Annotated in this window: 45 protein-coding genes and 1 tRNA gene (2 of these 46 cut by a window edge); 16 read left to right on the top strand and 30 right to left on the bottom strand. The window is 71.5% G+C overall.

The window, feature by feature from the left end:
- The 12 genes from shc to AC5677_RS32950 form a co-directional block, all read right to left on the bottom strand.
- Positions 1-1,553 carry the 5' portion of a squalene--hopene cyclase gene (shc, locus tag AC5677_RS33005; protein ID WP_497191539.1) on the bottom strand. Its footprint begins 421 nt before the window's first position, so 1,553 of the gene's 1,974 nt are visible here — the first part of the coding sequence; it begins with the start codon at positions 1,551-1,553; the stop codon falls past the left edge of the window.
- Positions 1,554-1,719: 166 nt separating this feature from the next.
- Positions 1,720-2,784 carry a polyprenyl synthetase family protein gene (locus AC5677_RS33000; RefSeq protein ID WP_497191538.1) on the bottom strand — a complete coding sequence of 355 codons (1,065 nt, stop codon included), beginning with the start codon at positions 2,782-2,784 and terminating at the stop codon, positions 1,720-1,722.
- Positions 2,785-2,840: 56 nt separating this feature from the next.
- Positions 2,841-4,298, bottom strand: coding sequence for a hydroxysqualene dehydroxylase HpnE (gene hpnE / locus AC5677_RS32995; protein ID WP_497191537.1), 1,458 nt, complete (start codon positions 4,296-4,298; stop codon positions 2,841-2,843).
- A gap of 100 nt (positions 4,299-4,398) precedes the next feature.
- On the bottom strand, positions 4,399-5,352 hold the full coding sequence (gene hpnD, locus AC5677_RS32990) for a presqualene diphosphate synthase HpnD (protein WP_497191536.1): 954 nt from the start codon (positions 5,350-5,352) through the stop codon (positions 4,399-4,401).
- Positions 5,349-6,215 carry a squalene synthase HpnC gene (gene hpnC / locus AC5677_RS32985; protein WP_497196846.1) on the bottom strand — a complete coding sequence of 289 codons (867 nt, stop codon included), beginning with the start codon at positions 6,213-6,215 and terminating at the stop codon, positions 5,349-5,351. Before hpnC ends, hpnD begins: the two co-directional genes overlap by 4 nt.
- 483 nt (positions 6,216-6,698) lie before the next feature.
- Complete coding sequence (locus AC5677_RS32980) at positions 6,699-7,511, bottom strand: ABC transporter ATP-binding protein (RefSeq protein ID WP_497191535.1); 813 nt, start codon at positions 7,509-7,511, stop codon at positions 6,699-6,701.
- Complete coding sequence (locus tag AC5677_RS32975; protein ID WP_497191534.1) at positions 7,504-8,433, bottom strand: ABC transporter permease; 930 nt, start codon at positions 8,431-8,433, stop codon at positions 7,504-7,506. Before AC5677_RS32975 ends, AC5677_RS32980 begins: the two co-directional genes overlap by 8 nt.
- Positions 8,434-8,511: 78 nt before the next feature.
- Positions 8,512-9,384: a glycosyltransferase family 2 protein gene (locus tag AC5677_RS32970; protein WP_497196845.1), complete on the bottom strand. Its 873-nt coding sequence runs from the start codon at positions 9,382-9,384 to the stop codon at positions 8,512-8,514.
- Positions 9,385-9,398: 14 nt separating this feature from the next.
- Positions 9,399-10,178, bottom strand: a complete 780-nt coding sequence (locus tag AC5677_RS32965; protein WP_497191533.1) for a CDP-alcohol phosphatidyltransferase family protein — start codon at positions 10,176-10,178, stop codon at positions 9,399-9,401.
- Positions 10,156-11,217 (bottom strand): iron-containing alcohol dehydrogenase family protein, encoded by a 1,062-nt coding sequence (locus tag AC5677_RS32960; protein WP_497191532.1) that lies wholly within the window; start codon positions 11,215-11,217, stop codon positions 10,156-10,158. Before AC5677_RS32960 ends, AC5677_RS32965 begins: the two co-directional genes overlap by 23 nt.
- Positions 11,205-11,942 carry a phosphocholine cytidylyltransferase family protein gene (locus tag AC5677_RS32955; RefSeq protein WP_238576330.1) on the bottom strand — a complete coding sequence of 246 codons (738 nt, stop codon included), beginning with the start codon at positions 11,940-11,942 and terminating at the stop codon, positions 11,205-11,207. The genes AC5677_RS32960 and AC5677_RS32955 overlap by 13 nt, the downstream gene beginning before the upstream one ends.
- Entirely contained in the window at positions 11,939-13,627 is a 1,689-nt protein-coding gene (locus tag AC5677_RS32950; protein WP_497196844.1) for a DUF5941 domain-containing protein, read from the bottom strand. Before AC5677_RS32950 ends, AC5677_RS32955 begins: the two co-directional genes overlap by 4 nt.
- Here AC5677_RS32950 and AC5677_RS32945 point away from each other — a divergent pair.
- On the top strand, positions 13,568-13,768 hold the full coding sequence (locus AC5677_RS32945) for a hypothetical protein (RefSeq protein ID WP_497191531.1): 201 nt from the start codon (positions 13,568-13,570) through the stop codon (positions 13,766-13,768). The genes AC5677_RS32950 and AC5677_RS32945 overlap by 60 nt on opposite strands.
- Before the next feature lie 526 nt (positions 13,769-14,294).
- Positions 14,295-14,906 carry an isopentenyl-diphosphate Delta-isomerase gene (idi, locus tag AC5677_RS32940; RefSeq protein ID WP_497191530.1) on the top strand — a complete coding sequence of 204 codons (612 nt, stop codon included), beginning with the start codon at positions 14,295-14,297 and terminating at the stop codon, positions 14,904-14,906.
- On the opposite strand, the gene AC5677_RS32935 is transcribed toward idi, so the two are convergent.
- The 3 genes from AC5677_RS32935 to AC5677_RS32925 all read right to left on the bottom strand — a co-directional run bounded on the left by AC5677_RS32935 (position 14,881) and on the right by AC5677_RS32925 (position 17,521).
- Entirely contained in the window at positions 14,881-15,372 is a 492-nt protein-coding gene (locus AC5677_RS32935) for an ATP-binding protein (protein ID WP_497191529.1), read from the bottom strand. The genes idi and AC5677_RS32935 overlap by 26 nt on opposite strands.
- Positions 15,373-15,721: 349 nt before the next feature.
- A tRNA-Met gene (locus AC5677_RS32930) sits at positions 15,722-15,795 on the bottom strand.
- 67 nt (positions 15,796-15,862) lie between these two features.
- Positions 15,863-17,521, bottom strand: coding sequence for an ABC-F family ATP-binding cassette domain-containing protein (locus AC5677_RS32925; RefSeq protein WP_497191528.1), 1,659 nt, complete (start codon positions 17,519-17,521; stop codon positions 15,863-15,865).
- Positions 17,522-17,575: 54 nt separating this feature from the next.
- On the opposite strand from AC5677_RS32925, the gene AC5677_RS32920 reads away from it, so the two are divergent.
- Complete coding sequence (locus tag AC5677_RS32920) at positions 17,576-18,346, top strand: enoyl-CoA hydratase/isomerase family protein (protein WP_497191527.1); 771 nt, start codon at positions 17,576-17,578, stop codon at positions 18,344-18,346.
- Between the two features lie 15 nt (positions 18,347-18,361).
- Here AC5677_RS32920 and AC5677_RS32915 read toward each other — a convergent pair whose 3' ends face one another.
- Together AC5677_RS32915 and AC5677_RS32910 are read right to left on the bottom strand one after the other, a co-directional pair.
- Entirely contained in the window at positions 18,362-19,003 is a 642-nt protein-coding gene (locus tag AC5677_RS32915; RefSeq protein WP_497191526.1) for a DJ-1/PfpI family protein, read from the bottom strand.
- A gap of 259 nt (positions 19,004-19,262) precedes the next feature.
- Positions 19,263-20,228 (bottom strand): GlxA family transcriptional regulator, encoded by a 966-nt coding sequence (locus AC5677_RS32910; RefSeq protein WP_497191525.1) that lies wholly within the window; start codon positions 20,226-20,228, stop codon positions 19,263-19,265.
- 227 nt (positions 20,229-20,455) lie between these two features.
- Between AC5677_RS32910 and AC5677_RS32905 the strand changes: the two genes are divergently transcribed.
- Both AC5677_RS32905 and AC5677_RS32900 read left to right on the top strand, forming a co-directional pair.
- Positions 20,456-21,325: an SCO6745 family protein gene (locus AC5677_RS32905; protein WP_497191524.1), complete on the top strand. Its 870-nt coding sequence runs from the start codon at positions 20,456-20,458 to the stop codon at positions 21,323-21,325.
- Positions 21,326-21,490: 165 nt separating this feature from the next.
- Positions 21,491-23,929 carry a Tex family protein gene (locus AC5677_RS32900; RefSeq protein WP_497191523.1) on the top strand — a complete coding sequence of 813 codons (2,439 nt, stop codon included), beginning with the start codon at positions 21,491-21,493 and terminating at the stop codon, positions 23,927-23,929.
- 251 nt (positions 23,930-24,180) lie between these two features.
- On the opposite strand, the gene AC5677_RS32895 is transcribed toward AC5677_RS32900, so the two are convergent.
- Entirely contained in the window at positions 24,181-24,948 is a 768-nt protein-coding gene (locus tag AC5677_RS32895; protein ID WP_497191522.1) for a hypothetical protein, read from the bottom strand.
- 117 nt (positions 24,949-25,065) lie between these two features.
- On the opposite strand from AC5677_RS32895, the gene AC5677_RS32890 reads away from it, so the two are divergent.
- Together AC5677_RS32890 and AC5677_RS32885 are read left to right on the top strand one after the other, a co-directional pair.
- Entirely contained in the window at positions 25,066-26,469 is a 1,404-nt protein-coding gene (locus AC5677_RS32890) for a DUF2201 family putative metallopeptidase (RefSeq protein WP_497191521.1), read from the top strand.
- Positions 26,466-28,346 (top strand): ATP-binding protein, encoded by a 1,881-nt coding sequence (locus AC5677_RS32885; RefSeq protein WP_497191520.1) that lies wholly within the window; start codon positions 26,466-26,468, stop codon positions 28,344-28,346. Before AC5677_RS32890 ends, AC5677_RS32885 begins: the two co-directional genes overlap by 4 nt.
- A 30-nt stretch (positions 28,347-28,376) precedes the next feature.
- On the opposite strand, the gene AC5677_RS32880 is transcribed toward AC5677_RS32885, so the two are convergent.
- Both AC5677_RS32880 and AC5677_RS32875 read right to left on the bottom strand, forming a co-directional pair.
- Positions 28,377-30,032, bottom strand: coding sequence for an SDR family NAD(P)-dependent oxidoreductase (locus tag AC5677_RS32880; protein ID WP_497191519.1), 1,656 nt, complete (start codon positions 30,030-30,032; stop codon positions 28,377-28,379).
- A gap of 467 nt (positions 30,033-30,499) precedes the next feature.
- Positions 30,500-32,491, bottom strand: a complete 1,992-nt coding sequence (locus AC5677_RS32875) for an FUSC family protein (RefSeq protein ID WP_497191518.1) — start codon at positions 32,489-32,491, stop codon at positions 30,500-30,502.
- A gap of 262 nt (positions 32,492-32,753) precedes the next feature.
- On the opposite strand from AC5677_RS32875, the gene AC5677_RS32870 reads away from it, so the two are divergent.
- Complete coding sequence (locus AC5677_RS32870) at positions 32,754-33,740, top strand: FAD-dependent oxidoreductase (protein ID WP_497191517.1); 987 nt, start codon at positions 32,754-32,756, stop codon at positions 33,738-33,740.
- A gap of 48 nt (positions 33,741-33,788) precedes the next feature.
- Here the strand turns inward: AC5677_RS32870 and AC5677_RS32865 are convergent, their stop codons facing one another.
- The 3 genes from AC5677_RS32865 to AC5677_RS32855 form a co-directional block, all read right to left on the bottom strand.
- Entirely contained in the window at positions 33,789-35,552 is a 1,764-nt protein-coding gene (locus AC5677_RS32865; protein ID WP_497191516.1) for a BCCT family transporter, read from the bottom strand.
- Between the two features lie 77 nt (positions 35,553-35,629).
- Positions 35,630-36,925 carry a M14 family metallopeptidase gene (locus tag AC5677_RS32860; protein WP_497196843.1) on the bottom strand — a complete coding sequence of 432 codons (1,296 nt, stop codon included), beginning with the start codon at positions 36,923-36,925 and terminating at the stop codon, positions 35,630-35,632.
- A gap of 115 nt (positions 36,926-37,040) precedes the next feature.
- Entirely contained in the window at positions 37,041-39,020 is a 1,980-nt protein-coding gene (locus AC5677_RS32855; RefSeq protein WP_497191515.1) for a Xaa-Pro dipeptidyl-peptidase, read from the bottom strand.
- Between the two features lie 164 nt (positions 39,021-39,184).
- Between AC5677_RS32855 and AC5677_RS32850 the strand changes: the two genes are divergently transcribed.
- The gene (locus AC5677_RS32850) at positions 39,185-40,684 is read left to right on the top strand and encodes a M1 family metallopeptidase (protein WP_497191514.1); all 1,500 of its coding nucleotides are present in this window, start codon (positions 39,185-39,187) and stop codon (positions 40,682-40,684) included.
- A 132-nt stretch (positions 40,685-40,816) separates the two neighbouring features.
- Here AC5677_RS32850 and AC5677_RS32845 read toward each other — a convergent pair whose 3' ends face one another.
- Both AC5677_RS32845 and AC5677_RS32840 read right to left on the bottom strand, forming a co-directional pair.
- Complete coding sequence (locus AC5677_RS32845) at positions 40,817-41,698, bottom strand: oxygenase MpaB family protein (protein ID WP_497196842.1); 882 nt, start codon at positions 41,696-41,698, stop codon at positions 40,817-40,819.
- Complete coding sequence (locus tag AC5677_RS32840) at positions 41,691-42,620, bottom strand: oxygenase MpaB family protein (protein ID WP_497191513.1); 930 nt, start codon at positions 42,618-42,620, stop codon at positions 41,691-41,693. The genes AC5677_RS32845 and AC5677_RS32840 overlap by 8 nt, the downstream gene beginning before the upstream one ends.
- A gap of 157 nt (positions 42,621-42,777) precedes the next feature.
- Here AC5677_RS32840 and AC5677_RS32835 point away from each other — a divergent pair, with 157 nt between their 5' ends.
- The 4 genes from AC5677_RS32835 to AC5677_RS32820 are packed head-to-tail and all read left to right on the top strand — an operon-like array spanning position 42,778 to position 47,020.
- Positions 42,778-43,377, top strand: coding sequence for a DUF6230 family protein (locus AC5677_RS32835; RefSeq protein ID WP_497191512.1), 600 nt, complete (start codon positions 42,778-42,780; stop codon positions 43,375-43,377).
- Positions 43,378-43,395: 18 nt separating this feature from the next.
- Positions 43,396-44,619, top strand: a complete 1,224-nt coding sequence (locus AC5677_RS32830; protein ID WP_497191511.1) for a DUF6114 domain-containing protein — start codon at positions 43,396-43,398, stop codon at positions 44,617-44,619.
- Positions 44,620-44,651: 32 nt separating this feature from the next.
- Entirely contained in the window at positions 44,652-45,533 is an 882-nt protein-coding gene (locus AC5677_RS32825; RefSeq protein ID WP_497191510.1) for an oxygenase MpaB family protein, read from the top strand.
- On the top strand, positions 45,530-47,020 hold the full coding sequence (locus tag AC5677_RS32820) for an aldehyde dehydrogenase family protein (protein WP_497191509.1): 1,491 nt from the start codon (positions 45,530-45,532) through the stop codon (positions 47,018-47,020). Before AC5677_RS32825 ends, AC5677_RS32820 begins: the two co-directional genes overlap by 4 nt.
- 55 nt (positions 47,021-47,075) lie before the next feature.
- Here AC5677_RS32820 and AC5677_RS32815 read toward each other — a convergent pair whose 3' ends face one another.
- Positions 47,076-47,663 (bottom strand): TetR/AcrR family transcriptional regulator, encoded by a 588-nt coding sequence (locus AC5677_RS32815; protein ID WP_497196841.1) that lies wholly within the window; start codon positions 47,661-47,663, stop codon positions 47,076-47,078.
- Positions 47,664-47,885: 222 nt separating this feature from the next.
- Here AC5677_RS32815 and AC5677_RS32810 point away from each other — a divergent pair, with 222 nt between their 5' ends.
- Positions 47,886-49,031: an acyl-CoA dehydrogenase family protein gene (locus AC5677_RS32810; protein WP_497191508.1), complete on the top strand. Its 1,146-nt coding sequence runs from the start codon at positions 47,886-47,888 to the stop codon at positions 49,029-49,031.
- A gap of 156 nt (positions 49,032-49,187) precedes the next feature.
- A complete protein-coding gene (gene sph / locus AC5677_RS32805) occupies positions 49,188-50,162 on the top strand; it encodes a sphingomyelin phosphodiesterase (RefSeq protein ID WP_497191507.1) in 975 nt (324 codons plus the stop codon).
- A gap of 124 nt (positions 50,163-50,286) precedes the next feature.
- On the opposite strand, the gene AC5677_RS32800 is transcribed toward sph, so the two are convergent.
- Entirely contained in the window at positions 50,287-51,747 is a 1,461-nt protein-coding gene (locus AC5677_RS32800) for an amino acid permease (RefSeq protein ID WP_497191506.1), read from the bottom strand.
- A 117-nt stretch (positions 51,748-51,864) separates the two neighbouring features.
- Positions 51,865-53,697, bottom strand: a complete 1,833-nt coding sequence (locus AC5677_RS32795) for an AMP-dependent synthetase/ligase (protein ID WP_497191505.1) — start codon at positions 53,695-53,697, stop codon at positions 51,865-51,867.
- Between the two features lie 92 nt (positions 53,698-53,789).
- Here AC5677_RS32795 and AC5677_RS32790 point away from each other — a divergent pair, with 92 nt between their 5' ends.
- Positions 53,790-54,545 (top strand): MerR family transcriptional regulator, encoded by a 756-nt coding sequence (locus tag AC5677_RS32790; protein ID WP_497191504.1) that lies wholly within the window; start codon positions 53,790-53,792, stop codon positions 54,543-54,545.
- 38 nt (positions 54,546-54,583) lie between these two features.
- Here AC5677_RS32790 and AC5677_RS32785 read toward each other — a convergent pair whose 3' ends face one another.
- A complete protein-coding gene (locus tag AC5677_RS32785; RefSeq protein WP_497191503.1) occupies positions 54,584-56,788 on the bottom strand; it encodes a 3-hydroxyacyl-CoA dehydrogenase NAD-binding domain-containing protein in 2,205 nt (734 codons plus the stop codon).
- A 35-nt stretch (positions 56,789-56,823) separates the two neighbouring features.
- Positions 56,824-57,671, bottom strand: partial view of an acetyl-CoA C-acetyltransferase gene (locus AC5677_RS32780; RefSeq protein ID WP_497191502.1) — the 3' portion only. The gene runs 367 nt beyond the window's last position; 848 of the gene's 1,215 nt are visible here — the last part of the coding sequence; its start codon lies off the right edge, out of view; it ends in the stop codon at positions 56,824-56,826.

The following is a 57,671-nucleotide window of genomic DNA, read 5'->3' as shown; positions in this document are numbered from 1 at the left end:
GTGCCGTAGACGTAGTTGGTGCCCCAGCGGCCGAACCAGGCGCCGCTGGGCTCCTGTTCGGCCAGCAGCCAGTCGATGCCGCGCCGGGTGCTGTGGTCGTGCGTACGGCCGACATCGGCGAGCATCTCGACGACATGGGCGGTGACGTCAGCGGACGGCGGGTCGATGACCTCCCCGAAGTCGCAGAACGGCAGGCGGTTGGGGAACGGGCTGGTGTTGTCGGCGTCGAAGGCGCCCCAGGCGCCGTTCTTGGACTGCATTCCGAGGTTCCAGCGCACCGCCCGGCGGACCGCGGCGTCGACCCGCTGGGGGTCGGGGTGCTCGACGCGGCGCAGCGCGAGCACCACCTCGGCGGTGTCGTCGATGTCCGGGTAGTTGTCGTTCTCGAACTCGAACGCCCAGCCGCCGGAGGACAGTTGAGGCCTGCGCACCGACCAGTCGCCGGGCCGGTCGATCTGCTCGTCGAGCATCCAGTCGACGGCCTTGATCAGCTGCGGATGGTCGGGCGGCAGCCCGGCGTCGGCGAGCGCGATGGTGGCCAGGCAGGTGTCCCAGACCGGGGACTGGCAGGCCTCGATCATCCGGGCGCCGTCCTCGCGCCATACGGCGAAGCGGTCCAGCGATTCGAGGCCGCTGCGCAGCACCGGGTGGTCGAGGTCGTAGCCGAGGAGGTGCAGGGCGATGACGGAGTAGACGGCGGGGGGCTGGATGCCGCCCCAGCAGCCGTCGTTCTCCTGCCGTTCGATGATCCAGCGGGCCGCGGAGCGCATCGCGGCCCGGCGCAGCGGGCGCGGGGCGACCCTGTGGTAGACGTGCAGCGCCTTGTCCAGGCGCTGGAAGATGCCGTCCCAGCTGGTGGCGGGGGCGAGGGGGCGCGGTGGGTTGGGGCGGCGCGGGTGGGTGTGCAGCTCGTCCAGGGCGAACGGCGCCGGGCGTACCGGGCGCTTGGCCGAGACGATGGTCAGGGCCACTATCGTCTGCCGCGCCCAGCAGCCGAAGTCGTAGATGTTGAGCGGGAACCACTTGGGGAGGTACATGAGCTCCGGCGGGAGCTCCGGGAGGTCGTCCCACTTCCACCAGCCGAAGAGGGCCAGCCAGATACGGGTGAAGACCCGGGCGGCGGCGATCCCGCCGTGTTCGCGGATCCAGGCGGACGCCCTGGCCATATGGGCCGCGTCCGGGGCATCCCCGGCGAGCCGCAGGGCCACATAGGCCTCGATGGTGGTGGAGAGCTCGCCGGGGCCGCCGTAGAAGGTGGCCCAGGTGCCGTCCGCGCGCTGCTCACCGCGGATGAAGCGGGCGGCGGCCTCGGTGAGCTTGGGGTCCGCCACGCCCAGGAACTGACGGAGCAGCAGATCCTCGGCGTCCATCGTGACGTTGGTCGCGAGGTCGCCCTTCCACCAGCCGGCGGAGTCCTGGAGGGAGAGCAGATGGTCGGTGGCGCGGGTGGTGGCGCGCCGCGCGGCGGTCTCGGTCTTCTCAGCGGTGGCATCGCTGGCCGAAGGGGCCCGGGGCGGCAGCGCCCCGGTGCTTCCGTCGGTCGTCGCTGTCATGGCTTCCCCTTCTGCAGTGAACTGTCAATGCGTGTTCAGGGACTCCGTCGGCCGGCGCCCTCCCCCACTGCCCTCAAGGCGTGGGCGGGGGCACCTCCCAGCGGTAGCCGGGGAAGTACCCCCAGGCACCGGCCGGCGACTGCGAACTAGTTCGTATCGATGGTGATCATCTCTCTCGTACGACGACGAAGTCCGCGAGCGCGACCAGCTGCGCGCGGACCTTTTCCGGGATGTCGACCTCGTCCAGCGCGGCGATGGCGGTGGCGTGCTGGCGGCGGGCCTCCTGGGAGGTCCACTCGCGGCCGCCGGCCTCCTCGATCAGGGCCGCCCGGGAGGCGAACTCCTCCTCGGTGAAGTCGGCGATCTCGGTCTCGGTCTTCTTGGCGTCGGCCGCCAGGATCCGGGCGAGGCGCTCGGAGGCGGGGCCGCCCGCGGCCAGCGCGGCGACGACCGGCAGCGACTTCTTGCGCTGCCGCAGATCGCTCCAGGGCCGCTTGCCGGTGGCCTCCGGGTCGCCCCAGATGCCCAGCAGATCGTCGACCGCCTGGAAGGCGAGGCCGAGGTGGTAGCCGTACTTCTCCAGGATGTCGGCGGTGCGGTCGTCGGCACCGCCGAGCACCGCACCGATGGAGACGGCGCAGGCCAGCAGCGCGCCGGTCTTGTTGCCCTCCATCTCCAGGCACTCCTCGACGGTGACCCGCTCGCGGTGCTCGTAGGAGATGTCCTGGGCCTGACCGTCGATCAGCTTGCGGGTGGCCAGGGTCAGCCGGCGGGTCGCCCGGCCCGCCTCGACGGTGCCCAGCTCCAGCAGTATTTCGTTGGCGAGGGCGAACAGCGCGTCGCCGACGAGGATCGCCTGCGCGGGGCCGTGCACCTTCCAGACCGTGTCGCGGTGGCGGCGCTGTTCGTCGCCGTCCATCAGGTCGTCGTGCAGCAGCGAGAAATTGTGCACCAGCTCGACGGCGACCGCGCCGGGGATGCCGACCTCGGGAGCCACGCCCGCGGCCTCGGCCGACAGCAGGGCGAGGGCGGGGCGTACCGCCTTGCCGCTGTCCCCCGTCGAGGGGTTGCCCGCGGCATCGATCCAGCCGAAGTGGTAGGCGGCGACGGTGTCCATGGGAGGAGCGAGCCGGTCCACGGCGGCACGCAGCACGGGAGTGGCAAGTGTCCGCCCGCGCTCCAGCAGCGCGGTGACGCTCGCGGTGTCGATAGCTGGGGAAGCCGGATTCACGGTTTCTCCTCTGTTTCCGATGCTCGTGCTCGTGCGAGCGCTCGAAGTACTCGTAGTCATGCCGCCTCCTGAGGCAACTGGCCCTGGGGGAAGCCGAGTTCGGTGAGTGCCTCGCCAGCGGCGGCAGTGCCGCTGCGAACAGCGCTTTCCATGGTCGCGGGCCACCCGGTGGCGGTCCACGAACCGGCCAGATACAGGCCGGGGGCTTGGGTGCGGGCGGCGGGGCGGAGCCTGCCGACGCCCGGTGCGGGCGCGAAGGTCGCGGTGCGCTCGCGGGTGACGAAGAAGTCGCGGATCCGGGCGCCCCGGGCGGCGGGCAGCAGCCGCTCCAGCTCGGGCAGATACCGGGCGCGGAGCTTGGCGACCGGTGCGTCGATCTCCTCCTGCGCGGCGGACTGCGAGAGGGCCAGATACTGGCAGCCGCTCCCGTCGGGCAGGTCGGCGAGCCCGGAGGCGTGGGTACGGTCGAAGACCCACTGCACCGGGGAGCCGACGGCGGCGAAGAAGGGGCGGCGCAGCACCTTGCGGTCGTAGACGACGTGGACGTTGAGGATCGGTGCCGTGCCGATCTCCAGCAGCCGGTCCTGCTCCGCCAGCGCGCCGTCCGGCAGCAGGCCGTGCGTCTCGCGCTGCGGTACGGCGAGGACGACGGTGTCCGCGGCGAGCCGCTCGCGGCCGTGCGGGCCGTTCTCGACCGCGACCTGCCATCTGCCGTCGGTGCGCTCGAGGCCCGCGGCGCGGGTGCGCAGGCGGATCCGTACGCCGGCGTTCTCCAGGGCCTTGCGGGTGCGTTCGTCGTGCACCTCGCCGAGCGGCACCCGGGCCCAGCCGATGTCGGCGGCGCCCGGCGCGGAGAGGAGGCCGGTCTTGAAGACCTTGGCCGCCAGCCCCAGGGACGCGTCGTCGGCGGTGGCGTTGAGGGTGGCGATGCCGACCAGGTCCCACAGCGCCTCGATGGCACGGGCGGACTGGCCGTGGCGGCGCAGCCAGCTGCCGAAGTCCACGCCGTCCAGCGCGGGATCGGCCGGGTCCAGGCCCTTGAGGGCGAGGGTGGCGCGGACCACGCCGGCCCGCTCGGCGGGTGAGAGGTGCGGGTAGGTCGCCAGGCTCCCGGCGAGGTGCAGCGGTACGGGCAGGGCCGTGCGGCGCAGCCGGCCGAGCCGCATGCGGTCGGCATCCAGGACGGGGACGTCCATGCGGTCCTGGAGGGGCGCCAGACGGCCGGCGCCGATGCGCTCCAGGAATGCGCGGTATGCCGTGCAGCAGCGCAGGTAGACATGCTGGCCGTTGTCGACGGTCAGCTCGCCCGCGGCGCCGTCGCGGCGGAAGGAGAAGACCAGCCCGCCGAGCCGGGGCCGGCTCTCGACGAGCGTGACCCGCAGGCCGGCGTCGGCGAGCGCGAGCGCTGCCGTGCTGCCCGCGAGCCCGCCGCCGATGACCACCGCGGCCGCCCCATCGGGACGGCCGGGCGGCTGGGCACCGTTCCGGTCGGGCGCCGTGGCTGCCGATGTCATACGTTCTCCCCCCATACCGCTGACAGTGACGCAGCGGCCGGGAAGAGGGTTGCTCGCCGCGCCGACGCGGGGTCGTCGTCCGTGTGCGCGGCCCGGCGGATCATCCCCGCCTCCTGACGGACTCCCGGCGGCCGATCGCGCGCGCATCGAGGCCGGACAGTCCGCGTACCGCGACGAACGCCTTCTCCCGGCCGGGCAGCGAGACCCGGCCGCGCAGCACCGCCTCGGGGTCGGCGGCGATCCGGGAGAGCAGGCGGTGGTAGATGCCGGCCATCGCGGCCACGCAGGCGCCGCTGCGCCGGTCGAGCATCGGCAGCAGCCGGAACCCGTCGGCGAACAGCGCGCGGGCGCGCTTGACCTCGAAGTGCACCAGACCGGCGAAGTCCGAGCCGGCCGGCGGCACCGGGCCGTGGAAGCCGGCCGAGCATCCGAACTTGGCGAGGTCCTCGGCGGGCAGATACGTACGGCCGTTGTCCGCATCCTCGCGAACGTCCCTGAGGATGTTGGTGAGTTGGAGGGCGAGGCCGAGGGTATCGGCGTACTCGGGGGCGCGCTCGGCGTCCGGCGCGCCGGGGACCGTGCCGAACACGCCCAGCGAGAGCCGGCCGATGCCACCCGCGACGCAGCGGCAGTAGACCTTGAGGTCGTCCCAGGTCTCGTAGGTCTCGCCGCGCACATCCGCGAGCACACCGTCGATCAGCTCGTCCAGCGCATCGAGCGGTACGGGGAAGCGCCGGGCGGCGTCGGCGAGCGCGACGGCCACCGGGTCGGTGTCGTCCTCGTCGATCCGGCCGTCCTTGATACGGGCCAGCAGCGCCCGGGTGTCCTCCAGGCGCTGTTGCTTGGCGGCGGCCTCCAGGGTGCCGTCACCGATGTCGTCGACCCGGCGCGAAAAGGCGTAGAGCGCCGACATCGCCTGCCGCTTGTCGGTCGGCAGGAGCCGGATGCCATAGGCGAAGTTCCGTGCCTGCTGCCCGGTGACGGCCTCGCAGTAGCGGTACGCAGCGAGCACCGGCGCAGACGCGTGTGCGGTTGCCTCCACGGTCCGGCTCACCCCTCTCTTCGCAATGTCGCCCCCACCTCGCGCAGCAGGCTGAGCTTGGTCGGTTTGGGCGGTCCAGGGAGTACGTCGTGATCGGCGGCCGCGACCGCCCGGAGTGCGGCACGCCCGCCGGCGACGAATCCGGCCAGCAGCAGCTTCAGCCTGCCGTGGACGCTACCCACCAGCGGGGTGCCTTCATCCAGCAGGTCACGGGCGCGTTCCGCTTCGTACGCGATCAGTGCGCGCACCGATGCGCCCCCGCTCGGGGCGGCCAGATCGGCCTCGGTGACACCAAAACGTTTCAGGTCCTCGGCGGGGAGGTAAACACGGTCACGGCCGAGGTCCTCCGCCACGTCCTGGAGGTGCTCGACGATCTGCAGGGCGGTACAGATCCGGTCGGAGTGGCGGATGCGCTCCGGGCTCGCGGTTCCGGTGATGCCGAGGACGAGCCGGCCGACGGGATTGGCGGACAGCTCGCAGTAGGCCAGCAGGTCGCCGTAGGTGCCGTAGCGGGTGACGATTTGGTCCTGGCGGTTGGCCTCGATCAGGCCGAGGAAGGGCTCGGGGGTGAGCGCACAGCGGCGGACGGTCGGGCCCAGGCGGCGCAGCAGCGGATGCCGGGGGCCGGGGGCGGCGTCGCTGAAGACGCGCCGCAGGTCCGCCTCCAGGGCGTCCAGCATCGCGATGCGGTCGTCGGCCGCCCCGCGGTCCAGGCCCAGCAGCACGGCGTCACCCCCACCGGGCGCGAGATCGCCGTCGCCGATGTCGTCGACGAGCCGGGCGAAGCCGTAGACGGCCATCAGGTCGGCCCGCCAGGCGCGCGGCAGGAAGAACGGCGCCACCGGGAAATTCTCGTGCGCGGCCTTGTCGAGCACGGTGCGCGACTGTGCGTCGGCCGGCTCGCCGGTGAGTTTCGCCCGTCGACGGGTGACGGTGCGCGTCAACGCCTCCCCTTCACTCACCGCGGGCTGCCCGGCGCATTTCGGAGCCGGAGCGAACCAGTAGCCATTGCCGTCACGTCTCCCGTTCTACACCGCCAAGCTAAAACATCCTATTTCGGACACGCCGCAGGTCACGCCGCGCCCGGAACGAAGCTTCCCTCGCCCGCTCAGGTGAGTATTGCCCGACTTGCACCACTTGTGCCGTTCAGTACCTGTACAGCTTACGCCGTACGTCTCGCCCGCGTACGAGGGGGTACCGAAGCTGCGGGCAACGATCCGGTCAACATCGACAACGATCCAACTGTTCCCGCCCCCGGAAGAGTTGACCATCTGTTAATGAGCGTCCCGGCAGTCGAAGGCCTCCGCGAGCCGGACTCACGGAGGCCTTCGAGAGCGGGCTGGGTCAAAGGGTCCGGGCTATTTGCCCGTCTCCTTCTCGTACGCCTTGATCACTTCGTCCGTCGGGCCGTCCATCAGCAGCTCACCGCGCTCCAGCCACAGCACCCGGTCACAGGTGTCGCGGATCGACTTGTTGTTGTGGCTGACCAGGAAGACCGTGCCGGCCTCCTTGCGCAGCTCGCGGATGCGGGCCTCGGAGCGCTTCTGGAACTTCCGGTCGCCGGTGGCCAGCGCCTCGTCGATCATCAGCACGTCGTGGTCCTTGGCCGCCGCGATGGAGAACCGCAGCCGTGCCGCCATACCGGAGGAGTAGGTGCGCATCGGCAGCGAGATGAAGTCGCCCTTCTCGTTGATGCCGGAGAAGTCGACGATGCCGTCGTAGCGCTCGCGTACCTGCTCGCGGGACATGCCCATGGCCAGGCCGCCGAGGAGGACGTTCTTCTCGCCGGTCAGGTCGTTCATCAGCGCCGCGTTCACGCCCAGCAGCGAGGGCTGGCCGTGCGTGTAGACCTTGCCGCGCTCGGCCGGCAGCAGGCCCGCCACCGCCTTGAGCAGCGTCGACTTGCCCGAGCCGTTGGAGCCGATCAGACCGATCGACTCGCCCCGGTAGGCGGTGAAGGAGACGCCCTTGACCGCGTGCACCTCGCGCACACCCGTGGAGGGCTTGCGGCGGATGATGCGGTTGAGCGCCGCGGTGGCGCTGCCCTTGCCCGCCCCGGTGCCGTAGACCCGGTAGACGATGTGCAGATCATCCGCGATCACCGTCGGCACGCGCTCCTGCGCCGCCGCCGTCGGCCGAACGCCGTTGTTGTCCTCAGCCACGTCAGCCACGTCCGTACCGCTCCTCAGCCTTCCAGAAGTACACAAAGCCGGCGACGCCCATCAGCAGCGCCCAGCCCGCGGCGAACGCCCACACGTGCGGCGGCAGCTTGTCGTGCGTGAAGCTGTCGATCAGCGCGAAGCGCATCAGGTCGATGTAGACGGCGGCCGGGTTGGCGTTGAGCAGGACCTCCACGAAGTGCGGGACGTCCTTGCCCTTGAGGATCAGGTCGATGCTGAACATCACGCCGGACGCATACATCCACGTCCGCATGATGAACGGCATCAGCTGCGCCAGGTCGGGCGTCTTACTGCCGAGCCGGGCCATGACCATCGCCAGGCCGGTGTTGAAGACGAACTGGAGCAGCAACGCCGGGAAGATCAGCAGCCACGACCAGGTCGGCATCTGCCCGAAGCCGAGCAGGATGATGACCAGCACGCCCATCGAGAACAGCAGCTGCTGGAGCTGCATCAGGCAGAACGAGATCGGCAGGCAGGCGCGCGGGAAGTGCAGCGCCCGCACCAGCCCCAGGTTGCCGGAGATCGCCCGCGTTCCGGCCATCACCGAGCTCTGGGTGAAGGTGAAGATGAAGACGCCGGTCACCAGGAACGGGACGAAGTCGGGAATGCCCTTCCGCGTACCGATCAGCAGCCCGAAGATCAGGTAGTACACGAGCGCGTTCAGCAGGGGCGTCGCCACCTGCCAGACCTGGCCCAGCTTCGCCTGGCTGTACTGCGCCGTCAGCTTGGCGCTGGCGAAGGCGGAGATGAAATGCCGCCGCTCCCACAGCTCCCGGACGTACTGCGGCAGACCGGGGCGGGCCCCGCTCTGCGAGAGCCCGTACTTGTGGGCCCGCTGGGCCGCAGTGAGCCCTTCGTCGGAAGCTGGCGGGGCACTCATGGCGACCGCACTGTCGTGCGTTGTCTCGCTCACAGTTGACACTTTCGTCCTCAATGTGCGCTGCCGGGGTCACGCCCCGCAGTGCGCCTGATGCTCTTGGATACGAGCTTGTCAGATGACGGGAGGGCGGCCCAGTCGGGTCAGTCGCCAAACGGTAGCCCACTTCATGGGGCGCCTGTCACCGCACGGGGTGGTCCAGCCCTCCTTGAAACCGGCCAGCCAGACCCGCAGCGCAGGCCAGGAAGGACGACGGGCCAAGGTGAGCAGGAACCAGACGCCGAGGTAGACCGGAACCAGCAGGGCGGGCAGATTGCGGCGGGCCAGCCACACACGGTTACGGGCCACCATCCGGTGGTAGACCGCGTGCCGGCTGGGGGCCATGGTCGGGTGCAGCAGCAGCATGTCCGACCGGTAGTCGATCAGCCACCCCGCGTTCAGCGCCCGCCAGGCCAGGTCCGTCTCCTCATGGGCGTAGAAGAAGTCGTCGGGCAGCCCGCCGATCTCCTGGAAGACCTTGGTGCGGACCGCATTGGCGCCGCCGAGGAAGGTCGTGACCCGGGAGGAGCGCATCGGGTCGGCGGCCCGCAGCCGCGGTACGTGCCGGCGCTGGGTCTCGCCGGTGTCCGGGTCGGCGATCCGGAAGCTGATGATGCCGAGCTCGGGGTCCTGGGCGAACGCCGTCCGGCACAGCTCGGCGGTGTCCTCCTTGGCCAGCAGCCCGTCGTCGTCGAGGAAGAGCAGGATGTCGACCTCGCTGCCGCCGGGCCCGAACGCCTCGATGCCGACGTTGCGGCCCGCCGGGATGCCGACGTTCTCCGGCAGCTCGACGGTCCGTACGCCCTCGGGGAGCTCGGGCAGCGGCGAACCGTTGCCGACGACGACGATCTCGACTCGCTCGCCGTCCTGCTTGGCGACCGAGTCCAGCAGCGCGCGCAGCTCGTCGGGGCGGTTGCCCATCGTGAGAACAACCGCACCGACGCGCATCTGGGACGCCCCCGTCACTTGAGCCTGCTGGAGGCGAGGATGGACACGAGATGGAGCAGGGTCTGGAGGAGCGCGATGCCGGCGAGCACGGCGACGCCCAGACGGGAGAAGAACAGGTCGCCCCGGATCTGGTCCACGACCGCCAGGGCCAGGATGAGCAGGGACGCCTCGACCCCGAGGATCAGCCGGTGGAACTTCAGCGCCGCGGCGGCCTTGCGGGCCAGCGCCATACCGGACGAGCGCATCTCGGACGCGGTCTCCTTGACCTGCTCCTTGCCGCTCTGCGCGCGGGCCACGCCGACCAGGTCCGTCTCCGCCTTGATCAGGATGGCGCCGAGGGCGGCCAGCGTGCCGAGGAAGGCCCACAGCCAGTCGATCCGGCCCGAGCCCCACAGGTCGGCGGCGCGCAGGCCGAAGCCGACGAGCACGGCGGCGTCGGTGAGGTACGCGCCGACGCGGTCCATCCAGACACCGGCGAGCGAGTACTGCTTGCGCCACCGGGCGATCTCGCCGTCGACGCAGTCGAGCAGCAGGTAGAGCTGGACCATCAGCACGCCGAGCACGGCGCCCGCGATCCCCGGCACCAGGAGTGCCGGGGCGGCGAGCACGCCGAAGACGGTCATCAGATAGGTCAGCTGGTTGGGCGTGACCCGCGTGTTCACCAGGTGCCGGTCGATGCGCAGCGAGAGCTCGCGCATGTAGAGCCGGCCGGCCCAGTGCTCGCCGCTCCGCCGGTCCTTCACACCCGGGGGGTGAACGACCGGGCGGAGTTCAGCTACCGATGGCTTGTGCATAGTCGGCGTAGGCGTCCCTGATCTGGTCGGTGGACAGGTCGAGGTGCTCCAGGATCGTGTAGCGCCCGGGGCGGGTCTTGGGTGCGTACTCGACGGCCGCGACGAATTCCTCGGCGGTGAAGCCGATCTCGTCGGGCGTGACCGGCAGACCGTGCCGGCGCAGCACCTCGACCATCAGGTCACGGGTCTCCTTGTCCCCGCGCAGATGCGTGGCGAACGCGGCGGCGAGGCCGCACTGCTCGCCATGGCTCGCGGCGCGCTTGGGGTAGAGGATGTCGAGCGCGTGATTGATCTCGTGGCAGGCGCCGGACGCCGGACGGCTGTCGCCGGCCACCGACATCGAGATGCCGGTGAGGACCAGGCCCTCGGCGAGCACCTGGAGGAAGTTGTCGTCGCCGACTCCCCCGGGGTGCCGCAGCACGGCCTCGCCGGCCTGGCGCGCCATGGCGGCGGCCAGTCCGTCGATCGCCTCTCCGGTCTCGCGGTGGGAGAGCTCCCAGTCCGCGACCGCGGAGATGTTGGAGATCGCGTCGCCGATGCCGGAGCGGACGAACCGGACCGGGGCCTCGCGGATGATGTCGAGGTCGATCACCACGGCGATCGGGTTCGGCACACCGTAGGAGCCGCGGCCCGCGTCGTTGTCGAGGGTGGCGACCGGCGAGCACAGGCCGTCGTGCGACAGGTTCGTCGCCACGGCGACCAGCGGCAGGCCGATCCGCGCGGCGGCGAACTTGGCACAGTCGATGATCTTGCCGCCACCGAGGCCCACGACCGCGTCGTAGTGCCCCTTCTTCATGTCGTCGGCGAGCTTGATCGCGTCGTCCAGGGTGCCGCCGCCGACCTCGTACCACTCGGCGCCCGGCAGCGCGGGGGACAGCCGCTCACGCAGCCGTGCCCCCGAGCCGCCGCTGATCGCGATGGCGAGCTTGCCGGACGCGGAGATGCGCTGATCGGCCAGCAGGCCCGCCAGGTCGTCCAGGGCGCCGGCGTTGATGTCGACGACGACCGGGGACGGAATGAGGCGGGTCAGTACTGGCATGCGATGTCACGGCCCTTCGCGAGGTCGTCGTGGTTGTCGATCTCGACCCACTTGACGTCGCCGATCGGCGCCACGTCCACCTTGAAGCCGCGGTTGACCAGCTCCTGGTAGCCGTCCTCGTAGTAGAGGTCGGGGTCGCGCTCGAAGGTGGTCTTGAGCGCGTCGGCCAGCTCCTCGGCGGCGGAGCCCTCGATGAGGGTGACGCCGATGTACTCGCCGGTGGCCTCGGCCGGGTCCATCAGCTTGGTGATGCGCTGGACGCCCTTCTCGGGGTCCACGATGACCTTCATCTCCTCGTCGGCCAGCTGCTTGACCGTGTCGAGGGCGAGGATGATCTTCTGGCCGTTGCCGCGGGCGGCGAGCAGGGTCTTCTCGACGGAGACCGGGTGCACGGTGTCGCCGTTGGCAAGGATCACATCGTGCTTGATGGAGTCACGGCCGCACCACAGGGAGTAGGCGTTGTTCCACTCCTCGGCCTTGTCGTTGTCGATGAGGGTGAGCTTGAGGCCGTACTTCTGCTCCAGGGCCTCCTTGCGCTCGTAGACGGCTTCCTTGCGGTAGCCGACGATGATCGCCACCTCGGTCAGGCCGATCTCGGCGAAGTTGCCGAGGGTCAGGTCCAGGATGGTCGTGTCGCCGTCGACCGGCACCAGAGCCTTGGGCAGGGTGTCGGTGTAGGGGCGCAGACGCCGTCCGGCGCCGGCTGCCAGCACGAGGCCGATCATGCGGGTTCTCCTTCATCGTGTACGGCGGGTGCTCCGGAAGAGACCCAGAAGCGGATGCTCTCGATGAGCACCAGCAGCGCCAGGACCACGGCAAGAGCCGTGAGCGCGATTGTGAAACCTGAGGGGGACAGCGCGGCGGCCAGGACGGTCACTAGGAGGACGCGTCCTTCGTGTCCGCCGGTTGCCCGGACCAGCCACCGCGGCGGCGCCCCGGTGCCACCGCGGATGCGGTAGACGGTGTCGTAGTGATGGTAGGCGACGGCCGCGACCAGCCCGAACGCCGCGGGCAGCGCTCCGGGCACGTCCGACCGGGCCGCCAGAACGAGGATCGTGGTGTATTCGCCGGCGCGGAAGAAGGGCGGCACGAGCCAGTCGAGGGCGCCCTTGAGCGGGCGGGACACGGCCGCACCGGCCAGCAGGGCGGAGCAGAGGGCGACGCCGACGGTCAGCCAGGAGGCGGGGTCGTCCTCGAAGATCACCCACACCAGCAGCACCGCGGCCGAGAGAAACGCCATAGCGGGCGCCAGATAGGAACCGGTACGGGCGCGGCCGCGGGCGCCGCGGGCGATCAGCTCGGCGAGCGGCCCGGAGTCGGCGAGGTCGGCGAGCGCCTGGGCGGCGCGGTCGGTGCGCCGGGCCCGGCGGGTCAGCGAGCGCAGCACCCGGCCGGCCGTGGTGTAGCAGGCGGCCAGGGCGCAGCCGATGAGCAGGGCGTAGAAAACGATGCGCGGCGTGGTAAACGCGGTGAGCACGGCGATCATGGCCCAGCGTTCGCCGATGGGCAGCACGATCATCCGGCGTACCCAGACCGTCCAGCCGACGCTGTCGAGCTTGTCGGAGAGCGCGGCGGTGGGGCTGGTGTTGGCCGTCGCGTCGTGATTGGCCTCGTTGAAGGCGAAGTCGACGACATGGCGGCAGGTCTGCAGCACCATCGCGCCGAGCGCCAGCGCCCATACGTCGTCGCCGCCGCGTGCCGCGCCGAGCGCGAGCCCCGCGTAGTACGCGTATTCCTTGGCCCGGTCGAAGGTGGCGTCGAGCCAGGCGCCCATCGTCGAGTACTGGAGCGAGTAGCGGGCGAGCTGCCCGTCCGTGCAGTCCAGGACGAAGGAGAAGAGAAGGAGGAGGCCTGCGGCGATGAAGCCGCCGCGGGTCCCGGTGGCCGCGCAGCCCGCCGCGATCAGCGCGGTGAGCAGGGAGGCGGTGGTGACCTGGTTGGGGGTGAGCCCGCGGCGCGCGCACCAGCGGGCGAGGTAGCGGGAGTACGGGCTGATGCAGAAGGTGGTGAAGAACCCGTCGCGGGACTTCACGGCGGTGCGCAGCCGTACGGCCTCGTCGTCGACCGCGGCGACGGCCTCCTGCGCGTCCTCGCGCTGCGCCGGGGTGAGCGCGACGGTGGCGACGAGACTGCCCAGCTCGACGCGGTGCAGGCCGATGTCCTCGCGGTCCAGGGACTCGGTGAGGGTCTCGGTCAGGACGTCGGTGAGGTGGGCGGTTCCGGCGCCGACCGGGATCTTGCCGACCGCCTTCACCAGCGCGGCGCGCGCCTCGGGCTGCGCGGTGAGCGCCCCGGGGACGGCGGCGGCCGGGAAGCGGGGGTCGGTCAGTGCCAGCCGCAGGGCGTGCAGATGTCCGACGAAACGCGGGTCGACGACGGCGACCCGCTCCTGGGCGGGCGCGGCGGCGATCAGCTCGGCGGCCGCGGTGGCATCGTTCGCCGTACGGACGTCGAAACCCAGCGTGCGCAGGTCGGCTTCGAGCGGCGACCCGGCGACCGGCGGACCGGTGAGGATGGCGGTCGACAGACGAACTCACTCCTTGGATGCTGACAAGGCAGCACGGGACGGTCCGCAATCGATCCGCATTCGATACGAACTACCCGGGCAGCGGGCGTGGCACACCTGGCCGCCCGGAGGGGCTGGGTGGCACGTCGGCAGAGGCTATCGGATCGCCGGATGCGGCCGTTCACCGCGCATTCACCGCACGATCGAGTGACCGACGGCTGCGCCTGCCGCGATCATCATGGTGGATCGGACGGTCCATGAACAACTGCCGTCCTGACCTGGGGCTCGATCCGGTGCCGGTTATGAGTGGGCTGGTCACGGGTGGTACGGGTTGTGCCGGGGCGGCTGTGGCGAGTGCCATGCGCGGGCCGGCCGCTGTGGCCCCTCTCACGGCCGGCCGCACCGACGACGCGTGATCGTTTTGCAATCGAACACGTTTCCGGAGACCCCTCCGCACCCCGAGCCGCACCCGGTAAACACCGCGGCACCGCACACGACCTGGCTCGCTGTGCGTCTGATGTGCCTGCAGGTGGGGCAGACTTGGCGGGGAAGACCGACGACAAGGATGGGCATGCCGATCACACCTGCCAACGGACAGACCGCCGGGATCCAGGCGGCGAGCACAGCGGACGGCCCCGCCGTACCGATCATGCTGGAGCTGGTCGACGAGGACGGCAAAACGATCGGCACCGCGGAGAAGCTCGCCGCCCATCAGCCCCCCGGACAGCTGCACCGGGCGTTTTCGGTCTTCCTCTTCGACGAGAAGGGCCGGCTGCTGCTGCAGCGCCGGGCCCTGTCGAAGTACCACTCCCCCGGCGTGTGGTCCAACACCTGCTGCGGGCACCCGTACCCGGGCGAGACGCCGTTCGCGGCCGCGGCCCGGCGCACCGCGGAGGAGCTGGGCCTGGCGCCGACGCTGCTGGCCGAGGCCGGTACGGTGCGCTACAACCACCCCGATCCGGCCTCCGGGCTGGTGGAGCAGGAGTACAACCACCTGTTCGTCGGGCTGGTGCGGGCCGAGCCCACGCCCGACCCCGAGGAGATCGGCGAGATCGCGTTCGTGACGCCGGAGGAGCTGGCGGAGCGGCATTCTCAGGCGCCGTTCTCCGCGTGGTTCATGACCGTGCTGGACGCGGCGCGCCCGGCGGTCCGCGAGCTCACAGGGAAGTCGGCGGGCTGGTAGCGGGCGGGACGAGGGGCAGCTCGGCCCAGATGGCCTTGCCGCCGTTCGCGGTGTGCTCGACGTCGCACTTGCCGCCCGCCTCCGCGGTCAGTGCCTTGACGAGCCACAGACCGCGGCCGCCGAGGTCCCCCTCGTCCGCTTCGAGCGCCTTGGGGCGGTAGGGGTGGTTGTCCTCGACCGCGACCCGCAGCCAGTTCGCCCCGATCGTCAGCTGTACGACGATCTGGGGCGAGAGCAGGGCGGCGTGCTGGACGGCGTTGGTGACGAGTTCGGAGACGATCAGCAGCAGACCGTCCATGACATCGGCGGCGACCGGCACACGCTGTTCGCCGAGCAGATCCCGTACCGCGTGGCGCGCCTGCGGCACCGACGACTCCAGCGCCGGGGCGATGAAGCGCCAGGCACCTTCGTGCGCGAGCGGGGAGGTCAGCTCCTCGGGGGGTTCTGCGGGGGGTCCGGAAGGCATCCTCACAGGAAGAGTGTTGAGAATGCATTGGTCCGGACCGGCCTGCTGAACACAAGTCAGCACTTATCGACGCCTTCTGACCGATGCAGTGCGGCTCGATCGGCCCGGCGACCGCTTCTGTCCGCTTTATTCCTTGTTCCAGGAACGAAGGGAAACGGCGACCGAACGGTACCCGCCACGACGGGTCGGCCGTCGCCCTTCCTCGGCTCAGGGACCGGATCCGGCCACTTTTCGCGCCTCGGCCGGACGAAGGCCCGTCGTCGGCCGGGAACCTTCGCGAACCGCTCCCGCGGGCCGGCATACGACAGCAGGCCCGGTGCCTGAGCACCGGACCTGCTGTCTTGAGGAGTAGCGGGGACAGGATTTGAACCTGCGACCTCTGGGTTATGAGCCCAGCGAGCTACCGAGCTGCTCCACCCCGCGTCGGTGAACACCACATTACGGGTCGTCCGCCGCGGGACCAAATCGTTTGCCGGAGGGGTGGCCCGGCTCACACCGCGCGGTCGGTGATCCGGCCGGCCTCGACCTCGATGCGGCGCGTGGTGTGGACCGCCTCCAGCATCCGCCGGTCGTGCGTGACCAGCAGCAGCGTGCCCGGGTACGTGGCGAGCGCCGACTCCAGCTGTTCGATGGCCGGAAGGTCGAGGTGGTTGGTGGGCTCGTCGAGGACGAGGAGGTTGACCCCGCGGCCCTGGAGGAGGGCCAGCGCGGCGCGGGTGCGCTCCCCCGGCGAGAGGGTGCGCGCCGGGCGCAGCACATGCGCCGCCTTCAGGCCGAACTTGGCGAGCAGGGTGCGGACGTCGGCGGGCGACAGGTCCGGTACGCAGGCCCGGAAGGTGTCCATCAGGGGCTCGTCGCCGAGGCCGCGGCCGCCGAAGAGCTGGCCGCGCGCCTGGTCGATCTCGCCGACCACGACGCCGGGGCCCAGCGCGGCGTGGCCCTCGTCCAGGGGGAGCCGGCCGAGGAGGGCGGCGAGCAGGGTGGACTTGCCGGAGCCGTTGGGGCCCGTGATGGCGACCCGGTCGGCCCAGTCGATCTGGAGGTCCACCGGGCCGAAGCGGAAGTCGCCGCGGCGGACCTCGGCGCCGCGGAGGGTGGCCACCACCGCGCCGGCCCGGGGCGCCGCGGCGATCTCCATCCGCAGCTCCCACTCCTTGCGCGGCTCCTCGACGACATCGAGGCGGTCGATCAGGCGTTGGGTCTGCTTGGCCTTGGCGGCCTGCTTCTCGGTGGCCTCGACCCGGCCCTTGCGGGCGATCTTGTCGTTGTCGGGGGCCTTGCGGCGGGCGTTCCTGACGCCCTTCTCCATCCAGTTGCGCTGGGTGTGCGCGCGCGTTTCCAGGGCGGCCTTGGTCTCCGCGTACTCCTCGTACTCCTCGCGGGCGTGCCGCCGGGCCCGTTCGCGCTCCTCCAGGTAGGAGGCGTAGCCGCCGCCGTAGGTGTTGACCTGCTGCTGGGCGAGATCGAGCTCGACGACGCGGTTCACCGTACGGGTCAGGAACTCGCGGTCGTGGCTGACCAGGACCGTGCCGGCGCGCAGCCCGGTGACGAAGGACTCCAGCCGGCGCAGGCCGTCCAGATCGAGGTCGTTGGTCGGCTCGTCCAGCAGGAAGATGTCGTAGCGGGAGAGCAGCAGTGAGGCGAGCGAGGCGCGGGCGGCCTGGCCGCCGGACAGGGAGGTCATCGGCTGGTCGAGGCTGACCGTGAGGCCGAGCTGGGCGGCGGTCTCCTCAGCGCGTTCGTCGAGGTCGGCGGCGCCCAGCGCGAGCCAGCGCTCGAGGGCGACGGCGTACTCGTCGTCCGCGCCGGGCCGCTCCTCGACCAGCGCCTGGGTGGTGGCGTCCAGGATGCGCTGGGCATCGGCGACGCCGGTGCGGCGGGCGAGGAACGCCCGGACGGATTCTCCGGGGCGGCGGTCGGGCTCCTGCGGGAGGTGACCGACGGTGGCGGCGGGCGGGCTGAGCGCGAGCTTGCCCTCCTCCGGGGTGTCCAGGCCGGCCAGCAGGCGCAGCAGAGTGGACTTGCCCGCGCCGTTTGCGCCGACGAGGCCGATCACATCGCCGGGGGCGACGACCAGATCGAGACCGGAGAACAGGACGCGCTCGCCGTGGCCGGCGGCGAGGTCTTTGGCGACAAGAGTTGCTGACATCAGGCCGCCGATCGTATCGGGCCGCCCCTGATGGGTCGCTCTAATATCCGGGACATGGAACCGGCTCTGAAGACGCATGTCAGCGACGGCACGGCGACCGTCACCATCAGCAACACCGGCAAGCGGAATGCGATGACCGTCCAGATGTGGCGGGATCTGCCGCCGCTGCTGGAGCGGCTTTCGGGCGACCGTGCCGTACGGCAGCTGGTGCTGACGGGTGAGGGCGGGACGTTCTGCGCGGGGGCGGACATCGGGTCGCTGCGGGACGCGTCGGGTGAGTCGCAGGGGCTTGCGGTGGCGGCCGAGGAGGCGCTGGCGGCCTTCCCGGGGCCGACGCTGGCGGCGATACGCGGGTACTGCGTGGGGGGCGGCTGCCAGTTGGCGGCCGCCTGCGATCTGCGGTTCGCGGAGGAGGGGGCGCTGTTCGGGGTGACACCGGCGAAGCTGGGGGTCGTCTATCCGGCGTCCGCCACCCGGCGGCTGGTGCGGCTGGTGGGACCCTCGGCCGCCAAGTACCTGCTCTTTTCCGGGGAGTTGATCGACTGTGCACGGGCGCTGCGGACCGGGCTGGTGGACGAGGTACTGCCCGAGGGCGAGCTGGACAAGCGGGTCACGGACTTCGCCGCCGTACTGGCCGGCCGGTCGTTGCTGACGCAGACCGCGGCGAAGGAACTGGCGGGCGGCACCTGGGACGTCCTGCCCGCCGACGCCGAGGAGCGGGGCGCGTACTGGGCGGCGCAGGCGCGCGAGAGCGGCGACACCGTGGAGGGTGCCGCCGCCTTCCTGGAGCGCCGGGCGCCGCGCTTCACCTGGCACGCGGGGTGAGCGGCGCGGCGGTGCCTACTCCTCCCCGGCCAGCACGAAGCGGCCACGCTCCCGCATCAGCGCGGTGACCTCGGCCGGGGCCTTGTCGGGGGAGCCCGCGTCGTAGGGCGGCTGCGGGTCGTACTCGATGCCGAGCTGGATCGCCTGGGCCAGGGTGTCCCCGGCGATCCGGCCCACCAGCGTCAGCCCCATGTCGATCCCGGAGGAGACACCGGCCGCCGTGACGTACTTGCCGTCGAAGACCACCCGCTCCCCGGTCGGCTCGGCACCGAATCCGGGCAGCTGGTCGAGGGCCAGCCAGTGGGAGGTCGCCCGGCGTCCCTTGAGGAGGCCCGCGGCGCCGAGGATCAGCGAACCGGTGCACACCGAGGTGGTCCAGGTGGTGTGGGCGTCCACGACGCGGATCCACTCCTGGAGCGGTTCGTTGTCCATCTGTGCGATCTGCCAGCCGCCGGGCACGACGAGGATGTCGGGCGCGGTGACGTCGGCCAGTGCGGCATCGGCGACCAGGCCCAGGGAGTTCAGGTCGTTGCGGTAGGTGCCGGTGCGCTCGGCGACGAACACCGTCTCGGCGCCCGGCAGCCGGCTGAGCGTCTCGTACGGGCCGACGGCGTCCAGGGTGGTGAAGCGGTCGTAGAGAAGGATCGCGATCTGCATGTGGGGCTCCTTTGGGTGGTTGGCAGCCGGCTGTTGGTGGTTGGCAGTTGGTGGTTGCGCAGCACGGGAATACCGCCTGGCCCGGCCACGTTGTGGGCCCCGTGGGGGGCGCCCGCATCCCCTACGGGTTCCGTTCGACCGCCCCGTACGGGTACGGCCAGGTAGCGGTACGGCTACGGCGGTTCAGCCCGTCCAGGGGCACCGCCTGTTCAGCGGCACCGCCTGCTCAGGGGCACCGCTCGTCCAGCGGCGCCGCCGCTCAGCTCACCGGCGCAGGGGACGGCTGGAAGCGGCGGCGGTATTCGGCCGGTGCGGCGCCCAGCACGCGTACGAACGCACGGCGCATGGCCTCGGGGGTGCCGTAGCCGCAGTGTCGGGAGACCTCCTCGATGCCGTCGGCACTGTCCTCCAGGCGCCGTCGGGCGGCCTCCAGGCGGGTGCGGTCGACATAGCGTCCCGGCGTCATCCCGACCTCCTCGCGGAACGCGCGGGCGAAGTGCCGCGGCGACAGTCCGGCGCGCGCCGCGAGGGCGTCGACGGACAGATCTGCCGCCGGGTTCTCGGTGATCCACTGCTGGACGTCACGCAGCGGGCGCCGCTCGGCGGTCTGGACGGCGAGTTGGGCGCTGAACTGGGTTTGGTTGCCGGGCCTGCGCAGAAAGACGACAAGGTGGCGGGCGATCGTCAGCGCGAGGTCCCGCCCGTGGTCCTCCTCCACCAGGGCCAGCGCCAGGTCGATCCCGGCCGTGACGCCCGCGGAGGTGACCAGGTCGCCGTCCCGTACGTAGATCGGCTCCGGTTCGACGCGGACGGCGGGGAACCGGCGCGCCAGGGTGTCGCACAGCGACCAGTGGGTGGTCACGCGGCGCCCGTCGAGCAGACCGGCCTCGGCGAGCAGCAGCGCCCCCGTGCACACCGAGACCTTCCGCCGGGCGCGGGGCGCCTGTGTCCGCAGCCAGTCGATCAGCCGGGGGTCGGGGGCGCGGGTGCCGTTGCCGCCGGGCACGAGGAGGGTGTGCGGCGCCTCCGCGTCGGCGAGCGCGAGGTCCGGGGTGAGCGTCAGCCCGCTGGAGGTACGGACCGGGCCGCCGTCCAGGCTTGCCGTACGGATGCGGTAGGCGCCCGGGGTGCGGACGTTGGCGCCGCTGAGGACCTCGACCGGCCCGCTGACGTCAAGGCTCTGCAGGTCGTCGAAGAGGACAACGAGCACATTGCGCTGTTCCATGCCTCCATCCTGGACAGCGGGCGCGATGGCGGCAATGACGAATTTCCCACCTTTTCTGCCACGTACCGGACTGCCACGTACCGGACTGCCGCGGACCGGACTGCCATCGCCCGGTGGCATGCCCTGCCATGGCCTGCCGTGGTCTGCCAGGACGCGCCATGCCCTGCCACGCCCACGGGAACCGGGGCCGCGGCGTAGCCATACCAAGCGGTCGGTAACCTGCTCCCATGACCTCTACGAGCGCACTGCCCGAGAACGCCGGACGTCAGTGTCAAAGCGTCATCAACACGTACCACTCGACGCACTACTTCGCACCGGAGTTCGCCGCCGAACTCGCCAAGATCGGCATCGACAACCGCGGGGCCGCCTACTTCGCCGCGCGGAGCGCCGCCATGGGCGCGGTGGGCCCCGGCACCATCGCCGCCACCTTCTACAACTTCAACCACGACCTCATCGCGCAGCACGTACCGCACGTCTGGTCGGTCGCCACCCCGGAGGCCGTACTGGAGGCCCGGCTGCGCGCGGCCGACACCACCCTGCGCCGGCTGCTCGGGGACGCGGTCATGGAGTCCCCGGAGATGGCGGAGGCGGCCGAGCTGGCGCTGCGCGCCGCCGAGGGCTGCGCCCGCCAGGCCCGGCCGCTGTACGCCGCGCATGCCGACCTCCCGGTGCCGGACGCCCCTCACCTGGCCTACTGGCACGCCGCGACGCTGCTGCGTGAACACCGCGGCGACGGCCACCTGACAGCGCTGCTCGACGCCGGACTCGACGGCCTGGAGGCGCTGGTCAGCCACACCGCCAGCGGTCGCGGCATGAGCTACCGGGGCGTGATGGCGACCCGCGGCTGGCAGGAGGCGGACTGGCAGGCCGCCCAGGAGCGGCTGCGCGGCCGCGGCCTCCTGGACGCCGAGGGCGAGTTGACCGAGGCCGGTGTCCAGCTGCGCAAGGACCTGGAGCGGACGACGGACCAGCTGGACCGGGCGCCGTACGAGCACCTGGGTGCCGAGGGCGTGGCCCGGCTCACCGAGCTCGCGACCGGTTTCGCCACCGCCCTCCTGAGTGCCGGCGCCTACCCCGCGGAGATGTTCGGCAAGTGACCCGGCGCCCGGCCGGTCGGCGCATCGGCGTGTGATAACGCGTCGCCGGGGTGTGCGTGCGCCTTCTCACACCCCGGCGCGCACGGCTGGGCGGCGCGACAGTCCGGCCCCCCACCCGGCACAATGCAGGCTCAAGCAAGCGCTGGAAGGCGGGGCAGGATCAACGTGACGGCATCCACTGTGTCCACCGGGTCTCTCGGGTCCCTCGAAGCGAGGATCGCCGAGGAACTCGGCGTCAAGGAGCGGCAGGTCAAGGCCGCGGTCGAACTGCTCGACGGCGGCTCGACCGTCCCGTTCATCGCGCGCTACCGCAAGGAAGCCACCGAGATGCTCGACGACGCGCAGCTGCGCTCGCTCGAGGAACGGCTGCGCTATCTGCGGGAGCTGGAGGAGCGGCGGACCGCGATCCTGGAATCCGTTCGGTCCCAGGGCAAATTGGACGCCGCCCTGGAGGCGCAGATCCGGGGCGCCGAGTCCAAGGCGCGACTGGAGGACATCTACCTCCCCTACAAGCCCAAGCGGCGCACGAAGGCGCAGATCGCGCGGGAGGCGGGTCTGGAGCCGCTGGCCGACGGGCTGCTGGGCGATCCGTCGGTGGAGCCGGCCGCGGCCGCCGCGGCCTTCGTGGACGAGGGCAAGGGGGTCGCCGATGCGGCCGCCGCCCTGGAGGGCGCGCGGGCCATCCTGACCGAGCGGTTCAGTGAGGACGCCGACCTGATCGGCGAGCTGCGCGAGCGGATGTGGACGCGCGGACAGGTCGCGGCGAAGGTGCGCGAGGGCAAGGAGGAGGCCGGCGCGAAGTTCGCCGACTACTTCGACTTCGCCGAGCCGTTCACCGAGCTGCCCTCCCACCGGGTGCTGGCCATGTTCCGCGGCGAGAAGGAGGAGATCCTCGAGCTCGCGCTGGAGCCGGAGGCCCCGTCGGCCGCGACCGAGGGCCCCAGCTCGTACGAGCGGTCCATCGCGCGCCGCTTCGACATCGCCGACCGGGGCCGCCCGGCCGACAAGTGGCTGCAGGACACGGTCCGCTGGGCGTGGCGCACCCGCGTCCAGGTGCATCTGGGGATCGATCTGCGGCTGCGGCTGCGGCAGGCCGCCGAGGACGAGGCGGTCCGGGTCTTCGCGTCGAACCTGCGCGATCTGCTGCTGGCGGCGCCCGCCGGGACGCGCGCCACGATGGGCCTGGACCCCGGTTTCCGTACGGGTGTGAAGGTCGCCGTGGTCGATGCGACGGGCAAGGTGGCCGCCACCGACACCATCTACCCGCACGTGCCGCAGCAGAAGTGGGACGCCTCGCTGGCCACGCTGGCGAAGCTGGCGCGCGAGCACCACGTCGAGCTGATCGCGATCGGCAACGGCACCGCCTCCCGCGAGACCGACAAGCTGGCGGCCGATCTGATCGCCGCGCAGCCCGAGCTGAAGCTGACGAAGGTGATGGTGTCCGAGGCGGGCGCCTCGGTGTACTCCGCCTCGGCGTTCGCCTCGCAGGAACTGCCCGACATGGATGTGTCGCTGCGCGGCGCGGTGTCCATCGCCCGGCGGCTCCAGGACCCGCTGGCCGAACTCGTCAAGATCGACCCGAAGTCGATCGGCGTCGGCCAGTACCAGCACGACCTGTCCGAGCTGAAGCTGTCGCGCTCTCTGGACGCGGTGGTCGAGGACTGTGTGAACGGCGTCGGGGTGGACGTCAACACCGCCTCCGCGCCGCTGCTTTCCCGGGTGTCGGGCATCGGTTCGGGCCTGGCCGAGAACATCGTCGCGCACCGCGACCAGAACGGTCCCTTCCGCTCCCGCAAGGCCCTCAAGGATGTGGCGCGGCTCGGCCCGAAGGCGTACGAGCAGTGCGCGGGCTTCCTGCGGATCCGGGGCGGTGACGACCCGCTGGACGCGTCCAGCGTGCACCCGGAGGCGTATCCGGTGGTGCGCCGGATGGTCGCTTCGGCGGGCGGTGAGGTCGGTTCCCTGATCGGCAACACGACCGTGCTGCGGACGCTCGACGCCACGGACTTCGTCGACGACTCCTTCGGTCTGCCGACGGTCAACGACATCCTCCAGGAGCTGGAGAAGCCGGGCCGCGACCCGCGTCCGGTCTTCAAGACGGCGACCTTCAAGGACGGCGTGGAGAAGATCGGCGATCTGCAGCCGGGGATGCTCCTGGAGGGCGTGGTGACCAACGTCGCCGCCTTCGGGGCGTTCGTGGACGTGGGCGTCCATCAGGACGGGCTGGTGCATGTGTCGGCGATGTCGAAGACGTTCGTGAAGGACCCGCGGGATGTGGTGAAGCCGGGCGACATCGTGCGGGTCAAGGTGCTCGATGTCGACATTCCGCGGAAGCGGATCTCGCTGACGCTGCGGCTGGACGACGAGCACGGCAAGGGTGCATCGGCGGGCGGCGGCGAACGCCGTGGGGGTGGCGAGCGCCGCGGCGGCGGTCCGCGCGAGGGCGGCGGCCGGGGCGGTGCGCCGCGGCCGCGGCAGGGCGGCGGCGCGGGACGCGGCGGGGACCGCCGGGGCGGCGGTCGCGAGGCCGGGCCGGCCAATGACGCGATGGCCGATGCGCTGCGGCGGGCCGGGCTGCTGGGCAAGGAGGGCGGGCGGCGGTAGGCGTCGGCGTTACGAGCAAGCGGGCGGGGCTGACGGCTGCCTCGCGGGCGGGCGGGCGGCGGGGGCGATGCCTCCGCCGCCCGCCCGGCCCGCGCCCGGCCCCCGCCTGCCCATCACGGGAATATCCGCCGCACCCAGCCGCGTTGTGGCCCGCAAGGGGCGCCCGCACCCCCTAAGGGACGCCCCCACGGGATCCGTTCGACCACACCCCACCGCGCCCGGCTGCCCCACCACGCCCGGCTGCTGCCCCGTCAGGGACCTGCCGTCCTGGACCGGTCCCGGCCATCCTGACCACCGGTCAGGCCGTGCTTCGCGGCCCGTTGCCACAGTGCGGCCGCGGCGTCCTCCGGGGACAGCGAGCCCCGTGCGAGGTGGAGTTCTTGCTGGTGGCGCAGGGCCGCGCCGATCATGCGGCTCTGCGGTATGCCGAGCAGAGCCATGATCTCCTTGCCGTTCAGGGCGACCGGCACGTCCGGCAGCTTCTCGTACTCGGCGCGCTCCGCGGCCTCGCGCTCCGCCGCGGCACGCGCCGCCCGCAGACACTCTTCCCACGCGTCGTAGTGCGTCGCCCCATGGGCCTCGCTCGCGGCGTGGCGCCAGTCCTCCTCGTCCCGCGCCTGACCGAGGCCCACTTCCAGGAAAAGGTCGTAGTGGTCGGGCTCCTCGGCGCCGCGCGTCGACACCACTCCGAGCCGGGCGAGGGCGGCGTTGATCGGCCAGGCGTCCCGTGGGCCGGTGAATGCCGAGGTGCGCTCCGGCCCCCACACCTGCGCGCCGGCTCGCCACACCGACGCGGTCCGGGTCCCACTGCCGGCCCAGAAGTCCGCCTTCACATGAGCGATCGGCCCGACCCGTGACGCCTCGGCCGGGAGGTGCGGCAGCTCGTCCCGGAGCGGCCCGGTGAGCGGTATCAGCCCCTTGCGCTGGTGGAGCGGCGCGACCACCGCGTACCGCACCTCGGAGGCCCAGGTCCGCAATCGGTCGAAGTCGCCGATGACGGAGTCGAGTCGGTAGGTCATCGGCTCAACGTAGGCGGGGCCGCACGGGCCGGCGAGCGGATTCGCCGCGGTCGTCATGATCCGTTGTCAGTGCCTGCTGATACGAATAGGAGCAGCTGAGAACGGGGGTGGTGGCGCATGCGGCACGGCACGAAAACGGTGGGGCACCGGCCGGTGGTCGATCTGACCGACCGGCGGGCGCTGGAGCGCCGGCAGCCGGCGGAGCCGGCGGTGGTGGAGGAGGCGCGTCGGCTGAAGGAGGCCGCGCTGCTGGATTTCGGGCTGACGGATTCCGTGGTCGCGTCGTGGATCTACGCGAAGTGCCATCATCAGATCCCGACGACGGCCGTAGCGACCGCCGCCGTGGTGGCCTCGGGTGACGGCACCTGCCCGCTGCTCTACAACCCGGACTTCTTCGTCCGACTGGGCCTGGACGGCGTGAAGTTCGTCCTCTTCCACGAGGCGCGGCATCTGGTGCACCGCCATCTGTTCGCCGATCCGGAGCTGCGCGAGGATCCGGCCTTCACGCTTGCCGCGGAGGTCGCCATCAATCATGTCGCGCTCGTACGGCTGGGCCGCGGGCAGCTCCCGGTGCTGGACGGCAGCCCGGTGGGCGTGGACCCCCGCGAGGTCCACCGGGACTATGTCGCCGATCTGACGGACCAGGGTCTGGAGCCGGTCTCCTACGACGACTTCGTCGAGACGGACATGAGCGTGTTCCGCGAGCTGAAGCGGATGAAGCAGCAGCCGGTCCGGACGTCGGCATGTGTGCATCTGGACGACCCCACGGCGGGGGCGGATCAGGAGACCGTCGACGGAGCCGCCTCTTCCGCGCTGCTCAACACCTTGCTGGCCGCGCGCCGCGGACACCCGGGCGCGGAACAGGAGTTGCTCGACCTGATGGACCGTACGGACGGGACGTCGGAGCATGCGAGCCGGGTGTGGGGGCGGCTGGGTGCGGGGGTGCTGCGCGGCGAGACCGCACGGACCGGCAAGGTCGACTGGTGGCAGCGCTGGCTCGTCGACGTCCTCGCATCGAAGCTGCGGGAGGGCGAGCGGCTGGTCTATCCGAAGAAGCGCGGCGCGCTGCTGGCCGCGCTGGGCCACGACCCGATGCTGTCGCGGCGCGGGCCGGAGCGCGAGAAGGTCCTGGTGATCGCCTACGACACCTCGGGGTCGATGCCCGCCGGGGTGGTGGACTGGCTGACGCGGCTGGTCGGCGAGATCGACGGGGTCTCGGCTCATTGGCTGTCGTTCGACGGCGTGGTGATGCCGTTCCGGCCCGGCGAGCGGGTGTACGGCGGCGGGGGCACGAGCTTCCAGGCCGTGGCCGATTACATCGAGGGCCGTACGGCGGTCGACGGGCAGCAGTTCGACGAGATACCGGACGCGGTGGTGATGCTCACCGACGGCTATGCACCGCACATCACCCCCGCCGAGCCGGACAAGTGGATCTGGCTGATCACCGAGGGCGGCGACGACTGGCCCGACAACCACACCCCGCAGATGGCCTGCCACCGGGTGACGACAGGAGAGCGATGAGCGCGACCATGCAGACCACGAGGCCGGGGCCGGCCATCGGCGGCGAAAAGACGCGCTGGCGGGCGAACGCCACGTACCCGAAGGCACCCGAGGGCTGGACGGGTGTCTCCCGGCTGGAGTCGTTCATCGACGCGATGATCGACATGGGGCAGACCGGCCAGATCTTCGGCGAGCACGGCATCGGCAAGACCGCCACGTTCTTCTCCCATCTGCCCACGGCGTATCCGGACGCCGAGCTGGTCTTTGTGCCGGCCGCCAATCTCACGCCCGACGATCTGCTCGCCAACGCCCCGGTGCGCGACGCCGCAACGGGGGAGCTGGTACTGCGTCAGCTGGTGATGAGCCAGCTGCGCCCCGGTAAGCCGTTCGTGCTGCTGATCGACGACTCGTTGCAGGCCGGGTCGACGATCCAGTCGCAGCTGATGCAGATCGCCTGCAACTGGACGCTGGGCGAGCACGACCTGCGGGCGCTCGGCTGCATCGGTGTCTTCCTGACGGACAATGAATCGCTGGCGGAGACGGCGGCCCGGCGCAGCGATCTGGCCGTGCTCGACCGGATGGTGACGATCCGTATCACCGCCAATGACACGTCCTGGCGGTACAAGCTGGCGGCGAAGTACTCCGAGTGGAATCTGCGCGAGGTGTTCACCGCCTGGGCGGCCCTCGGGCCGGAGCTGCGCGAGATGCTCTCGCCCCGCACCATCGATCACATCCTGGCCAATGCCCGCGAGGGGTTCCCGCTGCGCTGGGGGCTGCCGCTGGTCAACGGCGAGCGGCTGCGGCTGCGCGCGCAGCGCGGGGACGGCAAGCCCGGCAAGGACCGTACGGCGGAGATCCTGGACGGGATCGCCGCGGCGGTCGGCGCGGCCAATCCCGCGACGATCCCGGATCCGGTCCGCTCCGTCGTCCGCGCGGCGCTGCGCAATCGCTGGTCGGTGCTGCTGCAGGGGCCGCCCGGATGCGGCAAGACGGAACTGGTGCGGGAAACGGTGCGGGAGGGGCTGGACGGGCGCGAGCCGCTGTACTTCTCCATGCCGGTGACCAATGTCGAGGACCTCTGTGCGCCGATTCCGACCACCGACGGATCGCTGGACAACCTCCTGGCAGGGCCGTTCCTCGGGCCGGATCCGAAGGTGATCGTCTGGGACGAGTACAACCGCCCCAAGGACAAGGCGGCGTTCGCGAAGCTGATGGAGATCACTCAGGAGTGGTCGCTGGCGGGTCGGGAGATCGAGAATCTGCGGGCGCAGATCGCGGTACAGAATCCGCCGTACCACCTCGGCCGCAAGCTCATGGTCGCCCGAAACAACATCGCGCAGGCGACCCGTTTCACCGCATCGCTGACGATCGAGCCCGCGGACATCCCGGCCAATGAGTGGCTGATCGCGAAGTACGGCGCGGTCGCCGAGACGGTCCTGGAGTGGTGGAAGCACGACATCGACGAGGACGGCCGGGCCTGGATCACCAAGCGCACCATCGAGCGGCTGATCAAGCTCCACCAGCGGGGGCTGCCCCTGGAGATGGGCATGGTGTATCTGGGCGACGGCGAGTACGCCCCGGTGCCGCTGAGCGCCCTGATCGACCGGCTCAGCGATCGTCCGGTCACCGGGCTGCGGGAGCTGGCCGACGGCATCGACACATGGGAGGAGCGGCTGCGTACGGCGGCGGCCGAGTCGAGCGAGGGGTCCAACGACAGCGATCTGGTCCACCAGATCCTGGCCAACGCCGAGTTGTCGCAGCTCAGGGCGCACCAGGATGCGGTGGTCCGGTTGTTGCCGCTGCTGCCGCCGAAGCTGCGCTCCACGTACCTGGTCGGCGCGTCGAACGAGGCACAGCGGTTCTGGATCGAGACGTTCGCGCGGATACCCCGGCAGTGAGGCGGGGCGGCCGGGCGTCGCCGTTCTGCGCTACCAGTCGGCTTCCCGGTAGTCCTTGAGGAAGACGCCGGAGACCGGGTCGCCCGCCTCGCCGCGCACTATCGGGTCGTAGACGCGGGCCGCGCCGTCGACGACGTCCAGGGGCGTACGGAACCCGGCCCGTGCGCTCCGGTCCTTGATGGGCAGCGGGTTCTCATCGGTGATCCAGCCGGTGTCGACGCTGCACATGTGGAGGCCGTGGGCGGCGAGTTCGGGTCCGCTGGTGCGGGTGAGCATGTTCAGGGCGGCCTTGGCCATATTGGTGTGCGGATGGCGGCCGGTCTTTTTGTGGACCGCGAAGCGTCCCTCGACGGCGCTCACATTCACCACATAGCGGCGGGGGTGCGGCGAGGCGAGCAGCAGGGGCAGCAGGCGATCGCAGAGGAGGGTGGGCGCGAGGGCGTTGACGAGCTGGGTCTCCAGCAGCTCGGCGGGGTCCAGGTCCCCGAGGCGGACGGTCCAGGAGTTGGCGGGCGAGGCGTCGGGCAACAGACCGGCCTCGTCGACGGCGAGCTCCGCCGCCGGAGCAGGCGGCGCGGCGGGTACGGCCTCGGGTACGGCTGCGGGCTCGGGCGCGACCGCGGTCCCGGGCACGGGCACGGCTGCGGGCTCAGGTGCCATCACGGTCCCGGGCACGGGTACGGCTGCGGGCTCGGGTGCCATCACGGTCCCGGGCTCCGGCTCGGCCCGCGGTACGAGCCCCAGCGCCCCGGCCTGCTGCCGGTCCATCAGCGCGAGGTCCGTACGGAAACCGGGCGCAAGGCGTATCCCGTCCGGCAGTTCGCCCCGCTCCCCCGCCGTCAGCAGCGCATACGACGCGGGCGTCCGGCGGATGGTCTGCGCCGCGTTGTTGACGAGGATGTCCAGCGGGCGGCCCTCCTCGCGCAGCGCCTGGCACAGCCCGAGCACCTGGCGGGGGTCGCGCAGATCGATACCGACGACGGTGAGCCGGCCCAGCCAGTCCGCGCTGCCCGGCGCGGCCTCGAACCGGCGCCGGGTGTCCCGCGGAAACCGGCTGGTGACCAGCAGCTCCGCGCCGTCGCGCAGCATCATCAGCGCCAACTGGAAGCCGATCTTGACCCGGCCGCCGGTGAGCAGCACCCGGCGCCCGGTCAGATCCGTACGGAGCGCGCGGCGCGCGGCGTTGTCGCGGGCACACGCGGGACAGAGCAGGTGATAGAAGGAGTCGGTCCGCCGGTAGAGCGCTTTGCAGACGTAGCAGCGGCGCGGGCGGAGCAACTCCCCGCCGGTACTGGCCTGTTGGTCCAGGGCGGTGTCCTCGCGCCGCTCCGGCGCGCCGGTGGCCGTGGCGGCCAGTACGGCGGCGTCGGCCACGGCCTGCCGCCGCTTGCGCTCCTTGCGCCGGGTCATCCGGGCTTCCCGTACGAGCGTCCCCGCGGCCCGCTCCGCCCGTACCCGCCTGGGGTCGTCGAGGGGCAGCACCCGCAGCCGTGCGATCGTGCGGTCGAAGGCGATGAGTTCGTCGTCGGTGATGGCGGCGCCGCCCGCGATGGCCGCCGGGTCGTCTCCGGTGGCGGCAGCGTCGTCTCGGGCGACGGTGCCGCCAACGGAAACCGCGGCGTCCTCGCCGACCGTGTCGGACTCCACCGCCCCGGCCGCGCCCCCTGTGTCCACCTCAGTCCGCATGGCCCACCCCCGTGACGCGCTGTTGCCCCTTGCCCAATGATCACCCTATGCGAGCTGCCGGAACGGGACCTCGACACGGGTTCGCCGGATGACGGGCAGCTCGGGCGGAGGGGTCTCGGCGTGCGCCGCAGCCGCCACGGAGTCCGTGCGCCGCGGAGGGGTACCGGCAGGGCCCTCAGGGCACCCCACCCGGCCCCGACGGCCCGGCCCGGCCCCGAACGCCGCACGGTCTCCCGATGACCGTCGGCCCGCCACCGTCACCCGCACCCGCACCCGCACCCGCACCCAAGATCGCGCCGTTCCCCCCCGGGCCCCGATCACCCAGCGGCCCCGGCCGAAGCCCCGTCCGAAGCCCCGTCCGCCGGTGCAGAGCACGTCACCCTTCAGCCGGGAGGGGATGCCGCAGGCCCACGAGGATGGCGCAGGAGCGACCCTGCACAAGGCGACGGCCCGCTCCGCCCCCGCCGCTACCCCGCCCCCGCATACCCCCGCATCCGCTCCAGTTCCGCAGCCACGTCCGTGAGGGTGGCGCAGTCCGGGTCGGCCGACAGCGCGGGAGCGGGTGTGCCGGTGTCCCGGCGGTGCGGGTGCTCGAAGGCGTCGGCCATCGCGGAGAGCGCCTGGCACAGCCGCTCGGCCTCTTCGGGGCCGGGGCGGCGGGCTCCGTGGTCGAGGCGCACGGCGCACGCGGTGGCGGCGTCGACGATGCGCTCGGCCGCGATGACCGCGGTCAGCCAGTCGGGGTCGCGGTCGCGGGCGGTGCGCAGTTCGGCGGCTGCGGTCTCGGCCGTCGTACGGGCCTCGGCCAGTGCCCGGTAGGCGGCGCGGCGCAGGGCCAGCCGCTCGGTGGGGTCCTGTCCGGGTGCGGAGTGCAGGACGTGCCGCAGAAAGCGTTCGGTGGCGCGCAGCGCCGCGGTGACCCGCTGGCCGACCCGGCGGCGGGGGTCGGCGAGGTGCGGAAGATGACCGACGACGAGGACGATGCCGCAGGCGATGGAGGTATCGACGATCCGTTCCCAGGCGGCCTGCGGAGCTCCGGCGACGTGCACGAACGACAGCACCATGAGGGTGATCGCGACGGTCTGCAGCGCGAAGTGGCGGGTGGCGAACGGCAGGAGCGCGCCGCCCGCTCCGGCCACCGCGGCGGGCCACCACGCCCCGGCCCCCGACCAGGTCAGCAGCTGCCCGGCCGCGGCGAAGACCAGGACGCCCGCGACCGTACCGGCGAAGCGGTTGACCGTACGGGAGAACAAGGGGCCGAGGTCCGGCTTGACCAGGAAGGTGGCGGTCACCGGGAGCCAGTACCAGTGGTCGGGGCGCAGCAGCAGGGCCACGGCGGCGCTGGCGGCGATGCAGAGGGCGACCCGCAGTCCGTAGTCCCGTCCTGCGGGTCCGAGGAGGCCGCGTCCCGGGCGGGTCCGCCGGCGGATGGCGCCGAGCACCCGGCGGGCCGGGGACGGATGTTCGGGGCCGCCGGAGGCCGCCCCGGCCGGTGGCGGCGGCTCGGTGCGGGAGAAGGTGACCACCGCGTCCAGCAGGGCGCGGTCGAAGGCGCCCCGCGCCGCCGAACTGGGCTCCGGAGCGGACAGCCGTCCCGGTGGCCGCCCGGTCCGCAGGGCGTCGGCGAACCTCCGGGGGCTCTGCGCGACGCGCGGCGGCAGCGGGCGGGCCTCCCACAGGAGCGCCACGCCTGCCTCGCACAGGGACGTCGCCGCGGCGAAGCGCTCGGCGAGCAGCAGCTCCTCCGTACGGGCCGTCCGGCGCAGCAGCCGACCGGTCAGGCGGAGCAGGCGCAGGGCCTCGTCGGCGCGGTCCAGGGCGGCGGTCAGCCGGCGGCGGGCGGGCTCGGCGCCGGGTCCGCCGACCGCGCCCAGGGCGTCCGCGAGCGCGTCGAAGACGGTGGCGACGGCCGCGCGCTCGCCGCTGAGCGCACCGCCCGCGGGGCGCGGCGGGCGCAGTACGAGGCGCAGCAGAAGCAGCCACAGGCAGCCGGCGAGGACGTAGAGGGCCTTTTCCCAGGGCGCGCCGGGGAGCGGCATGCCGGCGCCCAGGATCGTGGTGGCCAGCATCTGCATGCCGGCGGTGGAGCGTACGGGTCCGGCGACGCTTCCCGCGCCGGAGACGAAGCCGACCACGAACAGTGCCGGCACGGTCCACCAGTCCGCGCCGGCCGCCTGGAGCGTGGCGCCCATCAGGATGCCGAGCGCCGAGGCGAGGGCGGGCAGCCCGATGTGGACGATGCCGGTGCGGCGGGTGCCGGGGCGGTCGTTGACGCCGGCCAGCATCGACCCGAGCCCGGCCAGTACACCGGCCGCCGTACGGCCGGTGGCGATGCCCGCGCCGAGCAGCGGTCCGGCGCACAGCGCGCCGCGGGCGACGGCGGCCCACGGGACGGGCAGCCGCTGCCAGCGGAAGGGGTGGGCGAGCCAGGCGGGCAGGGCGCGCGGAGCGCGGGGCATGGGTTTCCTCATCGGCCGACGGTGCTGCTACCAGCCTAAGGTCCGGTTTTGTCCGGATGACGGCCGGCGGGTTACACCAAGATCACGCGGTGGTGGCGCCGCCGGGACGGGCACCCGAGGCCGGGGCACGGCCGTAGAACGGCAAACCGCGCCGTCCACCCCCGCCCTACCTTTCCGGACCCGCCCTCCCTTTCCGGACGGCTTCCGGACGCCTTCCGGGCGGCCCCTTCTCGACGCCTTCCACCGCGGTTAGCGTCCTGCCATGACGATCGATGCGGATGAGGTGCTGGTGATCGGCGGCGGCGTGACCGGGCTGACGTCGGCCGTCACGCTGGCGGAGGCCGGCCATCGGGTGCGGCTGGTGAGCCGGGAGGCGGCGGACGATACGACGTCGGCGGTGGCCGGCGGGCTGTGCTGGCCGTATCGCATCCAGCCGTACGAGCGGGCGGTGCGCTGGTCCCTGCGGTCCTTCGAGGTCTTCGAGGCCCTGGCGCGGCGCCCGGCCGGGACGGGATCGCGGATGGTGACGGGCACCATGACCGACCCCGCACCGGACCGGGACGACGGTCTCGCCGCGTGGTACGACGCGGTACCCGGGTTGCGGAGGGCGCGCCCGGACGAGCTTCCCGCGGGGTGCCGGGCCGGTTGGCGGGCCCGTACGCCGCTGGTCGACATGCCGGCCCATCTGCGCTATCTGGAGGGGCGGTTGAGGGACGCGGGCGGCATCGTGGAGCGGCGTTCCCTGGCGTCCCTGGAGGCCGCCGGGCAGGAGGCCGCGGTCCTGGTGAACTGCTCGGGGCTGGGGGCCCGGGATCTCGTACCGGACCCCGAGGTCCACCCGGTGCAGGGCCAGGTGGTGATCGCGGAGAACCCCGGTATCGAGGAGTGGTACGTCTCTGCGGATCCCGGGGCCGACGCGACGTGCTACGTCCTGCCTCAGCCGTACGGCGTCGTCCTCGGCGGTACGGCCCGTGCGCACGCCTGGGGGCGGGAGCCGGACCCGGCGGTGGCGGAGGCGATCGTGGCGCGGTGCACCCGGCGCTTCCCGGAGCTGGCACGGGCCCGCGTGCTGGCGCACAAGGTGGGGCTGCGCCCGGCCCGTTCGGCGGTGCGGCTGGCGGCGGAGCGGCTGCCGGGCGGAGCGCTGTGTGTGCACAACTACGGGCACGGGGGCGCGGGGGTGACCGTGGCCTGGGGGTGTGCGGAGGAGGTGGCCGCGCTGGTCCGGGCGGCGGCTCAGCCGGGCTGAGCGGCCGCGGAGGGCCGGGTGCACCGGCCCTCCGCGCCCCTCCGCCACTTACTTCTCGGAGCCGGCGTCCCCGGAGCCGGTGTCCTGGGATCCGGCGCCCCGGGCGGCCTCGGCCACGGCGCCGCCGCTCCCCTGGCCGTTCCCGTCACCACTCCCGTCGCCGTTCGCCTCGCCGTTCCCCGGCCCGATCTGGAGCGCGAAGTCGCCGTCGTACTGCTCATGCCCCGCGATGACGGCCATTTCGACGGCCTCCTCGCCCTTCTGCCCCCGCACGATCAGCGGATCGCTGCGCAGATCCCGCATCAGCGCCCAGCACATGGCGACCATGACCACCATGAACGGCACCGCGACCAGGATCGTCAGATTCTGCAGTCCGGTCAGCGCATCGCCCGAGCCGCCGCCGATGAGCAGCATGACGGCGGCGACCGCGCCGGTCACGACCCCCCAGAACACCACAACGAGGCGGGTGGGTTCGAAGGTTCCCTTCTGCGAGAGGGTGCCCATCACGATGGAGGCGGCATCGGCGCCCGAGACGAAGAAGATGCCGACCAGGATCATCACCAGGATGCTGGTGACGGTCGCGACCGGGTACTGGTGCAGCACGTCGAAGAGCTGGCCCTCCGAGGTGGCCGAGCCGTTCAGCTGCTTGCCGTCCTGCAGTTTCATGGCCGAGCCGCCGAAGATCGCGAACCAGACCAGGCTGACGACACTGGGGACGAGGATGACGCCGCCGATGAACTGACGGATCGTCCGGCCGCGGCTGATCCGGGCGATGAACATGCCGACAAAGGGCGTCCAGGAGATCCACCACGCCCAGTAGAAGACGGTCCAGCTGCGCAGCCAGTCACCCACATCGCTGCCGCTGCTGGCCTCCGTGCGGCCCGCCAGCTGCGGCAGCTCCCCGAGGAAGGAGCCGATGGAGGTCGGCACCAGGTTGAGGATGAGGATGGTCGGTCCGACGACGAAGACGAAGACCGCCAGGAGCAGCGCCAGCACCATGTTGATGTTGGACAGCATCTGGACGCCCTTGGCGATGCCGGAGACCGCGGACAGGATGAAGGCGATGGTCAGCACGGTGATGATGACGATCAGCAGGGTGGTGCTGACGCTGTCCATCCACCCCAGCACCTTGATGCCGCTGCCGATCTGCAGGGCGCCGAGGCCGAGCGAGGCCGCGGAGCCGAAGAGGGTGGCGAAGATGGCCAGGATGTCGATGACCCGACCGCCCCAGCCGTTCGCCCGCCGCTTGCCGATGAGCGGGGTGAACACCGCGCTGATCGTCTGCCGCCTCCCCCGCCGGAAGCAGCTGTACGCGATGGCCAGTCCCACGACCGCGTAGATGGCCCAGGGGTGCAGCGTCCAGTGGAACAGCGTGGTGGCCAGCGCCGTGTCCATCGCCTGGGCGGAGTCCTTGGGGGTGGTGCCCGGAGGCGGGTTCGTGAAGTGTCCCAGCGGCTCGCTGACGCCGTAGAACATCAGGCCGATGCCCATGCCCGCGCTGAACATCATCGCGACCCAGGACACCGTACGGAACTCCGGCTCCTCGCCTTCCTTGCCGAGGGTGATCCGGCCGTACTTGCTGACGGCCAGCCAGATCGCGAAGATGACGAAGCCAGAGGCGGCGAGCACAAAGGCCCAGCCGCCGTTGTCGATCACCCAGTGGAGCATCGACGTCGAGACATTCTTGAGCGATGCGGTGGACCCCGCCCCCCAGGCGATGAACGCCAGGGTGAGCAGGGCGGTGACACCGAAGACCACGCGGTCGGTCTGCGGGGGCGTGGTCCGGTGAGCGGCGTCCGGCGGCACCGTCACCGGAGGCGGGCCACCTCCGTCTCCCTTTTCCTTTACCGTGTCCGACACTGTTTGCCTTTCAATTGGCCATATTTTCCTTACCTGTTACCCCCTATCACGGCGTCGCAGTACCGCACCGGCGTCGCGACCGTAAGGTGATAACCGGCCCGCTGGTCCAACAGCAGCGGGACGAGCTTCCGCAGCGACTGGCGGAGCGGGACGACGGCGCCCCCGTCGGCGGCCCGCCGCCAGCCGACGCCGTGCAGGCGCAACACCCCTTCGAGCCGCCCGAACTGCCCGGCATCCAGGCGGTAGGCACACGGCGGGTCCGCCAGCACCTCGTCGTCCGACGCCGGATCGTTGTCCGCGCCGCCGAGATAGACGGGGCCCCGGTCGGCGTATCCGGCGGTCCGGGCCGCGGTGGTGGCCGCTTCGATGCGCAGCCGGTGACGGTCCAGGAAGGTGAATGCACCCTTCAGCGCGGCGAGTTGGGAGGTGACCCGGCGTCTGTTGTTGGCCGCCGGGTCGGCCTTCTCGGCATCCGTGAGGGCATCGACCCGGGTCTCGACGAGCAGTCCGACCGAGCCCTTCACGCCCGCCGTGTTGCGCAGGATCCGCTCCTGTCCGTCGCCCGCCACCTGCTTGACCGGGTCGCCGGTCTCCGGGTCGGTCCAGATGCCGTAGACGCCGGTGGTGAAGCCCTCCTTCTGGACGGCCGGTTCGACGAAGTCCTCGGAGAGGGAGCGGGCCTCGCGGTGCACCGCGTCCGCGGTGTTGAGGTTGCGCGGCCACAGGGACAGCAGGTCCTTGACGTAGTACGGGGCGGTGGGGCTGTATTCGTGCAGGTCGTAGAGGGTGTCGGGCCGGTAGTCGCGGATCACCGCACCCATCGCGCGGGCCTCGGGGGTCTCCAGGGCGAGATGGTCGCGGTTGATGTCGGTGCCGTCGGCGTTCCCCCGGGTGTCCGCCGCCCGGCCGTCGGGGTTGGCGGTCGGTACGACCAGCACGCTGGTGTGCGCGAGGAAACGCAGGGTCGCCGGGTCCTTGGCGTAGGCGAGGTTCCGGATGGTGGTGAGGCACGCCTCGCGTCCGGCGGGTTCGTCGCCGTGCTGGGAGCAGATGAACAGGACGGAGTTGCCGCGGCGGACGTCCTGGGGACGCTCGGGGGCGGGTGCGCCGATCCGTACGAGCTGCAGCGGACGGCCCTGCCGGGTGACGCCGATACGGTCGATCCGTACCCGGGGAGTGGCACGGTCGACGGCGGCGAGGAAGGTCTGTTCCTCGCGTTGGCCGGTCCACCGGGCGCCGTGACTGGTCTCGAAGCCGGTGCGGGGGATCTGCGGTCCGGCCGCGCCGGCGGGGGCGGCGGGCAGGGCCGCGGCGAGCGTGGCCATCAGACCGAGGGCCAGCGCGCCGAGGGTGAGGCTGCGGGAGCGGGGTCTCACGGAATACCTCCCTGGGTCGAGGAGAGGGAAAGGGGCCGCCCGGGGTGGGGCGGCCCCGGCCGGATCAGCCCGCGGACGGGATGCGGCTGATCACGCGCGGCGGTGCGATCCCGTCGAGCGGCGGGTGGGCGGTGGCCCCTCGCGCGGCGCCCGCCGTGGCGCGGGCGAAGGCCGCGGCGCCGCCGGTCACCGGCAGTTCGGCGGCGGTGCGGCGCAGATCGAGGGTCAGCTGCGGCCTGGAGGACGGCGGGTCGATCAGGCCCGCGTCGGTCCCCGCGACGATCAGCGCGAGGCGGTGGCCGGCGGGCACGATGTGATCGGCGGCGGCCAGGTCCAGGGTGATCGTGTACGGCTTGCCCGGGGTGAGCGGGCGGCCCTTGCGGTCGTCGGCGTAGTTGCCGAGGTCGGCCCAGCCGCGGCTGAAGACGGTGTGCGCCACCTTCTGGGTGTCGGCGGCGGTATTCTTGAAGCAGCCGGTATCGCCCTTGTTGCCGGCGCCCCAGCAGGTCTGCTTGGTCAGTGTGGTGATGCCCTCGCCGTCGGCGCCGTAGTTGCGGATGGTGTCCGGGCCGAGGTCCACCAGGACGGCGGAGAGATGGGCGGTCGAGGTGCTCGGGGTGGCCGTGACGGTCACCTTGCCGGAGCCGGACAGCCGCAGCGGTGCGGACAGCGGGCCGGTGGTGAACCCGGCCTTGCCGGGCGTCGACCGGTCGATGGCCGCCGCCCAGTCGGCCTCGCTCAGCTTCGGGTCGTCGGTGAAGGCCGCGCGAGCGCCCCGCGGTGCGGGTTCGGTGCCCAGGACGCCGACGCCGGGCGTGGTGCCGTTACGGGGCCGCACGGTGGTGGCCGCCGTTCCGGCCGCGGGCCACTGCGCATCGGTGGACCACTTGTCCGGCGCGCGCTCGATGTCCGCCATCGGCGCGCGCTCGATGCCGTTGTCGTAGCCCATCAGATAGTGGTCGAACCACCGGTGCAGGGTGGTGACCCAGGTGCCGCGCCGGTAGTCGAAGGGGTCCACGTGCCCGGTCTGGGACAGCCAGACCTTGCGCTCGACGCCGTTCCGGGCGAGCGCGTCCCACCAGCGTCCGGCGTGCCGGGTACGGACGTTGAGGTCCTGCATCCCGTGCACCATGAAGACGCTGGCACGGACCTTGGCGGCGTTGCGGACGTAGTCCCGCTCGGTCCACAGGCCGGTCCAGTCGCCGGTCCGGGGCGCGCCCTCGACCAGCTTCCGCTGTACTGCGGCACAACGTTTCTGCGCCTCGGGGCTCTCGACCGCCTTCGCCAGCGCGTCGGGGCCGGAGTCGTACAGCGGGGCGCCCTTGGCGAAGTAGTAGTCGTACCAGGAGGAGATGCCGGCTATCGGGACGATGGTCTTGAGGCCCTTGACGCCGGTGGCCGCAACGCCGTTGGCGATGGTGGCGTCCCAGCTCTTGCCGATCATGCCGGTGCTGCCGTTGGACCAGTCGGCGGTGACGGCCTTGCCTCCCGTCCGGGCCGAATAGGCGCGCCCTCTGCCGCCCAGCCAGTCGACCACGGCCTTCGCCGACCGGATGTCGGAGCGTCCGCCGATGTCGATGCAGCCGTCGGAGCGGTTGGTGCCCGCCAGGTCGACCAGGACGGTCGCATAGCCGCGCGGCACGAAGTAGTTGTCGTAGAAGAGGGGGAACTGGACCGGGCGGCCCTTGCTGTCGTAGGTCTTCTTCTGGCTCTCGTTGCCGCGTCCGCAGCAGGAGTAGTAGGGGCTGGCGTCCATGATCACTGGTATCCGGTGGCCCTGCTGGGCGGGTTCGCGGGGCCGCGCGATGTCGACGGCGACCCGGTCGGTCCTGCCGTCCGCGTCGCCGTCCAGCCGCGTGTCCACCCAGACCGTTTCGCGTATCGCGTGGTCGTAGGAGTACACGGGTCTGCTCTCGCCGGACAGCGCGGAAGCGGGTGTCGCGCCCGCGCCGTTCGGTCCGATGAGCAGGGACAACAAGGCGACGGTGGCCGCCGTCACGAGCGCTTTCCAAAGGATGCGGGGTGTCCGCGCACGTATCGTCACGGGCGGACGGTAGCGCGGGTCAACTCCCCTGCAGAAGGGGGCGCTCGGGGGTGCATGACGACGATATGTCGATCACGTGTCGGATGTGGCCATGGACATGACGGTGGTCCCGATGAGTACATAGGCTCCCAAGAGATCCATCTCCCCTACGAGTTGGAGGACTCGTGCGTCACAGACTTATCGTCCCTGGTGCGGCCGTACTCAGCCTGCTGCTGGCGATCCCGGCATCCGCGGCCGACTTCCGCCCGGGTGCTCCGGGTGTGGGCGACACCTACTACCCGGAGAGCGGGAACGGCGGATACGACGTCTCCCACTACGACCTGCGGCTCAAGTACCAGCCGAAGACGGACCTGCTGGAAGGCACGGCGACGCTGCTCGCCGAGACGACCCAGGACCTCTCCCGCTTCAACCTCGACTTCGGCCTCAAGGTCAGCGAGATCCGGGTCAACGGCAAGAAGGCCGCCTTCAAGACCTCCGGCAAGCACGAGCTGGAGGTCACTCCGGCCGCGCCGCTGGAGAAGGGCACGCAGATCAGCGTCGTGGTCCGCTATGCGGGCAAGCCCTCGGAGGTGAAGATCGACGGGTACAGCGGCTGGGCCCGTACGCCCGACGGCGGTGTGGTGGCGCAGGAGCCGGACGCCGCCGTGTGGTGGTACCCGAGCAACGACCACCCCACCGACAAGGCGACGTACGACATCTCGGTGGCGGTCCCGGACGGCACCCAGGCGCTCAGCAACGGCGTACTGCTGTCGGAGACCTCCAAGCTCGGCTGGACGCGCTACAACTGGCGCTCGGACAAGCCGCAGTCGACGTATCTGACCACGCTCGCGGTCGGCAAGTTCGACATCACCAAGGACACCACCGCGAACGGCCTGCCGGTCATCAACGCCGTCAGCAAGGACCTGGGCGCCAACACGGGCGCGGCGAAGGCCAGCATCGCGCGCACGGCCGAGATCGTGGAGTGGGAGGAGGGCCTCTTCGGCCCGTACCCCTTCAACGCGCTGGGCGGGTATGTGCCGAACGTGCCGGCCGGGTACGCGCTGGAGACCCAGACCCGCCCGTTCTACGGCGCCAAGGCGTTCGACAAGGGCGCCAATGTGTCCGTGGTCGTCCATGAGCTGGCGCACCAGTGGTACGGCGACAGCGTGTCCCTCAAGGACTGGAAGGACATCTGGGTCCACGAGGGCTTCGCCCGCTACAGCCAGTGGCTGTGGTCGGAGAAGGAGGGCGAGGGCACCGCGCAGGAGCTCGCGGACTACGTGTACGCGCAGCACCCGGCCGACGACCCGTTCTGGAAGGTCAAGCCCGGCGACCCCGGCGCGGAGAACCAGTTCGACATCGCGGTCTACGACCGGGGCGCGCTGGCCCTCCAGGCGCTGCGCAACAAGGTCGGCGACAAGGTCTTCTTCAAGATCCTCAAGGCCTGGCCGACCGAGAACAGGTACGGCAACGGCTCGGTGGCCGACTTCGTGAAGTTCGCGGAGAAGAAGTCCGGGCAGAAGCTCGGCGACTTCTTCGACACCTGGCTGTTCAAGACCGCGAAGCCGTCCGCCGCTGCCGCCAAGGGCATCACGGCCGACGCGCGGAAGGCGCCGGTGGCGCAGCCGAAGTCGTGGAAGTCGATCGCGGCCACGAATCAGGTGCACGAGGCGCACGGGCACTGACCGCGGATCCCGGACCGTGGATCACGGATCCCGGACCGCGTAACGACTCCTTGTAAGGACTCCTTGAGGAAGTCATGAGGCCTGCGTGAGCGGAGCCGGGGGTGCCCCGCACCCCCGGCTCCGCTCGTCGGATCAGCCGCGCGCCGCCCGGTGGGCCCGCCGGGCCCGGCGCGCGAGGGGCATGTAGCGCACCCGCTCCGGCAGCAGCGGGACCACGATCCGCACCACCCGCCCGAAGCGGCGCAGGGCCCGCTCCTGCTCGTCGGTCCACTCCAGGCCGATGGCGCGCCGCGCGTCCGGCGGCATCAGCCCGACGGTGACGAAGCGCCGCAGCCGGGCGAAGCGCGGGTAGAGCCACGGCCAGGCCGTCCGGAGCAGCGCCCGCAGCGGGCGCGGGCCGCGGTCGGGCACCGGCATCGGCCGCTCCGGTGCCAGCAACTCCCTGACGACGAGGGTCTCTTCGAGCTCGTCGTCGAGGACCTTGCGGTAGTACGGCCAGAACTCCTCGATCGTCTGCGGCATATCGCGGTCGTGGAGGCCCAGGACCCGGCCGACCTGGAGCCACTCCGCGTACAGCTGCCGCTCCTGTGCCTCGGTGAAGGGGCGGCCGAGATAGCGCTGGGCGTGCCGGAAGACGGGGTAGCCGGTGGCGTGCACCCAGGCGTAGGAGGCCGGGCTGAGCGCGTGGTACTTCCTGCCGTGCGCATCGATGCCGTGGATGCTCCGGTGCAGCCGCCGCAGCCGGCGCCCCTCCGCGGCGGCCTCGTCGCCTCCGTACACCCACGTCTGGAGGGAGACCAGCGAGCGCTCGCCCCGGCCCCAGGGGTCCGTACGGAAGACGGAGTGGTCGTCCACGCCCGCGCCCACCGCGGGGTGCGCGACCTGCATCGTCAGCGCGGCGGGCAGGGTCAGCAGCATGCGGATGTCCCCGGCCAGCGACCAGAGGACTCCGCCCGGCGGCGGCGGTATCGGGGCTCTCCGTCCAGATTTCACCGGTTTCACCCCGTTAGACATCATACGGCTCTCCCAGGGGGCGCCGGGCGCGCGGATCGGCACCCGGCCCGTGGGTGTGCCAGTACGCCAGGAACATGGCCGGGGCGATCCGCAGCGGCGGCGGCACCAGCGCCATCAGCGCGCGCACCAGCCGGGCGAACCGCCGCAGCCGCCGCTGCCGCCGCCCGCTCCAGGTCAGACCGAGGCGCTCGCGCAGCACGGGCGGCAGCAGGCCGACGGTGACCAGCAGCGCGTAGTGCGCGGCGACCGCGGCGAACGGCCGCCACAGCGGCGCGGGCACCCACCACACCGGCGGCTTCTGCGGACGGGCCAGCTCGTCGAGGACGTCCCGGACCGACCGGTTCATCTCCAGCCGGTCCTCGACCATGGCGTCGTAGTAGGCGCAGAACGCGTCCCAGTCGGGCGGCAGATGGTGTTCCTTGAGCCCCCAGACGCGCCCCACGTCCCTCATCTCGCGGTAGTACTCGGCGGTTTGCTCCTCGGTCATGCCCTTGCCGAAGAGCCGGAGAGCGTCGACCGGACCGCGGACGAGGGTGGCGTGCACCCAGTGGTACGCCTCGGGGTGCAGCGCGTGGTAGCGGCGGCCCTGTGCGTCGACGCCCTTCATCGCCCGGTGGACGTCCCGCAGCCGCCGGGCCTCCGCGGTGGCGGCGCTCTGGCCTCCGTAGATGACGGTGCCCAGGGAGCCGACCGTGCGGAACAGCCGCTGCCAGGGCCGGGCGCGGAAGTCCGAGTGGTCCTCGACGCCGGCGCCGACGACGGGGTGGGCGACCTGGAGGAGCAGGAGCTGAGGTGACGTCAGGAAGGCGCGGGTGTCGCCGAAATGGCGCCAGGCCATGCCGCCGCGGCGGGGCGCCCGCACCTGTGCCGGCGGTCCGGGTGCCGGTTCGGGAGGGGTGTGGGCTGATGTCGCGGCGCTCATCCGGCCTCCTGGGGTCCGCGTACGGCACTGCCGAGTTGAATCCGTGTCAGCAGTGTTGACGCGGCTCGTGAAACAAGTCAATAGTCTTTGTAACATTGACTCACTCCGTCGGGAGGACCTTGCTATGGGCCCCGAAATGGCAGTCAGAGAACGTGAGTTGAGCCCTGAGGGACGCACCCACTGGAAGCGCGCGGCCGTGCTGCTGATGCCCGGCGTCGCCTGCGTGGGCGCGATCGTCATCGCCCTGGCCCAGGGCGCGATGGCCGCGTCGTTCGCCGTCTCCGGCAAGAACTTCAAGGTCTCCGCCGACGAGATCACCGGCCGGGGCATCTCCAGCTTCCCGTCGTCCCTCAGCAGCAAGGACGGCACGGGGCACGCCGTACTGCTCGCCGGCATCAGGTCCGGTACGGCAAAAGGGGTCTGCCTGTCGATGAAACAGCGTCTGCCGCTGGTCGGCGAGGTGTCGCTGATCGTCCGGTCGGGCGGCGAGCGGGCCGTCAAGGGCGAGAACCTGGTCGTCAACGCCGACGCGCTGACCAGCAGCGGCGGCCGGGTGACCGGGGTGCAGGCGGGCCGGGACGCCGCCACGCTCGATGCCGCCCCGGGCGTCAGCGGCCCGCAGGGACTGTTCGGCGTCCAGGCGGACACCGCGCTCGCCCGGGACGTACGGAGCACGGCCTGGGCCTCGAACGGCGGCTCGCTCACCCTCGACAAGGTCGAGATCGAGCTGAGCAACAGCGGCAAAGAGTGCTACTAGCCGGGAGGTGAGCTACCCGTGATCACTTTCGTCCTCGGCTTTCTCGCCGAGCTGGCCAGGGAATTCGGCAGCTGGTTCGACCGGATACTGCCCGCTCCCGGGCTGCGCCGGCCGCTGCGGGCATGGCGCCGGCGCCGCCCCTTCTGGGCGGCGGTGTGGGCGGTGGGCGGCGGCGTCGAGATGATCGTCCTGCCGCTGGCGCCGCTGCCGCTGATGCTCAAGGTCGGCATCGGCGCCATGTCCGCGATCGGCGTGGGCCTGGTGCTCATCGCGGGCGGCCTCTTCTTCCTCTTCGCCCCCGCGCAACGGATGTTCGTCTCGGTCGTCACCGCCATCGCCTCGCTCGTCTCGCTCGCCACCACCAATCTCGGCGGCTTCGGGATCGGCTGCGGACTGGGTCTGCTCGGCTCGTCCATGGCGTTCGGCTGGTTGCCGCAGCGGCGCGGGACGGCCGGCACGGAGGCGGTGACCGCCCGCCCAAAAGCGCATGAGGGCCGCAGCGTCCGGCAGGTCTCGCGCACCTCGGCCCTCGCCCTGGCACTGCCGCTCGCGCTCACCACGGGGCTGGTCACGGCTGCACCCCCGGCGGCGGCCCGGCCGGCCGCGGCCGGGATCTCCCTGCCCTGCCTGACCGGCGTGGACACGGGAGGCGCCGACAACCCCGACGACCCCGGCCCGCCGCCCTCCGGGGGCGGCCGGCCCACCAGAACCGCGGAGCCCGGCACGATCGGCGCCCCCGACGACCGCACCGCGCTCAAGCCGCCGCTGGTCGTAGGGAAACAGCCGGGGCCGGGCCTCGCGGTCTACCCCGTCAGCCCGTACTACCCGACCGTCGGCGCCGACCGGCTGGCCGCCACCGACGCGATCGTCCACGGCGCGACCTACCTCGCCACCCTGGGCGGCGGCCGCCTCAAGGTCCTGTGGGTGCACGCCGCGCGGATCGTCGCCGACAACTACCACTTCGAGGTGCGGGGCCCGGACGGCCGCACCCACGTCCTGGACGTCCAGCTCGACATCCGTGACGTCGATGTCTACGCCACCTACCTCAAGGGTTCCCTCGAGATCCCCGTCCTGAAGGTCCACACCCCGGGGATCTGCATCGGCGCGGACGTCGTTCCGGCCAACCTCCCCCTCGCCGTCCAGCTCCCCGAACTGACCATGGAGCCGGTCACCGCGGGACAGGTCCTCGTCGATGCCGCCGAGGTGCGCTACACGGTCCTCGGCAGCCACCCCAAGAACTAGGCCCCAAGAGCCAGCCCCCAGGAGGTATCCCCATGGGCCGCTACACCCGGCTGCGCGCGATCCGCCGGATGGACCCCGAGCGCGACTACGAGCAGATCTTCCGCTGGATCACCCGGTACGAGTTCCCCTGGGACTACGCGCAGGGCGTCAGCATCGCCTTCCTGCGCGACTACGGCGTCCCGAGGATCTCCCAACTCCTCGACCGTACCCAGGAGTTCGAGCGCGCCGGGCAGAAGCGCTACGACGACACGGTGCTCTTCGGCCACGAGATGGCCGCCGACGGCTTCGACTCCGAACGGGGCCGCGCCGCCGCCCGCCACCTCAACCGCATCCACGGAAAGTACAAGATCGCCAACGAGGACTTCCGCTTCGTCCTGGCCACCACCGTCGTCGGCCCCAAACGCTGGATCGACCGCTTCGGCTGGCGGCCGCTGTGCGCCAACGAATGCCAGGCGCTCGCGCTGGTCGGCCACAAGATGGCCGAGCTGATGGGCATCGAGGGCGCGCCCCGCACCATGCCCGGGTACGAGCGGCTGCTCGACGCGTACGAGGCCGAGAGATTCGCGTACGACCCGGCCAACCACCGCGTCGCCAACGCCACCTTCCGCGTCATGTCCGCCTGGTACCCGGCCGCGCTGCGCCCGGCCGTCGCCCGCTTCTCCCTCGCCCTGCTCGACGAGCCGTTGCTCCGCGCCCTCGGCTTCCCCGAACAGCCCGCCCGGACACGGGCATGGGCGGTGCGCGCACTGCGCGCCCGCGCCGCCTTCGTCCGCCTCACCCCGGCCCGGCCCGAGTCGCGCCCCGGCCTCGCCCCGCCCCGTTCGTACCCCTTCGGCTACACGCTCGACGACCTCGGGCCCGCCTGGGCCCGACACCGGCCGCTCCGGCCGCTGCCCTGCGAGGACGCCTCTTGACGACCCGCAGCACGCCGACGCGCTTCACCGTCCGCTCCCCCGTCACCGGCGAACCCGTCGGCGACCATCCGGTGCACGGCCCCGCGGAGGTGCGCGCCGCCGTCGAGCGGGCCGGTGCGGCGGCGCGCCACTGGGCCGACTGCGGCTGGGCGGAGCGCCGGGCGCGGCTGCTCACCTGGAAGCGCTCCCTGGCGCGGCGCGCGGACGAGATCGCGTCGCTGATCTGCGCCGAGACCGGCAAACCGGTCCGGGACGCGCGGGCCGAGGTCCTGCTCACCCTCGTCCATCTGGACTGGGCGGCCCGCCATGCCCGCCGGGTCCTGGGCCGCCGCCGCGTCCCGGCCGGTCCGCTCTCCGTCCATCAGCGCGCGCTGCTCGCCTACCGTCCGCTCGGCGTCATCGGAGTGATCGGCCCCTGGAACTATCCCCTCTACACCCCGATGGGCTCCATCGGCCACGCCCTCGCGGCGGGCAATGCGGTGGTCTTCAAGCCGTCCGAACTGACGCCGGGGGTCGGGGAGTTGCTGGCCCGGAGCTTCGGCGAGGCGGTGCCCGGACACGCCGGTCTGCTGCAGACGGTGACCGGCCACGGGCCGACCGGTGAGGCGCTGGCCCGCTCCGGCGTCGACAAGATCGCCTTCACCGGTTCCCCCGGCACCGCCCGCAAGGTGGCCGCCGTCTGCGCCGAACGGCTCACCCCCCTCCTCGCCGAATGCGGCGGCAAGGACGCCGTCCTGGTGGACGCCTCGGCCGATCTGGACGAGGCGGCCGACGCGATCGTCTGGGGCGCGATGGCCAACGCCGGGCAGACCTGCGCCGGTGTGGAACGCGTCTACGCCGTCGCCTCGGTCCACGCCGCCCTGTGCGCACGCATCGTGCAGCGGGTGCGGGCGCTGCGCCCCGGCCCGGACCCGGACTCCGCGTACGGCCCGCTCACCCGCCCCGGGCAGCTCGCCACCGTGGCACGCCATATGGAGGAAGCCCTGGCCGCGGGCGCCCGCGCCCCTTACGGCGGCCCCGAGTCCCTCCGCCCGCCGTATGTGCACCCCGTGGTGCTGGTGGACGTCCCGGAGGACTCCCCCGCGATGCGGGAGGAAACCTTCGGCCCGCTGGTCGCCGTCAACGCCGTCCGCGACCTCGACGAGGCGGTGGCCCGCGCCAACTCCGGCGGCTACGCCCTGGGCGCGGCGGTCTTCACGGGCCGCCGGCGCACCGGCGCGGCCGTGGCCGAGCGCCTCAACACCGGTGCGGTGTCCGTCCATTCGGTGCTGGGATTCGCCGCGATACCTTCCCTCCCGTTCGGCGGCTCGGGCGAGTCGGGGTACGGACGCATCCACGGCGCCGAGGGGCTACGGGCCTTCGCCGCGCCCCGGGCGGTCACGGTGCGGCGATTCCGGCCGCCCGTCGATCCGATGTCGTTCGCGGGGCCGCGGCGCCGGGCGGAGCGTGCCGTGGAGCTCGGGCGGTGGTTCCACGCCCGCCGGTGAGCCGCGCCCGTCGATGAGCCGCGCCCGCCGGCGGGTCGTGGGACGTCCCGCCCGCTCAGCGCTCCAGCAGCGGCGTCAGATACCGGCGCGCAAAACCGCGCGCCTGCTCATCGTCCTCCAGCGCGAAACAGCTGACCGGATTGAGCAGGAAGGACACCGTGATCCGCACCATCAGCTCGGCGACCGGCGTCGGATCGCTCTCCGCCCGCCCCTCCGCACGCTGCGCCCGCCGCAGATGCCCCGCCAGATATCCCCGCATCGCAAGGAAGGAGGGCCCGCTCTCCAGCGTCAGATACGGCAGCATCGTCTCCGGCTCCAACCGCATCAGCCCACCGATCAGCGGATGCCCCCGGATCAGCCGGAGGATGGCGGCGAACCCCTCCACCATCCGCTCCTCCATGGTCGGCAGCCCCGCGACGGCCGCATCCACCTCCGCCACGAACAGCCGGTACTCCCGCAGCAGCACCTGCTGCACCAGCTCGTCCTTGTTCCCCACCCGCCGGTACACCGTGACCCGCGACACCCTGGCCCGCTTGGCCACATCGTCCACGGTCGACCGCCGCAGCCCGAACGTCATGAACTGCTCCCGCGCCGCATCGAGGATCTTCTCGGTCAGCGCGTCCCCGGCCGGGGCGCTCTCCATCGCCCGCGCGAGCAGCGATCCGTCATTCCGGTGGTCCGTTCCGGCGGTCGGCGTCGCGTCCGTGTTCCGCAGGCCCATCGGCCCTCCCGTCCTAGCGATGCGGTGGCCCGGTCGGCCCGAACGGCCCGGTCGATCGGCTCGGCCGGTTCGGCCCCCATGGTCCTCGTAACAAAGACACTAACCGAATAACTTTGTCACTACGCCCTGTTCAGGAGGCATTCGATGACCACGCCGCTCACCCCCGAACAGCAGGATTTCGTCACCGCGTTGCGCGACTTCGCCCGCCGCGAGTGCGGCACCCGCGAACAGCGCGACGCCCTGACCGCCGAGACCGGCGGCCCGCACAGCCCCTCCCTGTACGCGCGTCTGGCGGCCCTGGGGTGGCTGGGCGTCTGCCTTCCCGAAGAGTACGGCGGCGCCGGCGGCGGCATGACCGACGCCTGTCTCTTCCTGGAGGAGTGCGCCCATGGCCTCGTGCCGGCCGGCGGCTTCATCACCTCCGTGATCACCGCCAAGGCGTACGAGAAGTTCGGCAGCCCGGCCCAGAAGAAGGCCGCGATCGGCGGCGCCGTCGCCGGCCGGGTGCTGTCCATCGCCATGTCCGAACCTGACGCGGGATCGGATGTCGCCGCGCTGCGCTGCCGCGCCGAACGCGCCCCGGGCGGCGGCTGGCTGATCAACGGCCACAAGACCTGGATCTCCAACGCCCATCTCGCCGAGCACATCCTGCTCGTGGCCAGGACCGGCAGCGGCGGGGACAAGCACGAAGGGCTGACGATGTTCCATCTGCCCGCCGCCACGCCCGGCGTGGAGATCCGCGGCATCGACACCATGGGCGGCCGTGAGGTCAACGACGTCTACCTCACCGATGTCCGGCTGCCCGCCGACGCGGTGGTCGGACGCCCCGAGCACGCCTGGACCCAGCTGATGGCAGGGCTGAACGCCGAACGCCTCTTCCTCGCCGCCCATATGCTCGGCCTCTCCCGCCGGATCCTCGACGACACCCTCGACCACGTCCGCACACGGGAGCAGTTCGGCCGCCCGGTCGGCTCGTTCCAGGCGCTGCGCCACCGCCTCGCCGACCTGGCCACCGAGATCACCTGCGCGGGCCTGCTCGTACGGGAGGTGGCGGCGCGCTGCGACGCGGAACCGGACCGGCTCTTCCCCCGCGAGGCGTCCATGGCGAAGCTCAAGGCCACCGAAACCGCCAAACGCGCCGCCCTGGAAGGCATGCAGATGATGGGCGGCTACGGCTATGCCACGGAGTACGACATGGAACGCCATCTGCGCACGGCCGTGGTCTCCACCGTCTACGGCGGCACCAGCGAGATCCAGCGCGACATCATCGGCAGGAGCTACGGCCTGTAGCGGCCGGTAGCCCTCGGCCGTGGCCGTGACGGCACCGGGTCCGGCTAAATCCCTCTTCCCTCAATCTCCTTCCCCCCGGATGGTTACCTCGAAGTAACCTCAGCTGGTTGGATAAGCGTCGCCGGATCAAGCCCCCACCCCCCATAGGGAGTTCCCGTGCCGCACTCTGCGCTGCGCACGTCCCGGGCCGCCGCGATAGCCGCAGCCCTGGCCGCCCTCACCCTCACCGCCGCAGCCCCCACCGCGTCGGCCGCCGCCACCCCTCATCTGAAGGTGCTCACCTACAACACCTTCCTCATGAGCAAGAACCTCTATCCCAACTGGGGCCAGGACCACCGCGCGCAGGCGATTGCGGCCGCGGACTTCTTCCAGGGCAACGACGTCGTCGTCCTCCAGGAAGCCTTCGACAACTCCTCCTCCGACGCCCTGAAGTCGAACGCGTCGGCGCAGTACCCGCACCAGACCCCGGTGGTCGGCCGCAGCAAGAGCGGCTGGGACGCCACCGGCGGCGCCTACTCGGCCGTCACCCCCGAGGACGGCGGAGTGACACTGCTGAGCAAGTGGCCGATCCTGCGCAAGGAGCAGTACGTCTACAAGGACGCCTGCGGTTCGGACTCCCTCTCCAACAAGGGCTTCGTCTATGCCGTGCTGGACGTGAACGGCACCAAGGTGCATGTGGTCGGCACGCACACCCAGTCCACCGACTCGGGCTGCAAGACGGGTGAGGCGGCCGCGGACCGCGCCAAGCAGCTCAAGGAGATCGACGCCTTCCTGGACGCCAAGAACATTCCGGCGGACGAAGAGGTCATGGTGGCCGGCGACCTGAACATCGACTCGCACGGCGACGAGTACAACGCACTGCTCGGCAACGCCGACCTCGCCCCCGCCGACAGCCGCACGGGCCACCCGTACTCCTTCGACACCCAGGAGAACTCCATCGCGAAGTACCGCTACCCGGACGACCCCCGCGAGGACCTGGACTACGTGCTGTACCGCAAGGGCAACGCCCGGCCCGCCAACTGGCAGAACACGGTGATCAAGGAGGAGTCGGCGCCCTGGACGGTCTCCAGCTGGGGCAAGGACTACACCTACACCAATCTCTCCGATCACTACCCCGTGCTCGGCGGCTGAGATACGGGCGCGGCGGCCGGTGGCCCGTGGCCGGCGACCGGCCGCCGCACGCACAAAGGCGGTCGCGGAAGCCTCTCGGCCTCCGCGACCGCCCGTGCGTTCTCAGGCGTGCGCCACTGCGCGGCTACTCCGCCAGTTCGCGTTCCTTGGCGATCCGGGCCACCCGGCCGCGGACCGCGTACCAGCCGACCACCAGGGCGGCGGCCAGGAGCGGGATGATCATCACGGTCTGCCGGCCGACGCCGTCGTCGAACCACATCAGCACGATGACGCCGAGCAGGAAGACGATGGTGGCGATATCGGTGACGGGCGTGCCCGGGAGCCGGAAGCGCGGACGCTCGAGCAGCCCCGCCTTGGTGCGGCGGACGAACACCATGTGGCAGACCATGATCGTGCACCAGGTGCTGATGATGCCCAGCGCCGCGATGTTCAGGACGATCTCGAAGGCCTGGCCGGGCACGAGGTAGTTGAGCCCGACACCCAGGACGCACACCGCGGAGGTGAGCATGATGCCGCCGTACGGCACCTGGTTGCGGTTCATCAGGCCGGCGAACTTGGGCGCGGAGCCCGCCATCGACATCGAGCGCAGAATGCGGCCGGTGGAGTAGAGGCCGGAGTTCAGGCTGGACATCGCCGCGGTCAGCACGACGAGGTTCATGACATCGCCCGCCGCCGGCACGCCGACGTTGGACAGCACCGTCACGAAGGGACTCTGCCCGTCGACGTACTTGTTCCACGGCAGCAGCATCGCCAGCAGGACCACCGAGCCGACGTAGAAGACGCCCACCCGCCACATGATGGAGTTGACGGCCTTCGGCACGACCTTCTGCGGTTCACCGGTCTCACCGGCGGTGACGCCGACCAGTTCGACGGCGGAGTAGGCGAAGACCACGCCTTGGAGCACGATCACCACGGGCAGCAGACCGGTCGGGAAGATGCCGCCGTGGTCGGTGATCAGATTCAGTCCCGGTGTGTGTCCGTCGACCGGGTGCTGGGTGGCCAGCAGGAAGATGCCGATGAACATGAAGATGACCAGCGCCGCGACCTTGATGATCGCGAACCAGAACTCCAGCTCGCCGAAGATCTTCACCGAGATCAGGTTCACCGTCAGCACGACCGCCAGCGCGATCAGCGCCATGACCCACTGCGGGATGGTGGTGAACAGACTCCAGTAGTGCGTGTAGAGCGCGATGGCCGTGATGTCGGCGATACCGGTCGTGGACCAGTTGACGACATACATCCAGCCGGCGACGTACGCGCCCTTCTCCCCCAGGAACTCCCGGGCGTAGGAGACGAAGGAGCCGGAGGACGGGCGGTGCACCACCAGCTCGCCGAGGGCCCGTACGACGAAGAAGGCGAAGAGGCCACAGACCGCGTAGGCCACGGCCAGCGCGGGACCGGCGGAGTGGAGACGGCCGCCGGCACCGAGGAAGAGACCGGTGCCGATCGCTCCGCCGATGGCGATCATGTTGATATGACGGCCCTTGAGGCCCTTGCTGTAGCCCGCGTCGCCCGCATCCTGCTGTGCGCCGCTCCCCCCGTCGTGTGACTTCTGGGCTGCGTCTGTGACGGTTTCAGTGCTCACTGCTGGTGGATCTCGCTTTCAGGCAGGTGCTTGAGCAAAGGCCGGGCTCCGCGGATCGCACGAAGTCGGCCGACGGCACACCTTCCACGAAGTCCGTCGAACCGTCTGTGCCCAAGGTCACATGGCGTAAAAACGTTGTAGGATCTGACGGTATTTTGCGTGAATTACGCGGCGCCGGAGCTTCAGCGAAGGGGTCAGCTCACCGGTTTCCGGACTCCACTCCTCGCCCAGCAGCAAAAATCGCTTGACCTGCTCCGTGCGGTTCAACCGCGCATTCGCCGCCTCGACGGCCCGCTCGACCTCTTCCCGGACGGCCGGATGCCCGGCCAGTTCCTCGAGCGTCCCCTCGATGCCATGGCGCGCCGCCCAGACCGGAGCCAGCTCCGCATCCAGCACCAGCAGCGCGACCAGATACGCGTGGCCGTCGCCGTACGCCAGCGCCTGCCCGATGAGCGGGTGCTCCTTGAGGGTGTTCTCGACCAGCGCGGGCGAGACGTTCTTGCCCGTGGACGTCACGATCATTTCCTTCTTGCGGTCGGTCAGCCAGAGGAAGCCGTCCTCGTCCAGCCGGCCGATGTCCCCGGTCGCGAACCAGCCGTCGGCGTCGGTCGCCGGCTCCACCGATCCGTCCGGGCGCAGATAGCCCTCACAGACCGTGCGCCCGCGGACCTCGATCTCGCCGTCCTCGGCCGTGCGCACCTCGAGGCCGTCGATCGGGCGGCCGACCGAGCCGAGCCGGAAGGCACCGGGGCCGTTCGTCGTGGACACGCCCACCGTCTCCGTCAGCCCCCAGGCATCCATGATCACAATGCCCAGTCCGGCCCAGAACCGGACCACGTCCGGCGGCATCGGCGCGGACGCGCTGGCGGTCCACACCAGCCGGTCGAATCCGGCCGTCGCCAGCAACGGATCCAGCACCTCGGCCTTGACCTGGGCGTATGCGGCCGCCAGCGCATCCGGGGGCCGCTCGCCGCGCTCCTGGCAGGCCACATACGCGCGGGCCGTCCGGCCGGCCGCCTCGACGGCCGTCCGCCGCTCCTCCGGGAGCCGCGCGAGCGCCGCCCGCACGGCCGCCGCCAGCTTCTCCCAGACCCTCGGTACGCCGAAGAACTGCGCCGGATGCAGCTCGCGCGCCGTCGCGGCGACCGCCGCCGGGTCCGCGCAGAGGTAGACGTGCGAGGCACGGAAGACCGGCAGATAGAGGCCCAGCATCCGCTCGGCGATATGGGCGAAGGGCAGGTAGCAGAGGTGCTCGACGTGGTCGGGCAGCTCGACGGCGGCGTCCAGGGCCGTGGCGTTCAGGAGCACATTGCGGTGGCTGACGACGACGCCCTTGGGGTCGCCGGTGGTGCCGGAGGTGTAGACGACGGTGAGGGTGTCGGCCGCGTCCGCCCGCCGCCAGGCCGCTTCGAACGCCTCGGGGTCGTGCCGCTCGGCGCCCCGGGCGGCCAGCGCGGCGTAGCTCTCGTACGGGCCGGGCCCGCTCGCCCCGTCCTCCTCGACGATCACCAGCTTCTCGAGCCGGGTGGTCGCGTCGTCGAGCAGGGGCCGCCAGCGCCCGAGCTCCCGGGTGCCCTCCAGGACGGCGAGGCGGGCCCGGCTGTGGCGGGCGATATGGGCTATCTGTCCGGGCGCGGCGGTGCCGTAGACCGTGACCGGGATCGCGCCGAGGTGCACCAGGGCGAGGTCGCTGAGCCAGTGCTCGGGGCGGTTGCCCATCATGATGAGGACGATCTCCCCGCGCTGTACGCCGAGCGCGCGGTACCCGGCGGCCAGCTCCGCGACCCGGCGCCGGACCTCTGCCCAGCTCAGCGTGTGCCAGCCGCCTGGCCCCTCGCCGGTGCGCCAGGAGAGCGCGGGCAGCGGGCCGTGGTCCTCGGCGTTGCGCAACAACAGGGCGGGAAGGGTGAGTTCGTCTGCTTTGCCGGGCATGCGAAGGGTCGTGGTCACGGCGGCCTCCTGAGGAGTGAGAGCCTGATCCCCGGACCGAACGGGCATCCGGAAGGTTTCACAAGAGTGGTGAGACAGCAATACTGTTGAACATGATGGAGTCCGCCACCGGCCTTACGGTCGACGAACTGGCCGCCCGTGCCGGCGTCACGGTCCGCACGATCCGCTTCTACAGCACGCGCGGACTGCTGCCGCCGCCCGAGATCGGTCCGCGCCGGGTGGGCCGCTACGGACCGGACCATCTCTCGCGGCTGGCGCTGATCGAGGAACTTCAGCACCAGGGCCTGACCCTGTCCGCGATCGAGCGCTATCTGGCGCAGCTGCCGCCCGATCTGAGCGCCCAGGATCTGGCGATCCACCGTGCGCTGGTGGCGAGTTGGGTGCCGGACAAGGCGGAGGACGCGACCCGGGACCAGCTGGAGCGGCGGGTCGGCCGGGAGCTGACGGAGGAGGACCTGGACCGGCTGGCGGCCATGAGCGTGCTCGTACGGACCGCGGACCCGGGGGTCTTCCAGGTCGATCCGGGCCTGCTGCATCTGGGCACGCGGCTGCTGGACGTACCGATCGCGCTGGAGACGATTCTGGCGGCGCGCACCGTCGTCATCGAGCACACCCGCTCCGCGGCCCGCGAGCTGAGCCGGCTCTTCAAGGACGAGGTATGGGAGCCGTACCGGGAGGGCGGGCCGGACGCGGAGGACATGGCGCGGATGAAGTCGCTGTCCGCCCATATGCAGCCGATGGTCGTGCAGGCACTGGTCACCGCCTTCCAGCGGTCGATGAAGCAGGAACTGCGGGAGTGGTTCAGCGAGAACGACGGGAGCGTCGGGGGCGACCGGGCCGAGGGGTGAGGGACGGGGGCGGGCCGCCCGGCCCGCCCCCGCCTCGTTCAGTCGCTGAACTTCTCGCCCTTCTCGGCCTTCTCGACCAGCAGCGCGGACGGCTCGAACCGCTCGCCGTACGCCGCCGCCAGCTCGCGGGCGCGGGCCACGAAGCCGGGCAGACCGACGAGGTCCTCCCGCCCCGGACCGCCCTGGTAGCCGTTGATGTACTGGATCACGCCGCCGGTCCAGCCGGGGAAGCCGATGCCGAAGATGGAGCCGATGTTGGCGTCGGCGACCGAGGTCAGCACGCCTTCCTCGAAGCAGCGGACGGTGTCCAGCGCCTCGGAGAACAGCATCCGCTCCTGCATGTCGACGAACGGGATGGCGGCGTTCTCCTTGGCGAAGTGCTCGCGCAGCCCCGGCCACAGGCCGATGCGCTTGCCGTCGTCGCCGTAGTCGTAGAAGCCCGCGCCGCCGCTGCGGCCGGGCCGCTCGAACTCGTCCACCAGGCGGTCGATGACGGCGTCGGCCGGGTGCGGCTGCCAGGTGCCGCCGGCCTCCTCGACCGCCCGCCTGGTCTCGTTACGGATCTTGCGCGGCAGGGTGAGGGTCAGCTCGTCCATCAGGGACAGCACCTTGGCCGGGTAGCCGGCCTGGGCCGCGGCCTGTTCGACGGAGGCCGGGTCCAGGCCCTCGCCGATCATCGCGACGCCTTCGTTGATGAAGTGGCCGATGACGCGCGAGGTGAAGAAGCCGCGTGAGTCATTGACGACGATCGGGGTCTTCTTGATCTGCCGTACCAGGTCGAACGCGCGGGCCAGCGCCGCGTCGTCGGTCCGCTCGCCCTTGATGATCTCCACCAGCGGCATCTTGTCGACCGGCGAGAAGAAGTGCAGACCGATGAAGTCCTGGTCGCGCTCGACGCCTTCGGCCAGCAGCGTGATGGGCAGGGTGGAGGTGTTGGAGCACAGCAGCGCGTCGGGGGCGACGATGTGCTGGATCTCCTTGAACACCTTGTGCTTGAGCGCGACGTCCTCGAAGACGGCCTCGATCACGGCGTCACAGCCCGCGAGGTCCTGCGGGTCGGCGGTGGGCGTGATACGCGCCAGCAGTTCGTCGCGCTTGGCCTCGGTCGTACGACCCCGCGACAGCGCCTTGGCGAGCAGGCCCTCGGAGTAGGCCTTGCCCTTCTCCGCCGCGTCGAGGGTGACGTCCTTGAGAACGACCTGCATGCCGGCCCTGGCGCAGGAGTAGGCGATGCCGGCGCCCATCATGCCGGCGCCGAGGACGGCGACCTTCTCGACCGTGCGCGGTTCGATGTCCTTGGGGCGGTTGGCGCCGGAGTTGACGGCCTGGAGGTCGAAGAAGAAGGCCTGGATCATGTTCTTGGAGATCTGGCCCGTGACCAGCTCGACGAAATAGCGCGCCTCGATGGTCTGGGCGGTCTCGAAGTCGACCTGGGAGCCCTCGACGGCGGCCGCGAGGATATTGCGCGGGGCCGGGTAGGGCGCGCCGTTGACCTGCTTCTTGAGGTTGGCGGGGAAGGCCGGGAGGTTGGCCGCGAACTTCGGGTGGGCCGGTGTGCCGCCGGGGATGCGGTAGCCCTTGACGTCCCAGGGCTGCTGCGACTCGGGGTGTGCGTCGATGAACGCCCGCGCCTTGGCGATCAGTTCGTCGGGGGTCTCGGCGACCTCGTGGATCAGTCCGTTGTCCTTGGCCCGGGTGGCGTTGTACTGGGTGCCCTGGAGGAGCACCTTCAGGAGCGCGTCGGTGATGCCGAGGAGGCGGACCGTACGGGTGACGCCGCCGCCCGCGGGCAGCAGGCCGAGGGTGACCTCGGGCAGGCCGATCTTGGTGCCGGGGGTGTCGAGGGCGATGCGGTGGTGGCAGGCGAGCGCGATCTCGTAACCGCCGCCCAGCGCCGCGCCGTTGATCGCGGCGACGACGGGCTTGCCGAGGGTCTCGATGCGCCGCAGATCGCGCTTGATGCCGTTGCCCGCCTCGAAGGCCTGCTGGGCCTGGGCAGGGGTGACGGCGATCAGGTCGCGCAGGTCGCCGCCGGCGAAGAAGGTCTTCTTGGCGGAGGTGAAGATGATGCCGCGGATGCTGTCCCGCTCGGCCTCCAGGCGGTCGGCGACCGTGGTGAGGGAGGCCTTGAAGGCGTTGTTCATGGTGTTGGCGGACTGGTCGGGATCGTCCAGGACCAGGGTGACGATGCCGGTCTCGTCCTGTTCCCAGCGGATGGTCGACGAGGCAGCGGATTCACTCATGGGTGCGTACTCCGTAGTGGGGTGGGACGAGGGGGTCAGAGGCGCTCGATGACGGTGGCGATGCCCATGCCGCCGCCGACGCAGAGGGTGGCCAGGCCGTAGCGCTTGTCCTGCCGCTCCAGCTCGTCGATGAGGGTGCCGAGGATCATCGCGCCGGTGGCGCCGAGGGGGTGGCCGAGGGCGATGGCGCCGCCGTTGACGTTGACCTTGTCCAGGCTCAGGCCCATGTCCTTGACGAAGCGCAGCACGACCGCGGCGAAGGCTTCGTTGATCTCGACGAGGTCGATGTCGTCGATGGTCAGGCCGGCCTTGGCCAGGGCCTTGCGGCTGGCGGGCGCGGGGCCGGTGAGCATGATCGTCGGCTCGGATCCGGAGACGGCGGCGGAGATGATGCGCGCCCGCGGGGTCAGGCCGTAGCGCTCTCCGACCTCCTTGGAGCCGATGGCGACGAGGGCCGCGCCGTCCACGATGCCGGAGGAGTTGCCCGCGTGGTGGACGTGGTCGATCTTCTCGACCCAGTGGTACTTCTGCAGGGCGACCGCGTCGAAGCCGCCCGCGTCACCGATGGCCGCGAAGGAGGGCTTGAGGCCGGCCAGGGTGTCGGCGGTGGTGCCGGGGCGCAGGTGTTCGTCGTGGTCGAGGACGACCAGGCCGTTGCGGTCGCGTACCGGGACGACGGAGCGCTCGAAGCGGCCGTCCTTCCATGCGGCGGCGGCCCGCTCCTGGGAGAGCGCGGCGAACTCGTCGACATCGCGGCGGGAGTAGCCCTCCACGGTGGCGATGAGGTCGGCGCCGATGCCCTGGGGGACGAAGCCGGTCTCGAAGTTGGTCATCGGGTCCGCGAACCAGGCGCCGCCGTCGGAGGCCATCGGCACCCGCGACA

This window comes from Streptomyces sp. JLSY215 (genome assembly GCF_059682825.1).
Note: the sequence above shows the minus strand (reverse complement) of the source record. Positions and strands in the feature narration are given on the sequence as shown.

Bases quoted from the DNA above. Each gene is read 5' to 3' on its own strand.
- hpnE (WP_497191537.1), bottom strand. From the start codon at position 4,298: ATGACATCGGCAGCCACGGCGCCCGACCGGAACGGTGCCCAGCCGCCC.
- AC5677_RS32970 (WP_497196845.1), bottom strand. From the start codon at position 9,384: ATGCGCGTCGGTGCGGTTGTTCTCACGATGGGCAACCGCCCCGACGAG.
- AC5677_RS32965 (WP_497191533.1), bottom strand. From the start codon at position 10,178: ATGCACAAGCCATCGGTAGCTGAACTCCGCCCGGTCGTTCACCCCCCG.
- AC5677_RS32960 (WP_497191532.1), bottom strand. From the start codon at position 11,217: ATGCCAGTACTGACCCGCCTCATTCCGTCCCCGGTCGTCGTCGACATC.
- AC5677_RS32955 (WP_238576330.1), bottom strand. From the start codon at position 11,942: ATGATCGGCCTCGTGCTGGCAGCCGGCGCCGGACGGCGTCTGCGCCCC.
- AC5677_RS32945 (WP_497191531.1), top strand. From the start codon at position 13,568: ATGTCCGACGAAACGCGGGTCGACGACGGCGACCCGCTCCTGGGCGGG.
- idi (WP_497191530.1), top strand. From the start codon at position 14,295: ATGCCGATCACACCTGCCAACGGACAGACCGCCGGGATCCAGGCGGCG.
- AC5677_RS32935 (WP_497191529.1), bottom strand. From the start codon at position 15,372: ATGCCTTCCGGACCCCCCGCAGAACCCCCCGAGGAGCTGACCTCCCCG.
- AC5677_RS32925 (WP_497191528.1), bottom strand. From the start codon at position 17,521: ATGTCAGCAACTCTTGTCGCCAAAGACCTCGCCGCCGGCCACGGCGAG.
- AC5677_RS32920 (WP_497191527.1), top strand. From the start codon at position 17,576: ATGGAACCGGCTCTGAAGACGCATGTCAGCGACGGCACGGCGACCGTC.
- AC5677_RS32915 (WP_497191526.1), bottom strand. From the start codon at position 19,003: ATGCAGATCGCGATCCTTCTCTACGACCGCTTCACCACCCTGGACGCC.
- AC5677_RS32910 (WP_497191525.1), bottom strand. From the start codon at position 20,228: ATGGAACAGCGCAATGTGCTCGTTGTCCTCTTCGACGACCTGCAGAGC.
- AC5677_RS32905 (WP_497191524.1), top strand. From the start codon at position 20,456: ATGACCTCTACGAGCGCACTGCCCGAGAACGCCGGACGTCAGTGTCAA.
- AC5677_RS32895 (WP_497191522.1), bottom strand. From the start codon at position 24,948: ATGACCTACCGACTCGACTCCGTCATCGGCGACTTCGACCGATTGCGG.
- AC5677_RS32890 (WP_497191521.1), top strand. From the start codon at position 25,066: ATGCGGCACGGCACGAAAACGGTGGGGCACCGGCCGGTGGTCGATCTG.
- AC5677_RS32885 (WP_497191520.1), top strand. From the start codon at position 26,466: ATGAGCGCGACCATGCAGACCACGAGGCCGGGGCCGGCCATCGGCGGC.
- AC5677_RS32880 (WP_497191519.1), bottom strand. From the start codon at position 30,032: ATGCGGACTGAGGTGGACACAGGGGGCGCGGCCGGGGCGGTGGAGTCC.
- AC5677_RS32875 (WP_497191518.1), bottom strand. From the start codon at position 32,491: ATGCCCCGCGCTCCGCGCGCCCTGCCCGCCTGGCTCGCCCACCCCTTC.
- AC5677_RS32870 (WP_497191517.1), top strand. From the start codon at position 32,754: ATGACGATCGATGCGGATGAGGTGCTGGTGATCGGCGGCGGCGTGACC.
- AC5677_RS32860 (WP_497196843.1), bottom strand. From the start codon at position 36,925: ATGGCCACGCTCGCCGCGGCCCTGCCCGCCGCCCCCGCCGGCGCGGCC.
- AC5677_RS32845 (WP_497196842.1), bottom strand. From the start codon at position 41,698: ATGTCTAACGGGGTGAAACCGGTGAAATCTGGACGGAGAGCCCCGATA.
- AC5677_RS32840 (WP_497191513.1), bottom strand. From the start codon at position 42,620: ATGAGCGCCGCGACATCAGCCCACACCCCTCCCGAACCGGCACCCGGA.
- AC5677_RS32825 (WP_497191510.1), top strand. From the start codon at position 44,652: ATGGGCCGCTACACCCGGCTGCGCGCGATCCGCCGGATGGACCCCGAG.
- AC5677_RS32815 (WP_497196841.1), bottom strand. From the start codon at position 47,663: ATGGAGAGCGCCCCGGCCGGGGACGCGCTGACCGAGAAGATCCTCGAT.
- AC5677_RS32810 (WP_497191508.1), top strand. From the start codon at position 47,886: ATGACCACGCCGCTCACCCCCGAACAGCAGGATTTCGTCACCGCGTTG.
- AC5677_RS32790 (WP_497191504.1), top strand. From the start codon at position 53,790: ATGATGGAGTCCGCCACCGGCCTTACGGTCGACGAACTGGCCGCCCGT.
- AC5677_RS32785 (WP_497191503.1), bottom strand. From the start codon at position 56,788: ATGAGTGAATCCGCTGCCTCGTCGACCATCCGCTGGGAACAGGACGAG.